The sequence below is a fragment of the Blautia sp. AM42-2 genome (assembly GCF_003480245.1).
Classification (GTDB): Bacteria; Bacillota; Clostridia; order Lachnospirales; family Lachnospiraceae; genus Fusicatenibacter; species Fusicatenibacter saccharivorans.
Genome location: NZ_QUIM01000015.1, coordinates 256 through 57,926, shown reverse-complemented (window position 1 = coordinate 57,926; position 57,671 = coordinate 256). Strand labels below are relative to the sequence as shown.

Below are 57,671 nucleotides of genomic sequence, written 5' to 3'. Positions count from 1 at the left end.
TCTGTCATTACACAGCGCACAGGTTTAATGCCAATACTTTTAAGTTTACTGCAAAATTCTTCTATAAACTCTGACTATTCAAACGTATGTGGCGTAATGGTACTAATAAACATAGGAAACGTTGGTTCAACCTGATTATGTTCAATTTCTTCTGCAACTTCTTTGTTCTTCCGGTAAATAACTTTACTAGCCTCAGTTTTTATATATCTTTCAATGATCAGATTTACATTTTTATAAATATCATCTGCATCAGACTCCAGATAATTATTCTCTATTCCTGTGTCATGTACTAATCGATTTCTTTTTAAGCGAATTTCGTCAGCGCGTCTCATAATATCTTCAATTACCGTTGCATCTGTTGCTGATAATTCATATTTTGACGATCCATTATTCAATATGTTACGTAATCGCGCAATCAATGAGCTTATTTCTTCTGTACTGATATTCACATTTAAAAGGACAGACAAAATATCTTTTAACATTGACTCCACGAACACAGCAGACCAAATAGAGGCCGAAAGTAACTCTCTATTCTCAAACGCCTTTAAACAATTAGACAAATGAATCCAGGTTATATTCTGGAAATACTCTTTCTTTTTTACAATCTCTTTATAAGTCATCGTATCATTACCTCGTATTGCTCTTTAACAGGTCGGATTTAATATTATTTTCTCGAGCGTTATTTTAACTTTATCCTATTTCAAATTCTCTGTCTCTGATAATTTCTCTTTGTTTTTTAATACGATCCTGGATCTCTGACAAAATATAATTATCCTCAGACGCAATAACCCGAATATACGGTCCGTAACTTAATAATCGAATCAATATTTCTTTTTCATCAAGGGCCGAATAGTACAATGTCATTGTAAACTTATAACTCAAAGGATCATACACACATTTCTTCTTCCAAAGAGAAAATTCTGTCAGAATTCTATCCGGAAGGTTCTTTATTCCCTGGTAAAACTCTATCTGTATAGATGTCATTGTTTTGTCATATAATTTATCAAGAATTTTTCTCTGTTCTTTTAAGTCAAAACATTCACCCACTAATTCTTCCACCCGAACAATCCTTGGAATATTAATGATACCAATTTTTGATTCTGCGTTTTGCACATGCACATACCAAACCCTAAAAACATCGTCCCGTCTTGAATACTCTATACGCACCGGTCCACAAGTTGCATGTCTCTTTTTACCTTCCCAATTTCTATAAACAATATGAACTTTCTGTTCATTTACGATTGCCCTATACAATGCTCGTATATGAAACAAATCTTTTTCGTTCACACGGCCTTTCTGTGCAATATGTTTTTTCCCCTTAGAGATCCGCCCCTCAACATTGTATCTATCAAAATAATTTATGGCATCAATCTGTAATTTCTCCACCTTAAATGGCGCACAGGACAAACACTTCCTGACAACATTAATCTGTTCCGGAGACAAGAACACTCTTGCTAAGGGATCATCCAACACAGACAATAACCATCTTACCTCAATTTTTGTAATCGGAAGCAAATCATATAAGTAATCTATTTTGGAAATATTAAACCTTACTTTTCCATTATCATCTACAAGCCCTGACTCCAAAATGTACTCATATAATGCATTCTTCACCCATTCCTGTTCTTCATCAGTATAATAACCTAAAACTCTGCTAATTTCTTCTTTGAGATTACAGTCCACGGTATGTTCGCCATCTATTGATAAAACCGAATTTGCTAAAATAATAGAATACCAGCTAAATAGTTCATTAAACAGAGCCCCATGTCCCTCTGTATCTGAAACAATATCTCCCTTCACAGAAAAACTCTCTTCTATATATTTCTGATCTGTATTTTTTTTATATTCTTCTCCTTCATCGCCGTTCAAACTTCGTTTATTGAAATATACATTCCACATTGCGTTAACGTCACCATCGATATCCAGTAAAGAGACAGGTATTTTTTCTGGCTTAGTAACCCGCACATAGAAGCTGCGTATCCAACTTCTCAATTCTTTTGTTGGAAAAATTGTAATTATATGGTCTTGTTTTCCGATTCTGCTTTCCTTAATTACTCTGTTTTTTATGAATTGTTCCGTTTCCGGATTAATAGAAACAGGCATTTCAAAGGATATCAGTCGACTCTCCCATTCTTCGTCAACAATGCAGTCATTGACATCAGTTCCCCAGATATACGGTAACATTTTATTTGCTAATACAACCTGTTTTACCAAGTCAGTTTCATCGATTTTTATATCAAATAATTTTTCCTCCTGCACACTCTTTTTCTTTCCTGTTTTGGTTACAGTATGCTTAACTTTACTCATAGAATCAACGTGTGAATATAACGTTATTTTATCGATAAACTCCAAGCGCAATGCTTTTATTCTACGTTCCAGAATGTGATAATATAAAACATACTCACGTCCATTTGAAACACTTATTCGAATTTCTAACGGGATAATCAATTCTTCACATGCTTTTAAATTTGTTCCATGAGAATATTGAAGTGCACAAAGATATCCATTCTCTATCGCAGTCAGAATGTCTATCATGTTGTAATCATATAATGTCTTTTGAACATAATTATGCTTGAACCGAAATATCTCCTTCTCTGTTTGTCCTTTTTTTATACCACATCTTTCCGATAATATAGTTCCAACTTCACCTAACGGATAATATTGAGAAAAGAATTCACACATTTCCAAAAATTCTTCAGTGAAAAGGCAGGAATCTTCGGTATCACAAATCATTGCCATCGTCAACGGGGATTTATACCAAAAATGATTCGCCTTCTCCGATGCTTCACTGCTAAAATACTTTTTGAAAACAGAATTATCACCATCTGAATCTTTATCCCGCCAGGCTCTCCATTGTTTCTCCAGCCATTTATTTCTTTGTTCTGGATTATCTCTAAGATCTCCAATTACCCCTAATGAATACAAATATTCTGTCCGGTTACTGAGATTCGCATATTTATCTTTGTAGCTAGCCGGCATAAATCGAGTATGGACAGACCAAATGTTTAATTGACGGTTAAGTCTTATTGGATCATCTGTATCCCCGTCAGGTTCATTCTCAGTAACCATTTTATCTTGTAACTTTTCTATCCAATTGCTAATAATTGCATATTCAACAAGATTTGTATTTTCTAAATTCTGAGTACCCGCATTTCCCTCTACAGAATACAATTCGTCCTGACTTACCGGGAGATCTTTTGTTTCTCCATTAAATGTTGATCTTCTGTCCATATCTAAAAGATAGTTAAGATAATCACCTATTTTGCTGAGATTATGTAAAAAGTAAAAATCATCGACCGGGTTATCCGTTCCGGAAGGCATCGTTTTCAAAACAATCTGATTTCTTCCTTTTTTTCTTTTTTCAAAGTACCATTTTTCTCCAAGAATTTTACTGAAAATTTTCCATCTATCCTTAACACTTTGACTTCCTTTTATATTTTGATCGTATGATTTAAACCCATATGTATAGTAATCGCGAATACTATTCTTAAAAACATCATCAAACGAACTGGTTCCGACCAATTCGTCAAATATTAGTTTTGACTTCTCAAGAATTATTCCCATATTTAATCCCACTCCACTTCTTATGCTTTCGTACCATTCTGACGAATTGATTTTTCATTCAAAAGATTCTATTCCATCAGGTTATTATCCTAACACGTTTTTCCCTGCCACTATTTTAACACGGCAACAAAAAGAATATAAGAGAGAATACTAAGATTTCTATCGTTTTACATAACAAATAATCTTTTCAAAAGAAAACAGATTGAATTTAGTGAAAAAATGTAATACCATACAGATAAGACTACAAAAGACGCTTCCTGCAGCATTACTGTTCATATAAAACCCATAGGAAGGAGACAAAAATTCATGGAGAAAATGAGGATAGCGCGCAATCTGCGGAAACAGCTTGAAACGGAATATGATATGAATAACTGCTATGAATTAGCAGAAAAATTAGCTAATGCCGGTTATACGGAACTGAACGATGAACTCCGGTCTAAGATTCTATTTCTGAAGCAGATTTGCAAAGAGGTGCGTGCCGATAATTTCTACGTAATTTCTTTACTGGCTGATTGTTCGTTAGATGATATCAGAGAAAGATATTTACAATATGTGAAATATACAGGAGAAACGAAAAGTAAGCCAGAACAGCTCAGATTTTCTTCAGACGGAGCAGCCTCTTATGTTACTGCGTTACATGAAATGGGTATCGTTGATAAACTCGTGGATTCCATAATGAAATCAATTATAAAGCTTGGATGTATTGCAAAATCTGTTGATGCTATGAAAACTATCATAAACGATTTGGATTTTTTTGAACAGCCTATCGATATTCGAAATCAATTTATATGCGAAAATGCAGAAATCCTGTTTAATGATTATTCAAGAGAGGCAGAACAGGTATTTCAAACTCTCTGCCAGAAATATGGTAAAGAAAATGGATTTCTCTATCTGAAAGAGCATCCCGAATACATTCGCCTTGGAATAAAAGCAATGCAATAACTGTATGCTATATTGTAGACACGTTAAATTACATAGAATTGTTAATTTGAGGAGGGCTCCCTCCTCATTTTTATGCTCATTTTTTCCAAGCCTCTTCAATAAAATATCTTATTTTCAAAATCCTATATTTCCCCCTCAAAAAATTTTGCAAATTGTTCTTTTTTAACTGTTAAGTTTTGCTTTCCGTATCTCTATATCTAAATGTACCCGGAAAAATAAAAATGTTTTTGCAAAAATAAAGTTCTTTCTCGTGTCTCAATACATCATGTGATCAAAAAAAGAAAAATATTTTTGTAAAAATGTTAAGATCTGTTTCCAATATCGCAATACATAAGTGTAGCTGAAAGAAACAGTTTATTCAAGGAGGAAGAAAACCATGACTCAAAAAAAAGTACATCAGAAACGTTTACAGAGTCTCGATAAAGGCAGGGTAAAATCTCTTGGTCCTGTCGAAAAGCTTACCATGAGATATGCCGGCTGGGTGGATGGAAGACATGGGCTCCTCCGCTGCAGTCAAAACGGAGACTGGCAGTCGAGTGTTCTGAAGCAGGAAGTCGATTCCTACGAAGAATTCTGCGCTGGTCAGATGGGACGCTTAAAGTTCGAGGAAGAGGACGAGTTCAAAAAGCTCAATATTCTTTTCGATACGGTTGTTCCGCTGAAAACAAACCTTACTGCCGCCAAACAGGTTTTAAAGAACGCCCTTGCAGAAGATGTCGACCTCACACGCCGGAAAGAAGGTGAGGAAAGTCTTACTGAAGTGCAAGTTGCAGCTCGAAGAAACCGTGAACGAGAAGAATCGCTTCTCCCGTTTAAAAGAGCTGTCGCCGAATCCGAGAAAGCACTTTCCGATACCATCGAAGCCATTTTCACCAGCCTCAGTCAGGTCACGGAGAGCTTTGATTCTGCTGCCAAAATCACCAATCGTGTTCTTCAGCATCATCAGCGGCGCATTGATGTTTACTGGCGGTCTGCGATGCGTCATTTGCCGGATCTTCCGCCTCTCCCAAACGTAACATTCACCAACAACTCTGAACAGGAATTTGCAAAACACTATGAACAGGTGGTGCAGCGTGCGGAAAAGCTCCGTCTTACCCTGGCATCTGAATTACAGGAGGAGGTACTCTAATGTTATTTGGAAAAAACAAGAAAAAAGAAAACAGTTTTATCAGTGAAGTAGACGACAGCCGTGTACTCGTTTATGACTTCCGCCGTCGTACCAATCTGCTGTTCGAAAACTACAGAGCTGTCGGCTACAAAAAGCCGGAGAACTACCATCTGGAACAGTTAAAGTCGGAACTTACCGATACCCTGACCCGCCTGATCAACGCAAACGCCGTTGACGCGGGCAACGAGGACTGTCTGATTGATAAGATCCTTGCTCCGGTCCGAAGCGGTCTCATTTCCCTTGATGACCAGTCATTGGATCACCTGGATTTTTATCATCGACAGGATGGGAATATGTCTGCACATCGCGCGGACATCCAAAGAATTCTCGAGCTGATGCGCGAAAAAGAAACCGTCCTGGAAACCGAACATGCACATACCCAGATGCTTTGGAACAAATGTTACGGCATCAAAGAAAAAATGGAGGTTGTTGAAGATGAAAGATAATACATTTGCACTGAAAATGAACAAAAGTGGAGAACTCCTGCTTGAAAATTCTGATGACGCTGTCAAAGCAAAATACAAACCAGACAGTCTGTTGCTCTGCGCACCTGTCTCCTATCTGCTTATGCTCTTCTGTGTCGTAATAGATATTGCATTTTTCCGCAGTCTCTTCGTACGCATTTCTTACGACTCTCCCATCATGATCTGGGGCCAGGTCGCAGGACTGGCCTTTGCAGCAGATGTTGTGGCCGCCTTTGCAGGCATTCTGGCAAAAAAGATCAGACAGGGACTCAGCCACGATAAATTCAATCTGGCATTGCTGTTAGCTGTTCCGATTTTTGCCCTGATCATCAATGGTGTACTCCGTTTCTCCACCATGTCGCTCTCTTCTGCAGACGGAACAGTGGATGCCGCAACGATCGCATTAACGATTATTGCCATTGCAACTCCTGTTTTTACATCTGTCGGCAATTTTGCCATCAGCTTCGAGCTGTACAACCCGCTGGCAAAACAGCTTTGCCGTGAGGAAATTACACTTAACGAGCTTAAAAACTATATTCGACGTCTGGAAGCAATTCAGGACGAATGTGACAGCTTTAACTCATCACAGATCCAGGACGCAGACCACCAGCATCTTATCAATGCCAAAAAGGATCTCATCAACGATTCTCTGACCCTTCTGGCTGATATGAGAGTGCAGCTCATGGAACAGCTGGGTGATCCCACCTCAACAAATGTCCTGAGTAAGTCTCGTTCTGATGAAATCTTTGATCGTCTTGGCAGGGAACTGGCTGCCCTTGCAGCTGCAAGCGGCGGAAAAACCGCTCTCCCTGCCATCGACAGAGATGTTCCAACTAAAAACCACGTTGTCAACTTTTCAGAAGCTGTTTAAGGAGGAAAAATACGATGAAAAAAATCACAAAACTTACATGCACTTTTGCTGTCATGGCTGCTGCACTTTTCGCCTTGACCGGATGCAGCAATCCAGATCCTTCCGCTGAAACCAGCAAACCGGCTGTCGCTTACGTTATCTCAAACACAGCAAACTCCAAACCAGTAGACTCATCCGCCCCGCTCATTCAGGATACTATGCTTGATGCCACTATGAATTACGGCTATTCCTTTATCGTCCGCGTAGACGGTGATCCTGCACTTGTATCCGCGGAAGATCTCAACATTGATGAACAGTACAAAACTGCTTCCAAAGAGAGACTGAAAAGAGATGCCGCCAGTAAAGCCTCCAATCTCCTTCAGATTGTGGATGGTGTCACCCCTTTAAATCCAGAGGCCGACTATCTGGCGGCTATCCGCCTCAGCGCCTCCTCACTGCGGAGCCTGGATTCCAGCTACACTTCCCGCACCATCATCTGCTGTGGAAGCGGACTGTCTACATCAGGTTACTTAAACTTCCGGAACAATCTACTGTCTGCTGAGCCCCAGGTAATTGTTGATATGCTGAAGGAGCGGGAGGCTCTTCCTGATCTGAGCGGAATTACCGTATATTTTTTGGGTATGGCGCAGGTGGAAGCGCCTCAGGAAAAACTTACTCCCAAGCAGAGCAATAACCTTACCAGCATCTGGAAAGCTGTTGTCGAAGCCTCCGGCGGAGAATTCGTATCAAACGACTATATTGCCGTATCTGACGAAACCCGCACGACAGATTCCCTCCCCTCAGTCAGTGTTGTAGATATTCCTTCTGATACGCCGATTGTATTTGATACGGATGTTCTGGAACAGACAGATGCAGAAGAATCCAACGCATTCGACGAACCTGTTGCTCTGGAAGAAAGCCAGGTGGAATTCGTTGCTGACGAAGCAGCCTACCGTAACCCGGAAGCCGCTTTGGAAACCATTCGTCCCATCGCAGATTACCTGGCGGAACACGAATCCGTCTCTCTCCTCCTTGTCGGCTCTACGGCAGGAGATATTACAGATGAATCCGCCCTCCGCCTGTCTCAGGCCAGAGCGGATGCCGTAAAAAAAACACTCTGCGATGACTTGGGCATTGATGAAAGCCGCATTCATACCCTTGGCATGGGTTCTTCAGCTCCCTGGCACATCAGCAACGGCGGGTACGATGGTGCCGCTGCCAGCAGAAATCGTAGCGTGACCCTGATCAGTGCCGATACAGAACTCGCCCAGAGCCTTATGAACAATCATTAATTTCAACAAAAAAGACACGCTTTCCGCTTCTCCCACAGAAAGGACATTTCACAGTCTATGATCCAAAACATAAAACGCAGAATAAATAAACCTGTTTTCCTTATGAGTGCTGCCTCAGGCGGCACTCTCTGGTTCTTCTGTAATCATCTGTACTCTGTCTATCGTTTAAAGATTTCAGGTTTTTTGATGGTTCCTGCCCTGTGTACCTTATTATTTGCTGTTCTGTTCCTGACCGTATGGGTAACTCGTCCTTTTTTGCTCAATTTTTCTACATCTTTGAAAACAAATACGCATATTTTCGCATTTGTGCAAACAAAATCATTTCCACTCGTTTTCGTATTTCTTCTGGATACCCCTCCGCATTCGCGAGCAATTCAGTCACATCTTTTTTCGTAAAATGAAACTTCAGATTCCCTCTATATAATGCTTCAGAAAGGTCCAACTGCTCATCAAACTCACTGCATATCGTTTTTGCCTGAACCTGATCCATCAGTGCATACGTATCCCCCGATAAAGGATAATCCATCGTTGTATCTGACAGTAGCCCTGCCCCATGATCAAAAATCGGGCAGTATGCATAGTCACCTTTTCCATTCATCAACACCGCTATATTATGCGTATGACGATCCTCGTTCAGGAAAAATGCGTCTATCGTCAACAGCTTGTTCATATAGACGCCAAAGTTTTGAAGCCCGGTCATACGCTCCACCTGCTGTACCAAGAAACGTAAGCGTTCTTCATGTTTTGGAATTCTATACAGGGATTGATACAGACTTTCTCCAAAAGAATTTTTAAACAGTCTCTCCAAAGTGATAATCTGCCAGTCCTCCCTCAGAAAATTTCTACTCTTTACTCCGTTATAAATCACAGTTCCATATTTTATTTTTTCCAGATTGTAACATACAAATTCGTCTTCCGCCAGCGTTGATTTTTTCAGAAGATGCGAGATCATATACTCTGCCAATCCCTCATATCCTGTATAATCCGCTTTGTACCAGATTCCGTTATTCTCCCATTTTAACTGGTTTCCTTTTGACGACTGACGCTCATTCGTCCTGATATTCTGTTCAAATAATTCTATCATCCATCTACCTCTCTATCCATAGCCAGAAATCATCTTCCGCCATCCGTCCTTCCGTTTTTTCTATAATCATAATCGGATCGTAAAATGGCAGTCCCAAATCTTTTAATATCAGTTTCATCTTATCTCTGCTTTCCGGAAAGCATCGTGATTCCAGAAATTCCAGATACTGATCATAATCCGGTTCTTCCACAACTCCGAATGCCCGAAACATAATTTTGTCTGTATAATTTTTTACTTTTACTTTCCGTTCCTGCTCATTCACATCGATCAAGGTACATACATTCTGCCCATACATGTACCAGATTCTGAGCGGCCATATTTTTTCCGGAACTTTCACTTCCTGTTCGTATTCTGGATATTTTTGCAGCATTTTCAAAAGTAAAACAATCGGTCCGCGAATCACTTCTTCACTTCTTTCCCAGCGCTCTACCGTTGGCTTGGAACAATTAATCAGTTCCGCAAACTCCTTTTGCGTCAGATGCAGTTCCTTCCGAAGTTCCTTGATTGCTTTTGCCGTTGTATATTCTGGCGTTATAAATAATTTTTCTTTCATAAACCTCACCTTTCAGCTTTATAATTCCCGACTTTTTCTTTATTGAATCATAAAAATCTGTATTTGTAAACGAAAAACCATTATTTTGATTGTTTTTACATCTTAAAAACCATCATTTTAATTGTTTCCCCATAGATCTCAACATCTCACCACACTCTTCCAATTTGTCGCATCTTTTTCCGGATAAACTCACACAAATTTGACAATTTATGATACACTAAGCTAAGTGACATCAATTCTGAATGTTCTGTGCTCTGGCGCAGATTTATCGGAACTGAAATTGACTTTTCGATGCATAAACCAAACGATTTGTGGCATACGAAGAAAGGAATTCTTATGAAAATTATCTTTATCCGCCACGGTGAACCGAATTATGAGATTGATTCGCTGACTGAAAAGGGCTGGCGTGAGGCTGAGCTGCTTTCGAAGCGCACGGCGAAATGGAACATCACCGATTTTTACTGCTCGCCGCTCGGACGCGCGAAGGATACGGCTTCTTTTACGCTGAAAAATGCGGGCCGCGAGGCCGAAATTCTTCCGTGGCTGCGGGAATTTGATGCGCCTGTCCTTGATCCGGAGACCGGAAAGCGCCGGATTCCGTGGGATTTTCTGCCGGATGTGCTCGATGCGAACCGGGATCTCTATGATCATGATCTCTGGACACAGAACCCGATCATGAAAACCGGAAACATGGATGAAAATTACCGTTTTGTGACCGACGGACTCGATACGCTGCTTGCACACTACGGCTATGTACGGGACGGCTACCGCTATCATGCCTCTGATGAGACGAACCGCGAGGCTGTCATCGTCTGCTTCTGCCATCTCGGCGTTACCTGCGTCGCGCTGTCCCATCTGCTCAACACAACGCCGGTGCAGCTCTGGCAGGGCCTGTTCCTGGCGCCGACTTCCGTCACGATCGTCGGAACGGAAGAGCGCAAACCAGGCGAAGTGTACTTCCGCTGCCAGACCGTCGGCGATGTCCATCACCTGCTTTCTGCGGGCGAACCGGTTTCGTATTATGGAGCGTTTAACGATCCATTCCAATTTTAACATCCGTAGACAAGAAGTCCCTCGCTTCTAAAGCGGTGGGATGAATTGTTAAAAGAAACATAACGGCAGTGGCGGGCGGAGAGAAATCGGTATCCTCCACTGACATGAGGCAAGTCACAGTCGAACTATTTTCGACATGTCAGACTCCGTGAAAATACCGACTGTGAGTTGAAACAAACTTTACAAAAAGGGAGCTTTTTATCATGAATGAAGCAAAATTAAGAGAATACGCAGAGCTGATCGTAAAAATCGGCGCAAATGTACAAAAAGGACAGCGCGTCCGCCTGCAGGCCGGTGTGGATCAGGTTCTACTTGCTACCATGGTCACGGAAGAGTGTTACAAAGCCGGTGCAAGCTATGTTGAGCTGATCTGGGAGTGTGGTCCGATTAACAAGCTGAGTTATCAGTACGCCACAGCCGAAACCCTCGGCACCGTTCAGACCTGGGAGGAAGAGCGTCTCAAACAGATGACCGTAGATCTGCCGGTCCGCATTTTCATCGACTCCTCCGATCCGGACGAGCTTGCCGGCATCTCTGCCGATCTGCTCTCTACCGTTCGTCAGATGCGCGGGAAAGTAACGAAAAAATACCGCGATCAGCTCGACGGAAAACATCAGTGGCTGATCGTTGCCGCTCCGTCACCGGCATGGGCCAAAAAAGTATTCCCGGGCGAGCCGGAGGATATTGCGGTTGAAAAGCTGTGGAATGCTATTTTTGATTGCCTGTATTTAAAAGAAGGCGAAGATGTTGAAAAAATCTGGCAGGCACACTGTGACCGCATGACCCAAAAAGCCAACTGGCTGAATGAACAGGCGTTCCGCAAACTGCATTATACCAGCAAAAACGGCACCGATTTCACAGTTGAACTGATTCCGGGCGCAAAGTGGAGCGGCGCTGGCGATATCAACCATATGAACAATACCTTCTATGTCCCGAATATGCCGACCGAAGAAGTTTTCACCAGCCCGATGCGCGGCAAATGTGAAGGCCGCCTCGTTTCCACCAAACCGTTAAGCTGGTCCGGCCAGGTTATCAACAACTTTACCGTTGATTTTAAGGACGGAAAGGTTGTCGACTGCCACGCAGAACAGGGCGAAGAGGTTCTGAAGAAAATGTTCGCGATGGATGAGGGCGCCGCGATGCTCGGCGAGGTTGCACTCGTTCCGAAGGAGTCCCCGATCAACCAGTCCGGTCTGATGTTCTTTAACACTCTGTTCGACGAGAACGCATGCTGCCACGTTGCCGCCGGCGCCGGCTTTTCCGAGGTACTGGACGGATTTATGGATATGAGTGATGAAGAAATCCTCGCAAAGGGTGTCAATGATTCCCTGATCCATGTTGACTTTATGGTTGGATCGAATGACCTGCATATCGTGGGTATTCACGAAGACGGAAGCGAGACCGATGTCTTTGTAAACGGCACCTGGGCTGAGTAATCTGAATAATCATCGCCCCATCCTTTCCATCACTTTGCAAAACACCACCGCCGCAATCGTACTCGCAGCCGTCGCAGCAAGCGCCGGTCCGACAATTGCTGTTGGGTGGACGCTGCCGTACTGACTGCGGTACGCAATGATGTTGACGGGGATGAGCTGCAGAGAAGAAATATTTAAAATCAAAAACGTACACATTTCCCGGTTCGCGGTTCCTTCTGGAACTGCGGCCGGGTTTTTCATTTTCCGCCGCTCTTCCTCCAGCTCCTCAAACCGCTCCATCGCCGCAAGCCCCGGCGGCGTCGCAGCCGCGCCGAGTCCGAACACATTACAGATCATATTCATCCCCGCCGAGCGCATCACAGAGTGATCTTCCGGCACTTCCGGAAACAAAAACCGCATCACCGGCCCCATTCGTTTCACCAGCCCGTCAATCACTCCCGCCTTCTTCGCAATCTCCATCAGCCCTGCCCAGAACCCCGTCACCCCAACCAGCGAAACCGCCAGCACCACCGCCTCCTTCGAAGCCTGAATCACCCCCTCCGTCACCTCCGGCATCCGTCCCTGCAGCGCGCCATATGCAATTCCGAGAAGCAGCATGGAACTCCATAGAATGTTCATTGCATCACCTGACTAAAAAGATCTTTATAAAAATATGCTGACTTTATATTTTCCATGATTCGAAACTCAAGTATACACCATAATCCCACAAATTTTTATTATGCCGTCGTTTTATAATGCTTTCTAAAATTGATATTTTAGTTTTATACGTATATAATAAGGGTGGTGTTTTAAAATGAAGAAATGAGACCTGCATTCAGTGCCTGCTATGAATAATATAATGTGATATATAATTACCGGTCAACACACAGATTTTTCCGTGCATTGGCCGGTAATTTTTTCATTTAAAAATCAGTTTCCTGTCTTCCCTTTTCTCATATAAGGGTTTCGATACAGTGAAATCACAAGCTCCGCAGCCATGAAGCACCAAATGATCGGTTCGCACCAGATTACGGCGCTGTAGTGGTAGCGTGGAATGAATACCATGGCAAAGATAATCTTTCCAAACAGCTCAATAAAGCTCGACAGCAACGGCAGAATTTTCTCTCCGAGTGCCTGCAGTGCCAGACGGCTGCAGTTGACAAGCCCGAGGGCGAAGAAGAACGGGATGGCTACGCGGAGGTAGCGGGCGCCGTTTCCGAGGACGGTCGGGTCGGATGAACCGGAGATCAGGTGTACCATGGTTGGTGCAAGCGGGGTGACGATTACGATCAGGCATGCTGTGACGCTGAAGCAGAAAATGTAAGCGTAACGGATGCCTTTCCGCACGCGCTCCCAGTTGTCTGCGCCGCGGTTCTGTGCAACGTAGGTGTTGACGGCCTGCGCCATGGAGGAAAGCGGCATCATGGAGAACGAAAACAGCTTTCTCGCAGCGGTATGTCCGGCGATAGTTTCATATCCGAGGCTGTTGATGCCCGGCTGCAGAACGATCGAACCAACATAAATGATGCTGCTCATAAATCCCATCGAAAATCCCTGCGCCAACAGATCTGCGTACAGTCCGCGGTCCAGCGCGAAGTGGCGTTTTTCCGGAAGCAGGATTTTCGCTTTCGTAACAATATAAATCAGGCAGAGCACAACGGAAATGCCCTGTGCAATGACGGTTGCAATCGCGGCACCCCGGACACCCATGCCGAAGGTGCGGATAAACAGCAGATCGAGCACGATGTTCACCAGCGATGAAAAGATCAGGAACACAAGCGGCATGAAGCTGTTGCCGATCGCCCGCAGCAGGCCGGAGCACAGGTTGTAGGCGAACATGACGAACAGGAAAATCGAGAGAATCGAAATATAGCTGTAGGATTCCTCAAGAATCTCCGCCGGTGTTTTCAGTAGGCGCAGCAGCGGATGCATGAAGATCGTCGCCAGAATGGTAACTACCAGTGTGACGGCAACGCCGATGACGATACAGGATGCAACCGATTTTTTCATCCGGTCCGTCTCCTGCCGTCCAAAGCAGCGCGCCGTGACGATCGCAAGACCGTTTCCGACGCCGAACGTAAATCCGGTCATCATCTCATAGATGGATGAGCAGGCACCCATCGCCGCAATCGATGAGTCGCCAAGTGTATAGCCGACGATCAGCGTATCCATCGTGTTGTAAATCTGCTGAAACACGCGGGACGCCATAATCGGCAGGGCAAAAAGCAGCAGAGATTTCAGGATCGGGCCATGAAGCAGATCCACCTGAGAACTCCGCCTGGTTTGTGTCTGTGACATAAAGAAAATTCCTCCCTCTAAAATAATGCATTACATCCATTATATCAGATGAAAGGAATTTCTGTACAAAAAAATATAAAAATACAGCAGCGATTTTCCTTTTCCGTTATTCTTGTCCCAGTAAATACTGATAAATATCTCTCTTCGTCACCCCGCGGTCCTTTGCGACGAGTTTCATGGCTTCTTTCCGCGCAATTCCCTGGTCTTCATATCGTTTCATATGCTCTTCAATCGAAATTTCTTCAAATGCAGCCTTTGCCTCGTCCTCGATTTCCTTCTGGCTTCTGCCTTCGATGACCAGCACACATTCTCCTTTTGGGTCTTCCTGCTCATAACGGGCAATGGCATCTTCCAGTGTCGTCTGCCATGCGGTTTCATGCTTTTTCGTCAGTTCCCGGCAGAGCGTCAGACGACGGTTTCCCATCGTTTCCAGAAGTTCCCGCAGTGTCTTTAAAAGATGATGGGGCGCCTCGTATACGATCATGGTTCTGGTTTCGTTTTTCAAACGCTCCAGCGCCAGTTTATGCTCCTTTTTATCCGGCGGAAGAAATGCTTCGAAGACAAATCTTCTCGTCGAAAGTCCCGACAGTGTCAGTGCCGTCACACACGCGCATGCGCCCGGCAGGCTTGTCACTTCGATGCCTGCCTCGTACGCCATCTTCACCAGCTCCTCACCCGGATCAGAAATTCCCGGTGTTCCGGCATCCGTGATCAGCGCGATATTTGTTCCCGCCAGCAGCTTCTGCACCAGCTCGCGGCCCTTGTCGTATTTGTTGTATTCATGGTAACTCGTCATCGGCGTATGAATCTCAAAATGGTTCAGCAGCTTAATGCTGTTTCTCGTATCCTCCGCCGCGATCAGATCGACCTCCTGCAGAATGCGGATTGCACGGAAGGTCATGTCCTCCAGATTTCCAATTGGTGTTGCACACAAATATAATTTTCCTGCCATGTTCTTATCTCCCGTCTCCATATAATTCCCGGATGTCCTTTGTATACACGCCCGGCGTCTCATACACAATCAGCGGTTTCTCCACGGTAATTCTCGGATTCCCGCCTTTCATTGCCTCGATCAGCACCATGTTCGGCTCCTTGTCCACAAACGGATAAACGAGCTGCATCCTTTTTGGTTCCAGATGATATTTTTTCAACGTCGAAAAAATCTCCGCCAGCCGGAACGGCCGGTGCACCAGATAGAACCGTCCTTTCGTCTTTAAAACCGCCGATGCCTCTTTCGCAATATCATCAAACGAGCACAGCACCTCATGCCGCGCAATCGTCTTCGCCTCAAGCGCATTCGTCAGCCCGTGCTGCCCTGTCATATACGGCGGATTGCACGTTACCACATCAAACACTCCTTTTCCAAACTGCTGCGATGCCGTCTTCACATCTCCCTGGAAAATCTCAACATCATTTTCCAGATGATTGTACCGCACACTCCGCTGTGCCATCTCGGCACTGTACTCCTGAATTTCCAGCCCGGAAAAATGCTCGCCGTTTGTCTTCGCCTTCAGCAGAATCGGCACAATTCCCGATCCCGTGCAGAAATCCATCGCCCGCTCCCCGCGCTTCACCTTCGCGTAGGATGCCAGCAGCACCGCGTCAATGCCATAGCAGAAAAGGGATGGATTTTGTATCATCCAGTAACCGTTCTGCAGATCATCGAGCCGCTCACCCGGCTTCAAAAATTCTTCTTTTCTATCCAATGAAAATCCCTCCTCCTGCTGACCGCCCAGCGCCGCATCACACAAAAAGAAGCGTCAGTTTTACCCGGCGCTTACTTTTTTCAAAATGCATTCCAAATCAATCTTATTCCGGCTGTTTTGCCTCTTCCGAAGAAGCCTGCTCCCCGGAGCTGTTTCTGTCTTTTTTCTTCTCTTTGCCTTTTTCCTTCTTATGCTTCGGCTTGAACTTGAGCTCTTCCACCGGGCACTCCCGCATTTCCTTCTCATCGTTCACATCCACCAGCACTTTTACGAGCTGACGAAGCACATTCACACCGGAAACCTCACCTTTCATGCCGTCCGGCAGCGTTACAATATCGCCGACACCCGGCAGCTTGCGGTTCAGGTATTCATAGGTTTCCTGCTCGTTTTTCAGGCAACACATCAGTCGTCCGCAGACACCCGAAATCTTCGTCGGGTTCAGGGACAGGTTCTGCTCTTTTGCCATCTTGATCGAAACCGGTGCAAACTCGGACAGATACGTATGGCAGCAAAGCGGTCTGCCGCAGATGCCGATTCCGCCGAGGATCTTTGTCTCATCGCGGACACCGATCTGGCGAAGCTCGATTCTCGTCTTAAAGACAGCCGCCAGATCCTTTACCAGCTCACGGAAATCAATTCTTCCATCGGCGGTAAAGTAAAACAGCATCTTGTTATTGTCAAACGTATACTCTGCATCGATCAGCTTCATCTCCAGGTTGTGCGCCCGGATCTTCTTCTGGCAGATTTCAAACGCTTCTTTTTCTTTCTTGCGGTTGCTCTCCTCCCGCGCATCATCCTTCGGCGTTGCAATGCGGATGACTTCTTTCAACGGCTGGATCACCTTGGAATCGTCAACTTCTTTTGGCCCCAGCACAACGAAACCATACTCTACGCCGCGCGCCGTCTCAACGATAACGTGGTCGCCCACGCAGATGTCCAGCTCTCTCGGCGAGAAATAATATACTTTTCCTACGTTTCGAAAACGTACTCCTATAATTGTTATCATGCTATCAGTTTTCCTTCATTGTCAGGAACATAAGCTCCATGGTTAAATCAAAATTAACATTCGCGTTCAGGCGGGCTCTCGCCTTCTGAATCGCCTCTATAATCTTCTCCAGGCCTTCGTATGAGCTCTTATTTGCTCTCTCACGGATTCCATTCAGCTCCTGCTTGAACACAAGGGAATCGACCTCTTTTGTCGCCTTAAAGAGCAGAACATCGCGGAACCATAAAGAAAAGATATCGAAGTAATCATCAATATTGTCTTTTTCGGCCGTCAGTTTTTTGATCGTCTCCACGATTTCATACAGCGGCATACTGTCGGCGTACTTTGCCATGCGGAGTGCATTTTCCAGCGTCTCCTCGTATTCCGGAGAACGGGCAATCCGCTCTGCTTTTCCGATATTTCCCTGCGCCAGGGACGCATCAACCTCTGCCTGGTAATCCGGCACATGCATTTCGTTCATCAGATAATCTTTCACAAGCTGGTCTCCCACTGGTTTTAAATTTAACTGCACGCAGCGTGACGAAATCGTCGGAAGCAGCGCATCCGGGTTGTCTGCCAGAAGCATGACAACTGCGTAGGCCGGCGGCTCCTCGATCGTCTTCAGCAGCGCGTTCTGCGCCTGAAGTGTCAGCTTCTGTGCCTCGTCGATGATATAAATCTTGTACGGACTGCTGTACGGCTTGATCATCACATCGTTAATGAGCTGCTCGCGGATTTCATCGATGCTGATGGTGTTCGGCTTTTCATGCTTCACATAAATGATATCCGGATGATTCTGGCTCTGTGCCTTTTTACAGGACGGGCATTCCATACAGGGCTCGACCCCGTGCTTCTCGCACTGAAGCGTCATCGCAAACAGTGAAGCCATCATTTTCTTTCCCGATCCACTCTCTCCGCCAAAAAGATAAGCATGAGATACTTTATTCATCGAAATGGCATTCTGTAAATGCGTTATGATTTCCTGATGTCCTACAACCTTCTGAAAACCCTGCATAAAATCACCCCCTGGAGTTCTTTTGTATTTCTTACTAATACTGCATTAAGTATATCACAACTTTTTCTGTTGTTCCACAAAATTCTGAATTTCGGAAAAACAGTCTTCCGGCGTAGAATTATTGGAAAATCTGCGGACAATTCCAGCTTCCGCAATTTTCTCCTCCGTAAAATCCTCACAGTCCGCCAGGAATCTCCGGCACATCTCCGCGTATTTCGGCTCTGTCTGTTTTCTTTCCCGTTCCAGTGCCCGCGAAAGCCGCAGCCCATCGTCCACCTCGACATACAGCGGAACCATCGCCTGCTCCCCGAAGTATGCCTTTAATTTCAGATACGATTCCAGTGTCCCGATTCCGAGATAATCATGCTTCACAAGATCAATCTGCCCGTCATCCGCCGTAAAATAATACCACGGCCCCTGCACCGTCGAATACATGCGCTCCTCGATAATCTTTCCGGCCTCCCGCAGTTCCGAAAGCCGTTTTTCATCCACAAAGAAATACTCTCTTCCGTCCTGCTCCCCGCTCCGGATCGGCCGTGTTGTATACAGGACAAACGGTTTTAAATCCAGCGCCGTCTCCTGGATCAGATGCTCATAAATATGATCTTTCCCTGACGCACTTTTTCCCATCAGATAGTAAATTTTTCCCATTTTATCTCTCCCCGAAGCACAGATTCTTTATGCCTTAAACCGATATCCAACGCCCCAGATCGTCTCGATATACTGCGGCTTTGCCGTATTAAACTCTATTTTTTCACGGATCTTCTTGATATGCACCGTAACCGTCGCAATATCTCCGATGGACTCCATATCCCAGATCTCACGGAACAGCTCTTCTTTCGTGAAAACGCGGTTCGGATTCTCCGCAAGGAAGGTCAGCAGATCGAACTCTTTCGTTGTAAACTGCTTCTCCTCTCCGTTCACCCACACGCGGCGTGCCGTTTTGTCAATCTTGATGCCGCGGATCTCCACAACATCATTCTCTTTCTTGCCGTTTCCGACCAGACGGTCGTACCGTGCCAGATGCGCTTTCACGCGCGCAACCAGCTCACTCGGAGAAAATGGCTTCGTCATATAATCATCCGCACCAAGACCGAGTCCGCGGATTTTGTCGATATCATCCTTCTTTGCCGAAACCATGATAATCGGAATATCTTTCTTCTCACGCACCTCACGGCAGATCTCAAAGCCATCCACCTCCGGCAGCATCAGATCCAGAATCAGCAGATCAAAATCCTCTTTGACCGCCCGCACAAGACCGGTGTCTCCCTGGTTTTCAATCTCTACCTCAAAGCCCGAAAGTTCTAAATAATCCTTCTCCAGATCCGCAATGGATTCCTCATCCTCAACAATCAGTATCTTACTCATGAAACAGGTACCTCCTGATATTTTCTTAATACAAAGTACATCGTGGTGCCCACGCCTTCTTTGCTGGTGGCCCACACTTTTCCGCCGTGGTCTTCGAGAATCTTCTTCACGATGGAAAGACCGATGCCGCTGCCGCCCCTCGTGCTGTTGCGGGACGCGTCGGTGCGGTAGAAACGGTCGAAAATCTTCGTCAGATCCTTCGTCGCAATTCCCTTTCCGTTGTCCTCAATCTCCACCTGCACAAAATCTCCGACATCACGCAGACGGATGTTGATGACCTTATGGCTCTTGTCCATATATTTGATGGAATTGCTTACAATGTTATTGATGACACGCTTGATCTGCTCCGCATCCGCGATGACGATCGGGTCGTCCTCGAGATAATTAAAGTATGTCAGATCCACATGCTGCGCGTCAAGCTCCAGATTCAGTTCCTCCACGCAGTCATCAAAATAATCCGCAATGTGAATCTTGGAAAACGTATACGGAATGCGGTTCGTGTCAATCTTGGAATAAAACGTCAGCTCATTGATCAGACGGTCCATCTCATTCGCTTTGTTGTAAATAGTGCGGATGTAGCGGTCCATCTTCTCCGGCGTATTTGCCACACCGTCCATGATTCCCTCGACATAACCCTTGACCGCGGTAATCGGTGTTTTCAGATCATGCGAAATGTTACTGATCAGCTCTTTATTCTCTTTGTCAAACTCGACTTTTTCCTCCGCCGTCTCTTTCAGCCGGATACGCATCTCCTCAAAGTCCTCGCAGAGGTCATTAATCTCCGCCACGCCGCACGGTTCAACAGTGAAATCCAGATTTCCGTCTTTGATATTCTGTGTCGCCTTTTTCAGCTGCTCGAGCGGTCCGATCACACCGCGGTAAATCCAGAAGCTCAGGCCCAGACTGGTGAGCACCAGAATCAGCACAATCACGATGCCTAGCTCTTTTACCATGCCCGTAATCTGCGGCGCAATCTGGTCTGTCTTGGTGACGATAAACGCACTGCATTCTTTTCCGTCCAAGTTCTCATAGTCCGCCTGTTTGACCATCCACTGTTTTTCATTGCGGAAATAAACGCCGCCCTTCGAATTTGCCCCCGGGTCACCGTATTTCGGCAGCTCATTTTCCAGCTCCTCCGACGACAGCTCCTCCGAGCCATTGTAAATGATAACACCATCCTCGCGCACCGCGATAAACGACTGTTTTTTCTGCAGTCTTGCATTCAGAACAGAGAGATAATTCGTTTCTTCCAGCTTTGCCGTATCCGATTTCGCGGTATCCTCTACTTCGTCGTACTCTTCTGATGTCATCGCATTCAGCAGCAGGGTGTTGTTCGAAATCGTCCGGTATGTTGCGTTCGCAAGACCGTATTTTTCACCGATAATCTTTGCTTTATACCCTACAAAAAAGTAAAACGTCAAGGCACACATCACGATCGGAACCAGTATGATGATGAAAAAAGAAATGATTACTCTCGTCCTTAATTTCATGCTTTTCTTCTTTTTTTCCATATAAGATCCACCTGTTTTCCAACACATATTTCGTACTTTTGCGCACAAAAAATCCCCAGTACGCAATCTAAATTTATTATAGCACAACGCCTGAGGATTTTTCATTAACTTAGATGAATCTTTCTAAACTTTCTATAAACAGAAAAGCCTGAAATTAGAGGTATTTCTTCAGGTCTTCTACTTTGTCCAGTTTCTCCCACGGCAGATCCAGATCGTTTCTTCCGAAGTGGCCGTAAGCGGAAGTCTGTTTGTAGATCGGACGGCGCAGATCCAGCATTTTGATGATTCCGGCCGGGCGAAGATCAAAGTTCTCGCGAACGATATCGGTCAGTTTGTTGTCGGAGAGTTTTCCTGTGCCGTAGCTGTCGATCATGATAGAGGTCGGATGAGCGACACCGATTGCGTAGGAAAGCTGGACCTCGCATTTGTCGGCAAGACCTGCTGCTACGATATTCTTTGCTACGTAACGTGCTGCATAAGCTGCAGAACGGTCTACCTTTGTACAGTCTTTTCCGGAGAAAGCTCCGCCGCCGTGACGAGCGTATCCGCCGTAGGTGTCTACGATGATCTTACGTCCGGTGAGGCCGGAATCTCCATGAGGTCCGCCGATTACAAAACGGCCGGTCGGGTTGATGAAGAACTTGGTGTGCTCATCTACCATGTCTGCCGGAATGATTTCGTCGAATACGTATTTTTTGATATCCTCATGAATCTGCTCCTGGGATACTTCCGGATCATGCTGAGTGGAAAGAACAACCGCATCAAGACGGAACGGTTTGCCGTTCTCATCGTACTCTACGGTTACCTGTGTTTTTCCGTCCGGACGCAGGTAACTTAAAGTACCGTCTTTGCGGACTTTGGTCAGCTGGCGAGCCAGTTTGTGTGCCATGTAGATCGGGTATGGCATGTACTCTTCGGTCTCGTTGGTTGCGAATCCGAACATCATTCCCTGATCTCCTGCTCCAATGGCATCGATCTCCTCATCGCTCATATTGTTCTCTTTTGCTTCGAGCGCTTTGTCTACACCCATAGCGATATCGGTGGACTGTTTGTCAATTGCAGTTACAACAGCGCAGGTATCTGCGTCAAATCCGTATTTTGCACGGTCGTAGCCGATTTCGCGAACGGTATCACGTACAACCTGCTGGAAATCAATGTGTGCGTTGGATGTAATCTCACCCATTACCATAACGTATCCTGTTGTAGTACAGGTTTCGCAAGCTACACGGCTCATCGGATCCTGCTCAAGCAGCGCATCCAGAATCGCGTCAGAAATGGCATCACAGATTTTGTCCGGATGTCCTTCGGTTACAGACTCAGAAGTAAACAGTCTTTTTTCCATTCTTTTTCTCCTTTTTTTTCTTCTCTTCTCTTTTGCTTTTCGTTCGTGGGCTTTGGCTTTCCCTGAACATTTTTTCGTAAAAAAAGATCCGCAATTTTTAGCGGACCTGAATAGTAATGTTCAAATCCCCTTATTGTTCGAAAATTTCGCTCAGGCTGGCACCTTCCCATGCAGACCAATCTGCCGGGGGTTGCCGTGGTTTCACAGATCCTATGTATCTCCACCACTCTGAATAAGAGAAAAGCAACTCAATTTTTGATTTTGTTTTTTGTTACTCTGATACACTATCGCAAAATACGCCATTCGTCAAGAGGAAATAAAAGGATTTGAGACATTTTCTTACTGTTGTCCCAAACATCCTTTCTTTTTTTCTGATTTTTCGGCTGTATCTTCTGTTATTTGTGAACAGATAAGAAAACTCTCCAAAACAGAGAGTTTTCTTATCTGCTGTATCTTTTCTTCTACTCTTCTGCTTTCATCTCGCGGACAATCTTCCGCAGCTTCAGAATCATGGACGGAGCAACAGAAAGCTCATCCACTCCCATTCGTACAAACTGCTCCGTCAATGTCAGATCTGCACCGAGCTCCCCGCAGATTCCTGCCCATTTTCCGCATTTGTGTGCATTTTCCACCACCATGCGAATCATCCGAAGAACGGCTTCATGGTGTGGATTGTAGAAATCATCCAGCTGCTCATTCTGACGATCAATCGCCAGGGTATACTGCGTCAGGTCATTCGTTCCGATGCTGAAGAAATCCACCATTTCCGCCAGACGGTCGCTGATCATCACGGCTGCCGGTGTCTCGATCATAATGCCCTGCTCCGGAATTTTATACTGCACTTCCTGTGCTTTCAGCTCTTCCTCTACCTCTGCAACAATTGCGTAGATTTTTTCTACCTCTTCTGTTGATGTGATCATCGGATACATGACAGAAAGGTTTCCGTAAACGGCTGCGCGGAACAATGCGCGAAGCTGCGCTTTAAAAATTTCCGGCTGTTTCAGACAAATCCGGATTGCACGGTACCCAAGCGCCGGATTTTCTTCTTTTCCAAGATTAAAGTATTCTACCTGCTTATCTGCCCCGATATCCAGCGTACGGATAATCACTTTTTTGCCTGCCATGGTCTGCACGGCCTGTTTATATGCCTGAAACTGTTCTTCCTCCGTTGGGAAATCATTTCTTCCAAGATAGAGAAATTCACTTCGGAAAAGTCCGATTCCACCGGCATCATTTTCCATCACATAGCCAAGGTCACCAACACTGCCGATATTTGCATAGATGTTGATCTTACGGCCATCCGGTGTAATATTTTCTTTTCCTTTCAACTCCTCAAGAAGCTTCTGTTTTTCTGCTTCTTCCTGCATTCTTTTTTCGGTTTCCTTCTGCACATCCTCCTCCGGCTCAAAGATAACCTGACCTGAAAAACCGTCTACAACGGCCGTCATGCCTGTTTTCAGACTGTTTAAATCCATCGGGACGCCAATTAATGCCGGAATATTCATCATTCGCGCAAGAATCGCAGTATGAGAATTGGTAGATCCATGCACAGTCACAAACGCAAGTATTTTTTCTTTGTCCATCTGTACAGTTTCACTCGGACTTAAATCGTCTGCCACTATAACAGATGGTTCCATAGAGCTCAGGTCGTTATCTCCCTCTCCGCTTAAATTGCGGACCAGACGTTCGGAAATATCTTTTACATCTGCGGAACGTGCCTTCATATATTCATCATCCATAGCTGCAAACATCTCTGCAAAATTATCGCCGGTTGCTGCCGCTGCATATTCTGCATTTACCAGCTCTGTCCGGATCATGTTCTCCATTGATTCCAGATAGTCCTCATCCTCCAGCATCATCTGATGAACTTCAAAGATCGCCGCACTTGCCTCTCCGACCTCCCGGACTGCCTTGTCATACAGTCTGCCAAGCTGTTTTTTCGAAACCTCCACGGCTTCTTCCACACGCTTCACTTCTGCTTCCGGATCTTCAATCCGGGCTCTTTTAACCTGGTAATCATTTTTCTTCAGAACCGCAACCGGTCCCATAACAATTCCTTTATATACGGATTTCCCCTGAAAATACTGCATTTTTTATCCTCCGAGCGTACTTTTTACAGATTTGCTTCGAAAAACGCTTTCAGCGTCTCAATCGCTGCATCTTCGTCCTCTCCGTTTGCTGCAACGGTTACGGTATCTCCCTGCTTTACACCAAGTGACATCAGCATCATCAGCTGAGTCAGTTTTTTCGTTTTTCCATCTTTTGTGATGGTGCATTCCGATGCAAAATTTTTTGCCTCCTTTACCAGCATTCCTGCCGGTCTTGCGTGGATTCCCAGTTCATCTTTAATGGTATATTCAAATGATTTCATGCTTTTATTCTCCTTCTTCTCTGTCCATAATCCGTTCTATGTGCATAGCGAGATATCCAATTTCGATCTCCTCCATCGGAAGTTTCAGCCTCTTTTCCATCTCCTCACAGATTCGTTTCGCCGCCTGAAAGGCTTTCGGAAACTTTACGGACATGTAGTCATTCATATTTACTTTCAGTTTTTCCCCACTGACCGCTCTTGCAACCATATAGCGGATATGGTTCATCATACGGTTATACGACAACGACATCACATCGATGGTATGCCCGGTGATATGCTCCACCAAAGAAATGCTCTCCCGGACTGCTCTTGCTACTTCCATGGCCTGTGAAACATTTTCCTCCACAATTGCCGAATGAACATGAAGTGCAAGATAGCCGATTTCATGTTCATCAATTTCGATCTGAAGCCGTTCTTTTAAAAGCTCCCTGATACAGGAAGCAACTTTATACTCTTTGTAAAACATCACACGGATATCGTCGGTGAGCGGATTGCTGATCTGCTCACCGTTCTGAATCCGCCGGACAGCAAAATCCAGATGATCTGCCATTGGAAAGACGATGGAACGGTCAATTTTTCCAAATTCCTTTTCTGCCTCGTCAAGCACGGCACTCGCCAGCTCCAGGCTGAGCGGAGAAACGCCCTGTACAATGGTTCTGGCATTTCCTCGCTCCGTCATCTCTGTCAGGGAATAAATGCGGGCATCGTCTCCCGGCTGTACACGCTGTCCCGTTTTTTTCCCAAATGCAATTCCTTTCCCCATGACCAGATATTCCCGGTTATTTTCTTCTTCCACACCAATAAATGAATTGTGGTTCAGTGTTTTTGCTATCCTGTACATTCTTCTCACCCGTTTTTAAGGCACAGCTTACGCGAGAATCTCAATCGCAAATAAAGGATCTCCTGCTTTTACCGGTCCGTCTGCCAAAAGACGGATTCTCTGGTTCTCCTCCAGCTCTGTGCAAAGAACCGGTGACGTAACCGACGGCGCATGTGTTTTCAGATATTCCAGATCCAGTTTCAGCATCGGATCACCTTTTTTCACGGTCTGACCGCTTTCTACCAGTGCCTCAAATCCCTCTCCGTTCAGTTTTACTGTATCAATTCCGACATGAATCAGAAGGCTGACCCCGGAATCGGTTACAAATCCAATCGCATGTTTTGTGTCAAAAACAAACGCGACTTCTCCGTCCTCCGGAGCACGCACATAAGGATCTTCCGGTGTCACAACAGCGCCGTCTCCCATCATCTTTTCCGCAAACGCTTCGTCCGGCGCAGTAGAAAGATCAGCTGCCAGTCCGCTCATTGGACTGCAGACAGTAATGGTATCCACAACCTTCTGTTCTTTTGTTTCCTGCGCTGGCTCCGCCTCTTTTTGGGCTGGTGCATTTTCTGCTTCTGCATTTTCTGCTTCCGCATACGTATTCGGAGCTTTTTCCAGATAATCCTCTAAATTTGATTTTATCACAGTTACATTCGGTCCGTAAATAACCTGTACACCATTTCCTTTATGCACAACGCCAGATGCCCCTGTCGCCTTTAAAATACCATCGCTGACTCTCGCTGCATCATGAACAGTACAGCGCAGTCTTGTTGCACAGCAGTCCACATCCGAAATATTTTTCTTTCCGCCAAGACCTCTTGTGATCGCTTCACTCATGGCATCCTCCGATGCCGCCCCATCGTTCTGTGCCTCTTTTCTTGCATTTACATCTGCTTTCGTATAAAGCTTGGTTTCCACATCATCATCCTCACGGCCCGGTGTCTTAAAATCAAACTTTTTAATCATAAATTTGAAGATAAAATAATACAGGAAGAAATAAAGAATGCCGACCGGAATCACCCTCATCCAGCTTGTCTTTTCATTTCCCTGCAGAATACCGAACAGGAAGAAGTCCAGAAGTCCGCCGGAAAAGGTAAGACCTACTGCGATATTCAGGATGTGTGCGATCATATAAGCTGTTCCCGCAAGAATAACCTGCACGACAAACAACGCCGGTGCAACAAACAGGAACGAGAATTCCAGCGGTTCTGTGATACCGGTTGCCATACACGCAAGTGCTGCGGAAAGAAGCAGACCGCCTGCTGCTTTTTTCTTCTCCGGTTTCGCACAATGGTACATGGCAAGTGCCGCTCCCGGAAGTCCGAAAATCATAAAAATAAATTCTCCGGAGAAATATCTCGTTGCATCTGCACTGAAATGTGCGATATTCGCAGAATCCGCAAGCTGTGCGAAGAAAATATTCTGTCCGCCCTGCACCATCTGTCCTGCCACTTCCATGGTACCTCCGACTGCCGTCTGCCAGAACGGCATATAAAATACGTGATGCAGACCAAATGGAATCAGTGCCCGTTTAATCAGACCGAAAATCAGCGTTCCGACATAACCGGAGCCGGTTACCAGGCCACCCAGCGCATAAATGCCGTTCTGTACAACCGGCCATACAAAATACATTAAAATTCCCACAAACATATAGACGATCGTAGAAATAATCGGTACAAAACGAGTACCTCCAAAGAAAGAAAGTGCATTCGGAAGCTGGATCCGGTAAAAACGATTATGAAGTGCAGCAACTCCAAGACCGACAATAATACCGCCAAACACACCCATCTGCAGTGACTGAATACCACAGACAGAAGTGATGGTTCCTTCCAGAACGGATTCTGCAATTTCTCCGTTTTCCAGAATCTGACCCGTAATGGTCAGCATTGCGTTAATCGCTGTATTCATAACAAAATACGCAATAACGGCTGACAGGGCAGAAACCTCTTTTTCCTTCTTTGCCATACCAATTGCAACACCTACCGCAAAAATCAGAGGCAGGTTATCAAACACCGCACTTCCTACTTTGTTCATGATCACCAACAGCGCATGAAGAATTGTGCCGTTGCCGAGCAAGCTTGTCAGCCCATACGTTTCAATTGTGGTTGCATTGGTAAATGAGCTTCCGATTCCCAATAAAAGTCCGGCTACCGGAAGAATTGCGATCGGGAGCATAAAGCTTCTTCCCACTCGCTGCAGAACACTAAAAATTTTGTCCTTCATTTTTTTACTCCTTGTGTAGTTTATACTTTTTACAAGAAGAGTTTCTGCGGTTTTGCATCTTTTTAGCCGGTCTGTACTCTTTTTCTGAAACAGAGTACAAAAAAGAGACACTAACCCACATAAACAATTCCTGTTATGTATAGTTAATGCCTCCAAAAATCGAGTTACACACTACAACTGTAGTTGAATATAGCACAGATAAATCTCTTTTGTCAAGTCAGTTCTTATTATTTCAATATATCATAAATTTGTACCTTTTTAAATATCTTTTTTTACCAACACTGACCGCCTCAGCTTTGAAAGTTAAAAAATAATTCACAATAATAGTAGTAAAATTTAAGCCAATTTTTTTCGCAATAATGTAAAATAAAAGAACGGTACCTTTTATTGGACCGTCCTTTTTGTCAACATTTGTTTTATACTGTTTTTACGCTCTTAACCGGAATTTCTGGATGTCCTTTGCATTATTCACACGCTCAATCTCAGCACCCAGTCCGCGGAGCTTTCCGTCGAAATCCTCGTATCCGCGCAGAATGTATACAATATCATCCACCACGGTAACACCCTCTGCTGCAAGACCTGCAATGACAAGTGCTGCGCCTGCACGAAGGTCCGGTGCGGAAACCTCTGCTCCGGTAAATTTCTCCACGCCGTCGATGATAGCTGTGTTGCCCTCAACTTTAATGCAGGCACCCATGCGGGCCAGCTCGTCAGCGTATTTAAATCTGTTTTCAAAAATGCTCTCTGTTACAATACTCGTACCGTTTGCCAGCGCCAGTGTAACCGCGATCTGCGGCTGCATGTCGGTCGGGTAACCCGGGTACGGCTGTGTCTTTACGTGTGTTCTGCCCAGGCGTCTGCTTGCGCTCACACGAATCGCATCGTCAAACTCTTCCACGTCGCAGCCGATCTCCTCAAGCTTCGCCGTTGTCGCCTCCAGATGCTTCGGAATAACATTTTTTACCAGCACATCACCTTTGGTAGCTGCTGCTGCAAACATGTACGTACCAGCCTCAATCATATCCGGTACAACCGCATAGCTCGTTCCGTGCAGGGTATCGACACCTTTAATACGGATGACATCGGTTCCGGCTCCTTTGATGTTGGCTCCCATGCTGTTCAGGAAGTTTGCCACATCGACAACATGCGGCTCTTTTGCGGCATTCTCAATCGTTGTGTTTCCTCTTGCCATAGACGCTGCCATCATCACATTGATGGTTGCTCCGACGGAAACCATATCCATGAAAATGTGGCTGCCGTGCAGATCCGATGCGCTCGCCATAATTGCACCGTGACGGATATTGACTTCTGCACCGAGTGCGCGGAATCCTTTTAAATGCTGGTCGATCGGACGGCTTCCGATGTTGCATCCGCCCGGCAGCGGAACTTCCGCTTTTTTGTATTTGCCAAGAAGAGCGCCCAGGAGATAGTAGGACGCACGGATTTTTTTGATATATTCATAATCAACGCTCAGATCCCCGATGGTCGATGCATTGATCCGCACGGTATGGCGGTCGATGCGGTCCACGGTGGCTCCGATCTCTGCGATTGCTTCCAGAAGTACATTAATATCACTGACATCCGGCAGGTTTTCGATCAGGACCGTCTCATCGGTCATCGTTGCTGCCGTAAGAATTGCAAGCGCCGCGTTTTTTGCTCCCCCGATTTCCACTTCGCCCACAAGAGGATTTCCACCTCTGATGACATACTGTTCCATATATTCACCTCAAATTTTCTTTCTCATACTTAAGAGTGTGTTTTATCCAATATCTAACGAATCAAAGTCTTTTTCCTGTTTTTTACACACTCCAGATACGCTGAAACGCACTGCTCCCCGCAGTTATTTTTCAGTCTCCCCTTATCTTAACTCAAATCTAATACTTTGTAAATCAATTTTAATACATTCTGTGCTATTTCCGTCTTTTTCCATCGTTTCCGGTCAGGAATATTCAGAGAAACGTTATATGTAATTTCTAACTTTCAGAACATTTTCCTTATTATGATATAATCGTATGTTTTCAAAATTTCCCTGAATATTCCACCAATTCTGTTTTACATGCCGATCTGCTCGCGGAGCGCCAGGATCGTGCCCTGGATATCCCTTCCGCTCTCGTCAACCGTAATTTCGGCATACTGCTCATATAATTTACTTCTCTCATCGTAGAGATCCTTCAGCGTCTGGCCCTCTTTCAGCACGACGCCGCGTCCCTTCAGGTTTCCGAGACGTTTCGCCAGATCCTCATACGACAGCTTCAGGTAAACGATGGTTCCAATTTCTTTAAAATGCTCCATCGCCTCTTTTCCGTAAATGGCACTGCCGCCCGGCGCGATGACGCTTTTGTCGGCTTCCAATGTCGCATTGACTTCATTCTCAATCGCAAGAAAGCCTTCATTTCCTTCATCCGCAATGATCTCGCGCAGAAGACGCTTCTCCCGATGCTGGATCACAAGATCCGTATCAATAAACTCATATCCCAACACCTTTGCAAGAATAACACCAACGCTGCTTTTGCCGGCTCCCGGCATTCCTATTAAGATAATATTCCGTTTATTCAAGATTTATTCCTCCTGCTGTCTCGTAAATTTTTCTCTATCCTATCTCTGCAGATTCGTTCCGCCCTGCTTCATGATCTGCTCGATCTCTGTTTCGCTCGCCACATTGGCATCGTGCTGGATCATCAGCTTTAAAACACTTGCGGAAATCGCAAAGTCGATGGCTTTCTGCGGCTCAAAATCATGAAGCATCGCATGGATCAGTCCCGCGCCAAATGCATCACCGGCTCCGACTGCCTCAAAGCTGTGTACTTTACGAACCGGGCTCTCGTAGAATTTTCCGTCTTTCAGGTAAATTCCCATCCAGTCGCCGTCCTCCACGGTGTAGAGATTGCGCAGCACACTCGCAACCGCTTTGCAGTTCGGGAACTGCTTCTGGATTTCCAGCATGCCCTCTTTGTAAGACTCGATCTGCTCAATGCCGCGCGACATATCTCCGTCGTACGCCGGAATGCCAAGTGATGATTCAAAATCCTCATCGTTTGCAATGCAGACATCCACATACGCCATCAGACGGCGCATAACGCGCTGTGCGTCCTTCGTGGACCACATTTTTCCGCGGTAGTTCAGATCACATACCACCTGGATTTTTTTCTCTCTGCAGAGCGCCAGAGCGTTCTCCAGCGCTTTTTCAATCTCTGTGCTGATGGCAGGCGTGATACCGGAAAAATAAAAGAGATCTACGCCATCAAGCAGTTTTTCCCAGTCAAATTCCTCTGCCTTTGCCATTGCAATTGCGCTGTAAGCGCGGTCATAAACCACGCTCGTCGGGCGGATATTCGTTCCCTTTTCAAAATAGTAAATACCAACGCGTCCGCCGCCCCGCAGCACACGGGATGTATCGACGCCGAACCGGCGGATCTCATTGACGGCTGCCTGTCCCACCTGGTGCTCCGGCACTTTTGTCACGTACGAAACATCGTCCCCGAGTGTCGCCAGGGAAACCGCAACATTCGCCTCCGCGCCGCCGTAATTGGCTTCAAATGTATCTGCCTGTAAAATTTTCAGATGCTCCGGTGTTTTCAGACGCAGCATCACTTCTCCAAAAGTAAGTACCTTCATACTAAAATCCCCTCCAAAAGCAATTTGCTTTTTTGTCTCAATACCTCTTTATCTTACGCTGTTTTCCCCACGGACGCAAGAAAAACCTGCGGAAACCACCCCCGTTTTCCATCGCAGAAAAGCACAAAAAAGAGGCTTTCTGTTTCTCTTCAGAAAGCCTCTTTTCGTGTATTTCATTATTCTTTTACTGCTCCCAGTGTAATACCGGTTACGAAGTATTTCTGCAGGAACGGATATACAATCAGCATAGGAACAAGGGCGATAAATACCTTTGCTGCCTCCAGTGATTTGTTGGAGTTCTGTGCTAACTGCTGATACTGCTCTGCAGTCAGGGTTACGCCTACCGGGATCTGAACGGAGATCTGACGGATGTAGGTCTGTAACGGATAGTTCGTCTCTTTGTTCATTAATACCAGGCCCTGGAAATACTCGTTCCAGTAACCAACGGATGTAAACAGGACGATGGTTGCGATAACCGGTTTGGAACACGGAACTACAATCTGCCACAGGATACGCCACGGGCCGGCGCCGTCTACACGGGCTGCCTCCTCGAGGTCTCCCGGGATGCCGCGGAAGAAGTTCATCATCAGGAGTACGTTGAATACCGGAACAGAACCAGCCAGAACCAGTGCTGCCATCGTATCGATCATACCATAATTTTTAACGGTGATGAACCACGGAATGGTACCACCATTGAACAGCATACAGAATACCAGGATCCACATCAGGACATTTCTCGGTTTGTACTCTGTTTTGCTCTTTGCCAGCGGATAGGACATCATAATCAGGACAACCATGGTCCATATGGTTCCAATCACAACTCGCTTGATGGAAATCCAGAAGGAATTCCAGAATGCGGAATCACCCATAATCAGGCTGTAGGATTTTACGTTTGATCCGATCGGGTAAATCGTTACAAGACCGCCCTCAGCGGCTGCTTTTGAAGAAATAGATACGCAAAACGTATACCATAACGGATAAAAACAGCTGAATGCCAGGAGAATCAGGATGATAGCATTTATGACTTTAAACGCTTTGCTGCCAAAACTCTTGCTTTCTATCATAATTTCTGCCCTCCTTAGAAAATCTTGTAATCAGCAAACTTGTAAGCACAAACATAAGAAGTAACAACCAGCACGAAGCTGACAACAGATTTAAAGAGACCTGCTGCAGTAGCCAGCGAGAACTGCATGTTTGTAATACCAATACGGTATACGTATGTATCGATGATATCACCAGTTTCAATAACCAGCTGGTTGTACATGTTGAATACCTGGTCGAAACCTGCATTCAGAACGTTGCCCATTGCCAGTGTGGTCAGAAGAACGATGGTCGGAACCAGTCCCGGGATGGTGATGTGCCATACACGTTTCCAGCGGCTTGCGCCGTCGATTGCGGCTGCCTCGTAAAGGCTCGGGCTGATGCCGGTCAGCGCTGCAAGATAAATAACTGCGTTGTAACCGAACTCTTTCCATACATCAGTTCCGATCAGTAACTGACGGAAGATGCCAGGCATGGTCATCGGAAGAACGGTATCCGTTGCACCCATTGCGCTGCGGACCGTGTTGAAAATTCCGTTTGCGCCAAGGATATTGGTGATGATGTTTGCAAGGATAACCCAGGATACGAAGTGCGGCAGATATACGATCGTCTGAACCGTCTTTTTGAACTTCATATTCTTTACCTCATTCAGCAGCAGTGCGAACACCAGCGGAATGATGATATTCAGGATAACCTTTGCAATTGCAATGATCAGTGTGTTGACAAGTGCCCGTTTTGCATCCGGGATAACCGTCAGGTATTTAAACCATTTCATGCCTACCCACGGAGAGCCGAACCATCCTTTACTCGGATTGTAATCCTGGAATGCCATTACAATACCAACCATCGGGACGATGGAAAACATGAACAGCCAGATATAACCCGGCAGAACCATTAACGTATAGTGAAAGGAATTTGACAGCCCGAGATGGCCTTTTTTCTTCTTCACGGCAAGCTCCTCCTTTGATGTCATTTTTTTAAAGTAGTGGGGTACAGGCTTTCCTGTACCCCACCCTCCACATCATACATTTACATTAGTTACTCAGCCAGGTAATCTTTTACCAGCTCAAGGATCTGATCACCACCCTGTACATGCCAGTCGGTGCAGAACTGATCCCACTCGTCAAGGCTCTTCGCACCAGTGATGAACTGAAGGATACTCTTGTCTTCCAGGTCAGAAATCTGGGTCCAGTAGGTATCCATTCCGTCGATGGTGTAGTACAGTTCAGAATAGATCTTGTGATCCGGCTCAAGTGTTGCGTATGGACGATCACCAATCAGCAGTGCATAGAATCTGTTGAACTGTCCGTTGTTGGTGTTGACATCCATATCGGTTACTGCCAGATCTCTGGATCCGTCATAGTCCTCAGAGATAACGTCTTTCAGAGTTGCGGCATCGTTTGCCAGGTTCTTGTACAGACCGTTGAATTTGCTTCCGCCCTGCTGATAATCATCTGCGCTTGCTTCGCCTTTGATGATTCCCATCAGTGCATCATACTCATACTCGCACTCATCGGTAGCTGCCATACAGTTACGCAGCGGATACCAGCCGATTGCTACAGAAGTATCGAAGGTAGACTCATCACGAACGAGTACGTTGTTCATGATAACAATGGCTTTCTTCACATCATCCGATGCGTTTTTGTTTACCATAGTATAAGTGGTTCCAACGTCTTTCATATGAATATTCCACTCACCGTCTTTGGTGTACAGCGGATATGCCTGCCAGTTTGCATTGTTATCGTTACGGAAGGAATCCGGGTTTCCGTATCCAAGGCTCCACCATGGTCCCATGAAGATACCGCAGGTTCCGTTCTTAACATTGTTTGCATTGTCGCCGTTGGTTGTGGTTCCAACCTCCGGGTTGATGAGGCCTTTTTCATACCAGTCATGTAAGGTGGTAAGGGCTTCTTTCATTTCATCTGTTGTAGTTCCCCAGTACAGTTCGCCGGAATCATCTTTCAGAAAATATCCCGGTGTTGCATTGAATGCCTGATATACAGCATCGAAACCGTATCCGTTGTTGGAGGAGTTCAGGAAGTTGGAGTAGGTTCTTCCGCCGTTATCAATACCTGCGATTGCATAATCCGGGCTGAGACCTGCGTCTTTAAATTTCTGAGCTACTTCGCCGAGTTCATCTACGGTCTTCGGAACTTCCAGTCCTAACTGATCCAGCCAGTCCTGACGGATAAAGTACAGGTAAACACCATCGGTATCTACCGATATGTTTGGCAGTGCACAGAAGGTTCCGTCTACGGTTGCATTGTTGATCGCACGTCCTTCGGTAGTCTCGATGATTTCTTTTACCTGTTTGGATGCGTACTGGTTGAACTCCGGCCAGAGGTCTGCAAGAAGATCTGCTCTTGCTGCCTGTACCAGGTAGTTACGGGTTGGTGCAACGACTGCATCCGGAAGGGAAGCAGATGCGATTGCCAGAGATACTTTCTGCTGGAAGTCAGATGCATTACCTGCAGTCCAGTCGCAGACAACTTTGATGTTGTAGTTATCCAGAAGGTATCTGGTGTACTGGTTGTTATCTACGGAATCGCCGTCCGGAAGTGTGGTATCCTTCGGGTCGATCTGATATCCATAATGTACTTCTACGACATGATCAAATTTTGCAAACGCACGATCGTCATTTTCACCCGGTACTGCATCGTCTGCTTCATCAGCTGCTGCAACCCAGTCACCAGAACCTGCTGCATCGCCGGAGCCGCTGTCCGATGAGGTATCCTTTGCTTCATCGCCGCCTGCCGTACTTGATGCTGTTGTGCCGCTGCTCTTGCTGTTTGCGTCAGAACTGTCTCCTCCAGTGCTGCCACATGCTACCAGGCTTACGATCATGGTGCTTGCCAGTAATGCAGAAATTACTTTCTTTTTCATTTGGTGTCCTCCTTGTGATTTACGTTCTTTTTGCGTGCTCCGTTGTTGCTTTTGTCCAGGCTTACGAAGAATCCATTGTTTTTAATCATACGTTTTGCCTAAAACTTTCACATTTTCGTCACACTTTTTATGCAATGATTACACCTCTTCTCCACCCGTTTTGACAAGCATTTTTTATGTATTTTTCACAATTTATTTCGTTTTTTTAATTCATATTGTCGATTTTGTACACTATTTTAAAATTTATAGTCAATCTTGACTTTTTCTTTTTCGTTATTCTTTTATCTATTGACGGATTTTTTTGTGCTTTTTCCGTCATTTTGTATATTCCTCGTATTTTCAGACATTTTACCTGCAGAGCCTTCTACCGGCAGTTCCCTCCGAATGCCGGGCAACACAATAAAAAAGAACCTCTTATCTCTCCCCGGGAATACTTCTTTCCGGAAACATAAGAGGTTCTTTTTCTTTTTTTGTTCTTTATTCTGCTTTTTTCTTCTCTTTTGGAATAATAATATTCAGTACAATCGCCGCAACAGCTGCCGGAACAATACCGGAGCCGCCGAAAATCAGCTGGATATAATAAGGAAGCTCAGAAGTTGCTCCCGCTGTGGAACCAAGGCCGTAGCCAAGACCCAGTGCAACAGAAACGATCGTGATCTCACGGCTCGTAATCGGCTCTTTTGTGATGAGCTGGATACCGGAAACCAGAATTGACGCAAACATCATAACGGCTGCACCGCCGAGTACGGACTGCGGCATAATGGATACAAATGCTGCAATCTTCGGGCAGAGTCCGCAGAGGATCAGGAAAATGGCTCCGCAGGAAAGTGCCATACGGTTTACGATTTTTGTCATCGAAATAATGCCGACGTTCTGTGCAAAAGAAGTATTCGGGAGAACGCCGAGTGCTGCTGCAAAGCTGGATCCGAGACCGTCGCAGATGATACCGCCGGAAAGCTCAGAATCGGTTGCCTCGCGGTCCATACCGCTCTCTACGCAGGCGCAGATATCGCCGACCGTCTCAACGGTTGTTACGATGAACATGATCGCTACCGGGAGAATTGCCTCCACACGGAAGACTGGTTTTACCTCAGCCAGTTTTCCAAAGCCTGCAATACCAGGGAGTGCGAACCAGGACGCATCTTTTACCTGCTGGAAATTGACAACCCAGGAATATGTATAGGAAACAGTGCTTCCATCCTCAAGAACCGCCGTTCCGGTATGCGGCAGAACCATGGTCATAATAATAGCTACCACGTAGCCGACTAAAATACCGATCAGAATTGAAGCCGTGCTTAAGATTCCCTTCGGATTTGTAAAGTGCTTCAGTGCCAGCGTTACAATCAGAACGACCATGCCAAGGAACAGGTTCTGTATGGAACCGTAATCGTTCGTTCCGGAACCGCCGCAGAGATAATTGATTCCAACCGGAATCAGCGAAAGACCGATCGCCATAACGACACAGCCGGTAACAACCGACGGGAAAAATTTACGAAGCGGCTTTAAACAGACGCCAAGCACGCCCTCAAACAGACCGCCGACAATTGTCGCACCAAGGATAGCGCCGTACGTCAGCGCGCCCTGTCCCAGCACGGCTGTCACGCTCTTGAATACGCCGAGGAATCCAGAAGATGTACCCATAACAATCGGCACTTTACCGCCGATCGGTCCAATCGAAAACATCTGTACCAGTGTTACAATACCGGCTACTGTCATTGCATTCTGCAAAAGAGCCGTACGAAGTGCACCGTAGCCCGCATCCGCCGTCAGACCGCACGCTCCCATGATGATCAGAAGCGGGGTGAGGTTTCCTACGAACATCGCCATTACGTGCTGCAATCCAAGCGGAATCGCCTGCTTCAGCGGAATCCGTCCTTCAAAGGTGTACGGGGTTCCCATAGCTGAACTTTTTTCTTTTTTCATTGCTTTTCTCCTGCTTTTGTAGATTTGGGCTGCCTTGCCTTTCGGTATGGAATATGCCCTGCACAGCCGGAATTTTTCCGGCAAAGCGTCCTTGTTTTTTCTTATAGATACTTATAAGTTTTTCTTTTTAAGCAATTCTTCTTCATAAGCTGTGCTTTTATGTAAAAAGATTATCATGTTTCTTTTTTCCCGTCAACCCGCATCTTGTACAGAATTCCATAAAAAAGGAGACACCGGTCTGTGTTCCTCATCTCACAGATCAATGTCTCCTTGTTTTCTTCCTTCAATTTAAGCGTTCTGGAAATCCTCAATCGCTTTTACGGTGCGGTTATATTCTTCCGTCACCTTCTGCATCAGATCATCCGTCTCGGTCTCCTGCAGCGGTCTTAACCGCTCGGTCAGCTCGGCGCTTGGCTCGTACAGATTGTTAAAGCCAAGATTCTGGCACACGCCTTTTAATGTATGAGCTGCACGGAATGCAACCTCAATATTTCCGTCCGCCAGTGCCTGGCAAAGCTCCTGATAGCTCGGATCCTGAGGAAATTTTAAAATGATCCGCTGAATCAGAGATTCACTGCGAAGCCGCTGAACGGTTTCCTCGTAATCTGCTCCCATCTGCATGTAGCAATCTTTTAATGTCATCTTCTCTTCCTCTTCCCTGTATGCAAATTCATTACATATTAATGCAAACAAGTTCTTTATCAATACATAAATAATTATATTTCTCACGCAAGCTCTTGTCAACTTCTGCTTTTCATTATTTTTGCATTATTTTTGTTTACTATACGCTCTATTTCTGAACATAAAACATCTTTTTTCTTACGTTTTTCTTACGTTTTTATCTTACCTGTATATTGCATTCATGCATAATAATACAACTTACTCGCATATTCTGTCGTTTTATTCACACGGTACCGCGTGAAAGTCTATTTCTTCTGTCTAGTCTCGTTGCAAAATGTAATGTTTTTTTGTACCCTGTAATTTTCGTTATTTTTCTGTGTTTCTTCTATCTTTTATGCAAAAAGGGACCCTCGGTCTTAACCGGAGATCCCTTTGGATTTCTCAAAATCAGATTAGCAGATTCCCTGAGCCATCATAGCGTCAGCTACTTTCTCAAAGCCTGCGATGTTAGCGCCCATAACATAGTCGCCCTCATGGCCGTAACGTTTTGCAGCATCAACCATGTTGTGTGTGATGTTGATCATGATATTTTTCAGTTTTGCATCAACTTCATCGAAGGTCCAGGACAGACGCTCGGAGTTCTGGGACATCTCGAGTGCGGATGTTGCAACACCACCTGCATTTGCAGCTTTTCCAGGTGCGAAGATTACGCCGTGCTCCTGCAGATATTTGGTTGCTTCCAGAGTAGTAGGCATGTTAGCGCCCTCGCATACTGCAGTGCATCCGTTCTCAACAAGTGCTTTTGCATCCTCAAGCAGCAGCTCGTTCTGAGTTGCGCAAGGAAGAGCAAGGTCTGCTTTTACAACCCATACGCCGCGTCCTTCGTGGTACTCAGAGTTTGGACGATATTTCTTGTACTCGGTCAGACGGGCACGATTTACTTCTTTGATCTCTTTTAATGCAGCTACATCGATTCCGTCTGGATCGTAAACCCATCCGTTGGAGTCAGAGCAGGTGAGAACTTTCACACCAAGCTGAGTAGCTTTCTCGATTGCATAGATTGCAACGTTTCCGGAACCGGATACACAAGCGGTCTTGCCTGCGATGTCGATGCCGTTCAGTTTCAGCAGCTCCTGGGTCAGGTACAGCAGTCCGTATCCGGTAGCCTCTGTTCTTGCTAAAGATCCGCCGTAGCTTAAACCTTTACCAGTCAGAACGCCTTCGTATACGCCGCGGATTCTCTTGTACTGTCCGAACATGAAGCCGATCTCTCTTGCGCCTGTTCCGATGTCACCAGCCGGTACGTCGGTGTCTGCGCCGATATATTTGCAAAGCTCTGTCATAAAGCTCTGGCAGAATGCCATGATCTCTCTGTCAGATTTTCCTTTCGGATCGAAGTCAGAACCACCTTTACCTCCGCCGATCGGAAGGCTGGTCAGTGAGTTTTTGAATACCTGCTCGAATCCCAGGAATTTGATAATACCAATATTTACAGAAGGATGCAGACGGATTCCTCCTTTGTAAGGTCCGATTGCACTGTTAAACTGTACACGATATCCGGTGTTTACATGAGCCTGTCCTTTATCGTCTACCCACGGCACACGGAATTTGATCTGACGCTCTGGCTCTACCATTCTCTCCAGAAGAGCGACTTTTCTGTATTTTTCCTCGTTTGCTTCAATAACAGGGCGAAGAGATTCCAGAACCTCTTTAACTGCCTGATGGAATTCCGGCTCAGCTGGGTTTTTTGCAACTACGGACTCAATAACCTCATCTACGTATGACATGTTCGTTTCCTCCTTGAAATTTCTCCCTTAATGTAGTGCAGAAAGATTTCTTTAAAAGATCCATCTGCGGTTCTCATCAGCCTTAAAGCGTGGAGAAAATCATTTCCGCACTCTCTCGCGTCTCCGGTGGATTCTCCCGTCCTCCGGATCACTTAATTTTATAAGGTCAACGATTGGTTGATATTATAGCATAAAATATCCGGTTTTTGCAATATTTCACGCAAAAAATTCCTAATAAATCATGATTTTGTAGCGTTTTCTAATATTTACCCAGTATTTTTGTCGATTTTGTATATTTTTACCGAAAGTACTATAAAATTTCGCGTGCTGATTCTTTAGAAAATAAAGATTAGCTGCGGTTTTTTGTTTTTATATTAGGTGTTTTCGATTTTTTCTTCACGCTCCAGCCAAAGGTTCCCTGCTTTTTCCCGATTCCAAAGTACTCTCCGTGGGAATACACAATCGGTTTCGCGCGGTTCAGATCGAAGCGGCCGCGCTCATCCATGTATGCCTCATCCGCATGGACAGCCACAACTTTTGCAAGAAACATGTGATGCGAGCCCAGTTCGAGCACCTGCTCCACTTTACACTCGATATTAACCGGCGACTCCCCGATCATCGGTGCGGAAATCTCCTCCGCCTCGACTTTCGTCAGTTTCATCTCTTTGAACTTATCCACATCTCTTCCCGAGCGCACGCCGCAGTAGTCGGTCGCATAGCAGAGGTCCTCCGTCGTCAGGTTGATGACGAACGCACCGCTCTCTTTGATCATCTGATAGCTGTAGCGTTCCGGCCGCACCGAGATCGATACCATCGGAGGATTCGTACACACCGTGCCGGCCCAGGCAACGGTGATGATGTTGTCCTCCCCGTTCTTTCCGCGCACCGACACCATGACCGCCGGCAGCGGATACAGCATATTTCCCGCTTTCCATGTCTGTTTTCCCATTCTTATTTCTTTCCTTTCCTCTTTTTCACCCTTTTATGACCGAAAAAAGCGTGCCCCGGATCTATTTTCAGGCCCGGAACCACGCTTTTTTATTTTTTCTGTTTTTACTGATTCTGCAGCGCCATCATAAATGCCGGAATCAGCTGTTTCTTTCTCGATACAACACCCTTCAGCTCGCAGCTGACCTCGTTGACTGGAAGATCTTCAAAAGCTTTTTCGATGACTTCCTTTGCCCCGCTTCCATAATACAGAAGCTCTGTAGATTCTTCTATAATATTGGTCAGCATAAAGAATACCATCTCGATGCCGTGTTTTCCGCACTCGCTTTCCATCTGCGGCAGAAGCTGTTCCTTGATGGATTCCAGCTCGCCCGCATCGAGGGATGTAATCTGGCCGACACCAAACGTAACATCGCCCATGATGAATTTTTTGAAATCCTGGTAGAAAATTTCTTCCGGTGATTTATCTTTCAGGTTGCTTCCTGCACGGAACATTTCGGATGCAAACTCCGGAATGCTGATGCCTGCAATGTCCGCCAGTGCCTCTGCTGCCGCTTTGTCAAGAAACGTACACGTCGGCGACCGGAACATCAGCGTATCGGAAATGATGGCTGCGCAGAGCAGTCCTGCGATGTTCGGCGCGATCTCCAGCTCTTTTTCCTTATAAATTTCATACATAATCGTTCCCGTGCAGCCCACCGGCTCATTGCGGAACATAACCGGCGCCATCGTCTCAAGTGATCCCAGACGATGATGGTCGATGATCTCGAGAATCTCCGCCTCTTTGACGTTATCGACCGCCTGTGATTCCTCATTGTGATCGACGAGAATCAGTTTCTTTCCTGCATTTCCGATCAGGTTCCGACGGGAAATCGTTCCCACATATTTTCCTTTCTTGTTCAGAATCGGGAAATCGCGGTGTCTCTGATTTTTCATAACTTCTTTGATATCATCGAGGAAATCTTCGGTGTTGAACGTGATCAGATTGCTTCTGCGCATCAGATATTTGACCGGAATACTCTGGTTAATCAGACGCGCAATCGTATACGTGTCATGCGGACTGCTGATGATCACACAGCATTTTTCCTCTGCAAATTTCTGAATCGTTTTCGTCACCTTTGCGCCAAGTCCGACGATAATGCAGCTTGCATCCATCTCGATTGCACAGAGCTGGTCCTCCGCACGGTTTCCGAGAATGACAAGGTCATCTTTTTCGATGTAGTTCTCCATCGTATCCGGATGGAATGCGCCGACAACGACTTTTCCGCGGATAAAATAACCATGTTCATTTCCGACAATAACCGAACCATCCAACGTATCCGCGATACTGCGGTATTGCGTCCTTGCCAGTGACATGACATGGCTGTCATAAGAATCCATATAGGATTCTGCGATATCACTGACCGTAATCACGCCCTGCAGATCATTGTCCGGCGAAGTAATCGGCAGTGTGACCACGTTGTTGTTTTTCATCATGGAATACGCTTTCTTCACGGAAATCGTGCCCGGTACGCTCGGCACCTCATGGATTTCAATTTCCTTTACCTGCGTTCCCGCATTCGGCAGATACCCCGGTGCGCGCACGCCAAAGCGCTTCAGTACATACTCGGTCTCCTCATTGATCTGACCGGCACGCCGCGCCATGTAGGTTTTGGTTTTATCTGTTCTGTTCTTGATATCCGCATAGGCAATCGCCGAGCAGATCGAATCCGTATCCGGATTTTTATGTCCAATTACATAAACTCTTGAATTTGATTTCATAATAGTACTCCTCCCTTCTGTATGTTTGTGGTATACAGTAAGTTCGTCCCGGTAGTTTTACTTCTTTTTTTGTAACGACTACAGTTACTGCTCACTTCGTGACCAGTAACCGCCGCCCTGCACATGCAAATTCGCTCCGCGAAGTTCCGGGCGGCCACCTGAATCACTTTCTCCTGCAGCCGCGCAGCAAGTGCGCGTCTCAGTAATTTTGGTAACGACTACACACATATTACCATCCTTTTTTCATCTGGTCAAAGAAAATCTTTTATGTTAAGATAAACGCAGATAGAAAAACGTGCAAAATTGAACCTGATTTTTTCATAAATCCACAATTTTCCTCTCGTTTTCCTGTTATTCTTACGAAAAAGGGGTGTTTCATTATGTCAGAAGAACAATTAACCATGGATGACTTCTCCGCAGAGCTGGAAGCTTCCTTCAAAAAAATTGAGGAAGGCGACATGCTCACCGGAACCGTCATCTCCGTAGATGAAAAAGAGGTGATTCTCGATCTGAAATACTACGCAGAGGGCGTCATCCGCGCCGAGGACTTCAGCAACGAGCCTGGCTTCTCCTTAAAAGACGCTGTTCAGGTCGGTGACGAAATCACCGCAACCGTGATCCGCAAAGACGACGGCCACGGCAACATTCTTCTCTCCCGCGCAGAGGCAAACGATATCCTCGCATGGGAAAAACTCGCACAGTACAAAGAAGAGAAAACCGTACTGGATGTAAAAGTCAAAGGAATCGTAAACGCCGGTGTTATCGCTTACGTCGAAGGAATCCGCGGCTTCATCCCGGCTTCCAAACTCTCCCTGAACTACGTGGAAGATCTGAATGAATACTTAAACAAAGACATTCAGGTACAGGTTTTTGACCTCGACAAAGAAAAAGACCGCCTGATCCTCTCCGCCCGCGAGCTTCTCCGTGAAAAAGCAGATGAGGACCGCAAAGAGAAAATTTCCAACGTAGAAGTCGGCCTTGTTACCGAAGGAACCGTGGAAAGCCTGCAGCCATACGGCGCATTCATCAACCTCGGAAACGGCCTCTCAGGCCTCGTCCACATCTCCCAGATTTGCGCCAAACGCATCAAACATCCGTCCGCAGTTCTGGCAGTCGGCGATAAAGTCAAAGTAAAAGTCATTGCCATCAAAGACGGCAAACTCAGTCTCTCCATGAAGGCACTCGACGACGTTGCCGCCGAAGAAATTCAGGAAGAAACCATCGAACTCCCGGAGACAGAGGAAGTGACAACGACACTGGGATCGCTGTTTAAAAATATTAAGCTGAACTAAAGCTGCATCAAAAAAACAGACTTTCCATTCTCACGCATTCCTGCGTGTATCTGGAAAGTCTGCTTTCTATTATAAGAATTCTATTAGCCCTTTACAGCTCCAATCACAATACCTTTCACAAAGTATTTCTGGAAGAATGGATACACAACCAGAATTGGAAGTGCTCCCATAACTGCAACGGCCATTTTGATACCAGTTGCCGGAAGTGTAATGCTTTGTGTCAATGCTCCTCCTGAAGCACCGCTCATCAGATACTGCACATCCAGAAGCATCTTATTCAGCAGAACCTGAATACTGTACAGTTTATCGTTGTTGATATAGTACAGACCATTCAACCAGTCATTCCAGTATCCGAGGCCGACCAGAAGTGCCAGTGTAGCAATAATCGGAGTAGACATCGGAAGAACAATTTTTGCCAGAATTCTCCACTCACCTGCTCCGTCAATTCTTGCAGCCTCGATGACCGCATCAGGAATGTTGGTGGTGAAATACGTTCTCATCATGATGACATAGAAAGCTCCCATCAGAAGATTTGGAACAATCAGTGCCCAGATGGTATTTTTAATATGAAAGATTCCAGTCCACATCATATAGGACGGTACCAAGCCACCGTTGAACAACATCGTAAAGAAAATCACAAAGGAGAAAAATGCTTTTCCCGGAAGATCTTTTCTTGACAGCGGATAGGCAAACAGTGTTGTCAGAGTCAGGTTTGCCACGGTTCCAACTACCGTTACCAGTGCGGAAATGATATAGCCTCTTACAATACTGCCGGATTCTACCAGCAGTGTTTTGTATGCATCAAAACTGATCTCGCGCGGCCAGAAAGAATATCCGTATTTTAACAGAACATTCTCTTTGGTGATGGATGACATGATCAGCAGGATAAACGGGACGATACACATAGCGGACAGTAAGATCATAATCACATTGGCTGCAATCTGAAAGCCTTTATTTCTTTCAACCATTTTTTCATACTCTCCCTTCGCTTAGAATAATGCGCTGTTTTCGTCCAGTCTTCGAACAACCAGGTTTGCAATCAGTACCAGTGCAAATCCTACCAGTGACTGATAAAGACCTGCTGCAGATGCCATACCGATGTTGTTCAGCTCCATCAATCCACGATATACGTAAGTATCGATGGTGTTTGTCACGTCGATCAGCGGTCCGCTGTTCATTGGTACCTGATAGAACAGTCCGAAATCGGAATAGAAAATACGTCCTACGCTCATCAGGGTCAGTGTGATAATGGTTGTTTTCAGTCCCGGCAGTGTGATATGCAGAATTCTCTGCCAGCGGTTCGCACCGTCAATGGATGCAGACTCATAAAGGCTGGCATCCAGTCCTACTACCGTTGCATAATAGATAATGCAGTTATATCCCAGGTTTTTCCATACATTGACAAAGATCAAAATGAATGGCCAGTACTTCGGATCAGAATACCATCCGATGCCCTGTTTTCCCATTGGTTTCAGAATACTGTTATTAATGAATCCGGCATCTGTGCTGAGGAATCCATATACCAGGTAGCTGACAACGACGATAGAAATCAGGAACGGTACCAGAATTAACGTCTGGTATATTTTCTTTCCCATCGTGGAACGGATTTCATTCAGCAGAATTGCCACTGCAATTGCAAGTACGGTTCCGACTACGATAAAGATTACGTTGTATCCCAGTGTGTTTCTTGTAATTGTCCAGGCATCTTTTGTCTTGAACAAAAACTCAAAGTTTTTCAGGCCTGTAAACGGGCTTTTCAGGATTCCCAGGCTGTAATTATATTTCTTGAATGCAATAATAATTCCAGCCATGGGCATATAGTTATTGATAAATAAGTATACAAGTCCCGGAAGCAGCATCAGATACAGGGGAATAAATCTGCGGATTTTACCCCAATTTCTTTTCATCTTCCCAGCCTCCATTATTTGTTGGCTTCCAGCCAAGCGTCTAACTGTTTCTGTTTCTCTGCAATGATGGTATCTGCTCCTGCAGCTTTCAGCTCATCCAAGAATTTCGGAATGGTAGTTTCCGGATCCAGGGAACCGCACTCCAGCGCCGGACCATATTTTGCCACAACGTTTGCACATGCAGTTACTTCATTTTGTACTTCTGTGTTGTCCCATGCAAAACCTTTGGCTGGAGAAACTGTCGCATCTTTGTTAAATTCCTGAATCTGATCCCAGATATCTGAATCAAGACCTTCCCAAATATAAGAAATTGTCTCGTTTGGCCATGCCCATGGAAGACTGGTATAGCCTGTATTGCTGGCATTAACTCCTTCTGGATAATTAACGATTCCCTTTTCCTTATCTACAAATTCATAATGCTTTCCTTCTAAACCATTGATAAAAAGATTGGCCAGATCCGGGTTCGTGTAGATCTCATTTAATACCTGTACAGCTCTTTCCGGTTTTTCACTATTGTGCGGTACATACCATACAATATCGACACGTGTTGTGGTGGTATATGGTTTTACCATCTCCAGAACAACAACTTCCTTTCCTACCTCTTTTTCCATCTCTTTTTCAATACCCGGCTTGGTATTTGTGAAACGTCCAAATCCTTTTCCTGCACCAATCAGGCTGTTTGCGTTTTCAGTGGAAGTAGAAGCATCCGGCATGAGCAGGCCTTTCTGTGCCCAATCATAACGAAGTTTCATTTCGTTCATATATTCATCTGTTCCATAATAATTGATAACGGTTGTATTATCTCCAGATGCACTTTCCAGTGATCCAATATCTCCGCCCAGATCATCCTGATCTGTCATCAAGCTCATAGAACCATTATTTGATACAATTGGATATACATCCGGATACATTTCTTTTACTTTCTCCAGAAGCGGTTCTAACTCTTCTTCTGTTTTGATAGAGCTGTAATCAATTCCAGTTGCATCTGCCATCTCTTTGTTCATGGCAAATCCCCATCCGGTTGCTTTCTCTTTATTTGCTGGAACTCCATAAATATCGCCATTAAAAGTTACACATTTCCAATCAGAATCGCTGATCTGGGATTTCATATCACTTCCATAACTGTCCAGATAATCCGTGATCGGAACAATCTGTCCGCTGCTGATTGCGGATGTTACATTACCGCAATATTCATACATCAGATCCAGTTTTTCAGAAGATGCCAGTGTCAGGTTGACCTGCTGATCATAACTTCCAAATCCAACACGAGTCAGCTCAACTTTAGTATTGAATTTTTCCTCGGTGATTTTGCTTGCTGCCTCAGAAATTTTTGCGCAGTCATCTGTGCTGGCATCGCCAGGTGCCAGAATTTTTACCGTATAACTGTCCTGATTGCTGCTGTCTGCGCTCTTGGAAGATCCGTCATTTGAGCTGGACGCGTTATCGCTTCCGCAGCCTGCCAGCATACTTCCTGCCATAACAGAGACAAGTAACAGTGCCATTGCTTTTTTCTTATTCATTGCAGTTCTCTCCTTTGTTCTTTTCTTTGTTTTACGAATAGCTATATCCTATCAAAGAAATATCTCTTTCTCTATAAAATCTGTGACTTTCTCTTTATATATTGTGACATACCACTGTAACTTTCGTTATTTTAACGAATCTGTATACTTATTTCTTGAAAACACACGACATCTATATTAGAATAAATGGCATGTTCCAACAGTTGGAACGCTCACACGATTTTTCTTATATTGTTATATTCTTGGAGGCTCTTATGTTATCTCGTAAAAATTTTTACATCTCATCAAAAATTTTTTTCACCCTTATAAGCCTTATCATGCTTATTCCGCTTACATTTCTGACGATATTTTTTGATTTCTACTCGCTTCGCCTGCTGAACCGCGAAATCGCTTCTGCAAACCGAAATGCTCTGTTTCTCTATCAGGAACAGTTAGAAGCAGATCTTTCCCAGATAGAAACCTCAATGGCACAGGACTGGGCTACGAACTGGAATTATCAGAAACTAAAATATAAACTTGATCCGCTCGATGTTCATTTAAATACACTCTCCATTGTGAATAAAGCACGGGAACAGCTTGCTCTGACAGAATGTCTCGGTGCTGTCTATATTTATTCTGCTCCCAATGATGTCTGCCGCTGTGCCTATCAGGACTGCTATTCCCATGAAGAATTAATAACAATGCAGAATTATGTAAAATCCCTTGATTTTGAATCAACTTCCAAATCCTGGTTTTACGATAAAGTCGGTGATAAATATTTTTTGGTTCGTCTTCTCGGTTTTTCCAACGCTTACAGTGTTTCTCTGGTAGATTTTGACCTTGTTATGGCTCCATCCCGTCTCGCCACGCAGACGCATAATGCCGGCTCGCTTGTCTATCTTTCCGATGACGGCACTGTATTAAATCCTTCCAACACCATTACAGAAAATAAACTGACCTTTTCGCAAAAAGATAATAACCATATCAAAAAGGGACGAAAAGAAAATTTCTTTGTTGTACAGGATCCTTTAAAATATGCCGATATTACCATGCTTTACCTTACCCCCTATCAGGGAAGCCAGTTTTATTTGAATGCGACACAGATGTTCGCCATTATTGCCTCTGCACTGGCACTGCTTCTGATTCCATTTATGTGCTTTTTTGCCATCAAATTTTATTTTTCTCCTTTAAGTGACGCAACAGCTACCATGGAGAAAATTCGAAACGGCCAGCTGGACTCAAAACTGCAGGAAACACAGTTTATCCGTGAATTTTCCGTCTTTAATTCCACTTTTAACCGAATGATGGATGAAATTCACAATCTGAAAATCCGCACTTATGAAAATAAACTGACCATTCAAAAATCTCAGCTGCAATATTTCCAGATTCAGCTGAAGCCTCACTTTTACCTGAACTGCCTGAAAACGCTTTACGGTATGATTCAGCAAAACAAAGGAAACGATGCGCAGCAGATGATTTTGTATGTTTCCCAGTATATCCGCTATACCTTCCGCGACAACAGCAGTCTTGTGCCGCTGCAGACGGAACTGAATCAGGTACAGAATTATTATAAACTCCAGAAGCTGAACACGAGAGATTCCTCTGAACTGACGATTTCTGCAGATCCTTCCGTTTCAGAATTTCCAGTTCCCATGCTCTGTATCCAGACTTTCGTTGAAAACTCCTTTAAGCACGGACGAATCCCCGGTCAGCCGCTCAATGTGCATATTGCCGTCCGGCTGACAGAAACAGAAGAAGGAAATTACTTAAACATCAGTATTCAGGATAATGGAACCGGCTTCCCGGACGAATTTCTGCAGTCCTTTCTGCAAAATGAAGAAGATACCACAGCTGGGCAGCATATCGGCATTCACAATCTCCGACAACGGCTTACCCTGCTCTACAAAGACAAGGCTGGACTGATCTGTATGAATGGTTCCTCCGGCGCCATGACAGAAATTATCCTGCCTGTACAGGAAGAACCGAATCCCAGTCCGGATTTAAAGAACAGCTTACTCTCAAAAGAAAATTTACTTTCACCCTAATGTGAAGAGGAGGAATCACGAATGAATGTATTGATTATTGATGATCAGCCCGATGTTGTCGCCGGTATTCATTCCGGTATCAACTGGGATGCTCTTTCCATCCGACAGGTTTTCTGTGCTAACGACATTATCCGTGCGCGTGAAATTCTTTCAAACAATTCCGTGGATATCATGCTCTGCGATATCGAAATGCCGCTCGGCAGCGGTCTTGAACTTTATGAATGGGTTGCGGAGCATTTTCCAGAAATCAAATGTATTTTTCTCACCTCACATGAAGATTTTTCCTATGCACAAAAAGCACTGCAACTCGGCGGATTCGATTATCTGATTCAGCCCGCTCCCTACAGTGCAATTGAGGTTTCCATTCAGAAAGCAGTCCTGCAAATTCAAAAGGAAAGAAAGGAAAAATTTTACAGTGAATATGGAAACTATTTCAGCAAACGCGAAATGGATCTTCTTGATGTGCTCTTAAATGAATTTTTGCAGAAACAGCCTGCAGAACCGCAGAATATCCTGAGTTTTCTGGACACGATCTCCATAAAACTCGATCCCAGCCGTTCCTGTGTTCTGACTTTGATTGATATTCTCGAACAGGACACGCCACATCCAGTTCGTGACCTTTCTCTCCTCCGCTCTATCCTGCAGAATGTCGTTTCCGAGCTGTTTGAGCCGTTCACTAAAAAACTGCTTTTCTGCCATGTCCACGAACAGGTTTTTGCCCTTATTTTATACGAAACCGATAATTTTACAAAAGATCAGGTGCAAATTTATTTGCATACTTTTGTGGAAGCCGCTTCACAGTATCTCCACTTTAAAATAGCATGCTACTGTGCTCATTCTGCAAATTTTCTTCTGCTACCAGATAAAATACAGCAGCTTTTGGAACAGCGCAGTGAAAATGTGGCAAACTATAGCGGTATTTTTTATCAGAAATCCAGTATTTCCCCGGTTCCCTACACCCCTCCGGATTTTGTCCACTGGAATGTCATGCTCTCCTCTGGTTATTACGATGCCGTCCGTGCAGACATGCATGATTATCTGCTCCGCCAAAAAGAATCCGGTCATGTAAACCAGAAAATGCTCAGTCTCTTTTTACAGGATTTTCTTCAGCTCTTCTATCAGATTCTGAACCATCACCACATCGGTGCACACGGTGTTTTTGAAAAAGAATACGATATTCACGCCCTGAACAACTCCTGTCATTCCATAGAAGAGATGCATAAACTGCTTGATTTTTCCGTTGATTATCTAAAAAGCCTTCAAATTAGCGCAGAACCAGGTGTTTCACAGATCGACCAGGTGGTAAATTTTATTCAGAAAAATATTCACCAGAATGTTACCCGCACCGAAATCGCACATCAGGTATACATGAACCCGGAATACCTCTCCCGGCTTTTCAAAAAGGTAAAAGGAATTTCACTTTCTGACTATATCGTGCAGGAAAAACTGAAAATTGCGATTTCCCTGCTTGAGGGAACCAATCTCCCGGTCAGTGTAATTGCAACGAATATCGGCTACACGAATTTTTCTTATTTTACACAGGTATTCAAAAAAGTCTACGGAATTTCTCCGAGTGAATACCGTCAAAAGAAAAAATAATGCAAAAATAGTACTGCGGAGCGTAAAGTTTTCCCAAATAAATGTTAATACCCGGGTATAACGAAAATACGTTCCGCAGTATTTTATTTTTGCATTACTGTTTTATCTTCAAACAAGTTTTTATACCGGCATCGCCGCCACAAAATAATACATCACAACAAAATGACAGAAGCTGCCACCCATCACAAACAGATGGAAAATTTCATGTGTTCCGAACTTTTTATGCTTCGCGTTAAACATCGGCATTTTTAATGAGTAAATCACCCCGCCGACCGTGTAAATGATGCCACCCGCCAGCAACCATCCAAATGCCGGCCGTGAAAGAGCCAGAAACAGCGGATGAAATGCCAGTACACACAGCCATCCCATTGCGATATACAACACTGAGGAAAACCACTTCGGACAATTGATCCAGAATGCCTTGACAAGAATTCCGCCAATTGCAGCTGCCCACACCAATGCACAAAGTACAATTCCCGTCCGTCCATGCAGCGCAATCAGACAGATCGGCGTATAACTTCCCGCAATCAGCACGGAAATCATCATATGATCAAACTTCTTCAGTCGACGGTTTACCTTCCCATTTACATCAAACGTGTGATACACGGTGCTCGCCAGATACAGCAAAATCATACTCAGCATAAACACCGCCATCGCAACCACATGCAGATGATCCGGCTCCCGCGCCGCCTTCAAAAGCAATGGCAGCGTTCCCACCACCGCCAGGATCAACGCAATCCCATGCGTAATCGCACTGCCGGGATCCTTAATTCCATTTTTTCTGATATACTTCATCCTGCTCATTCCTTTCCTGTCAGAAGCGCTGTGTATTTCAATTACCACTTTATGTAGTTTTGATTACTACTTATCATCGTTTCTTTTATTATAGCAGAATAAAATTATTTTTCAAGTCAAAATGTCTATTTTCTTCTGGAATCGTTCGACCTGCTTTGACACAAAAAAACAGACTACTCGCCTGCACCTACCGTTGTGCCTGTTTGAGCCGTCTGTTTTTGTATTTTTATTGCTTCTTCGCTTGAATCAGCTTCCATTTTTCTACCCGCGAAAGCTGCTTAATTTCCCATTCTCTCCGCATAGCCTCCTGTTTTGTTAAAAAGGTTTCAAAATACACCAGTTTTACCGGTTTGCGGCTCTTTGTATATTTCGCTCCTTTTCCAGCATTGTGTGCCTTTACTCTGCGTTCCAAATTATTGGTCCAGCCTGTATAAAAAGATCCATCGCTGCATTCCAGAATATATGTAAAATTCCCCTGTTCCATTTCAAATTCCGTTCCTTCTGTTCATCTGTATTCTATGTAACTTTAACACTCGGTTCTTTTAGGCGCAATCAAAAAAATAAGAAAGAGTCCTGCTTCGCAGGAAAATTCAACGAAGTTTCCTGTAAGCAAAAAACCGTCCGGATTTCTCCGAACGGTTTTCTCATTTTTATTTTTACTGCATTGCCAGCTCATCTACCGCCAGTTTCAATGCGCCCATGATACCCTGGTTGTCGTTCAGGCTTGGAAGTACAATGTAGCTGTCGAGATCCTCAAGTTCTTTTGTTACAAGATATCCGTTCAGCTGTTTCTTTACTTCTTCTCTTACGAGCGGCATCATATGCTCCTGATGCATAACGCCTCCGCCCAAAACGATTCTCTGCGGGGAGAGCAGCATGATGCAGTCTACAAGTGCCTGTCCGATATAGTAAGCCTCAAGCTCCCATACCTCTTTTTTGTCTGCCAGCTCAATACCTTTTTTGCCCCAGCGTGCTTCAATGGCAGGACCTGCAGCAAGGCCTTCCAGGCAGTTGCTGTGATACGGGCATTTTCCGCCGTAAGTATCTTTCGGATGTCTGGTCAGCAGAACGTGTCCGCCTTCCGGATGAAGCATGCCGTGCAACAGCTTGCCATTGGAAATAATTCCCATTCCAACGCCCGTTCCGATGGTGATGTAAATGCTGTTGTCCAGACCTTTTGTGATTCCCCAGGTAGCCTCACCCAGTGCAGAACCGTTTACATCGGTATCAAATCCAACCGGGATGTCCAGTGCATCTGCGAAAGCGCCTACGATGTTGTAGTTCTTCCATGCTAATTTGGGAGTTGTGGTAATGTAACCATATGTTTCGGATTTTCTGTTCAGGTCGATCGGTCCAAAGCAACCGATTCCCAGTGCCTGAATGTCCTTCTCTTTGAAATACTCAATCATTTTCGGAACGGTAATTTCCGGTGTCTCGGTCGGGATAGAAATTCTCTCATAAATTTCTCCATTTGCGTTTCCAATTGCGCAGACCATCTTTGTTCCGCCTGCTTCTAATGCTCCAAGTCTCATTGTGTTTTTCTCCTCTCTTATGCTTCTGGATTTGAGCAGATTACAGAAAGTTTTCCTTCAAATCTGCATCCATTAAAATTAGCCGGTATAATAAAGTGAGTACCTTTCTTAACCGGAATACCGTTTACAGTACCCTCTCCGGCGATTACACTTACATTAGTATAATATTTTTTCGCATCTAAGGTGAATACACCGTCGATGTCGTATTTATCTACAGAGTAGAACTTGCATGTTACAAAATGGGTATGTACCGCGCCCGGGATTTCCTCTGTAAAGGTATCGATATCTGCCGGTTTAAACGGAGCCTCGATAACATCGATACTCTGCTCTACATGAAGCTGTCTCGGTTTGCCGTTCTGCAGTCTGTCATAATCGTATACACGATAGGTGATATCGCTGCTCTGCTGTGTCTCCAGAATCAGTGTGCCGCCTTTGATGGCATGTACGCATCCCGGATTGATCTGGAAGAAATCTCCCTTATGTACCGGCACTTTGCGGATGAAATCGCTCCACTCATGATTGCGGATCATTTTCTCCACTTCTGCCTTGTCTTTTGCATTGTGTCCGATAACAATTTCTGTACCCGGTTCGCAGTCCAGCACGTACCAGCATTCGGTCTTTCCAAGAGATCCATTCTCATGCTCTCCTGCATAAGCATCATCTGGATGAACCTGGATGCTCAGATCATTTTTTGCATCAATGATCTTGATCAGCAGCGGAACCTGGCTTCCCGGGTAATTTCCGAAAATTTCCGGCTCCTCTTTCCAGAGCTCACCTAATGTTTTTCCATCAAATCTTCCGCCTGCCACATGGCTCATTCCGTTGGCATGTCCGCTGATCGCCCAGCACTCGCCGGTTGTATCGCTCGGAATTTCGTAATCAAATACGTCTCTTAACTTTGTTCCACCCCAGATTGCTTCTTTGAACACCGGGTCCATAAATAAAAGCTCCATATTTTTCTAATCCTCCTTGTTTTCAGGATCTGTCCACTACATCTATTTTAACCGATAACATTCAAAAACGAAACCCCTAAAATGACAAACTTTCACATTTTCTGTAACCGGTTACTTTCCTTTTATTCCGCCTTTTTTCTATATCAAAACAATCCTGTTTGTTATATGTAAAGCTGACTGTTTTCAGCCAGCCTTTTTTATAAAAAGCAATCGAAAAACGGTATTTTACCATCCGCGGTCTGCGCCGCCTTTTTTGTATTCAAAACCTGTAAAAAAGATTCGATTGCGAATCCTACACTTTATAATACTTTCCCGCATCCCATTTCGTGCAGGTCCTCTTTTTTATTCCGAAATTGCCGGGAGATATACCATAGGATCAATGGCTTTTCCATCTTTTTTCATCTCAAAGAAAAGATTGCTTCCCTCTTTTACATAATATTTCGTCGGTGCTGCAACTGCTCCGATCCGTGCTGCTTTCTGAACTTTCTGGCCTGCCTCGAGGGAAACGTCTGTGAGCTGTCCGTAGATGGCTTCGTATCCATTTCCAAGATTCATGGTGACGGTGAGGCCGGTTCTTGCATCATTTTCCACACTCACAACTTCTCCGTCCGCTGCCGCCAGAACCGGAGTTCCTTCTGCCGCCGAGAAAACAACGCCTGGATTGCACTGGTAAAGATCCAGTGTCGGGAAATAAACGGTATTTTCCATGTTATACGGAATCAGAACTGTTCCAGTAACCGGCAGTTCCATGATTGTCGCTTCGCTGAACATCAGATCCTGTGCAGCCCCTGCTGTCTCAACTGCCGTTTCCTGATTTTCTGCAGAATCCACAGTTCCGGATGCTGCACTCGTTTCTTCATTCGCCGCTGTTTCTCCTGATCCTGTTTCTCCGTTCTGATCCGCCGCTGTTCCGTTTACCGCCTGCGCGTCCTGTCTTTCTGTATTCCCATCTGATTCTTCCGGTGTATTCTGAGCCGTCTCTGCATCTGCTTCTGGATTTCCCGCCGCCTCTTCTTCACACGCCGCTTCCATTTCCGGCACCTGTTCCAGACTGTTTTCCACATCATCTGCCTGATCCTGTACGGCACGCGTTCCGTCTGCATCTCCCGCCGTCTCCTCCGTCTGCTGTTCTGTAGTTCCGGTGCTTTCGTCCTCTGTAAGCTGTGCCGTCTCTCCCTGTTTCGCCTGATCTGCCTTACCGTTTCTCGCATCCTGCTGCCAGGTCAGCACTCCGCCTGCAATCATCATTGCCAGTGCCGCTGTGATCACGCCGATTCTCAACTTGTCTCTTTTCATGTTCTTACCACCTCTGCTGATATCTTTTTAAGCATTTCAGAGGCGTTTTTCGATTTCTCGCTCTCCTCCTGCTTTTCTACAGTAAGCAGTATTTCCCATCCGGCGCGATCTATACACAAAAACTGGATTTTTCCTTTCCGTTATCCACAATTTTTTCCCTGCGCTTCTTTCTTTTGTGGAAAACATAATTCTTTTCTGCGCATTCCGTGCAAAACATCCCCAATGTTATCCACACCTTATTTTCTCGACTTGCTTCACGCAAAAAAAAGAGCCGGAACCGGGAATTTTCTCCCATTTCCAGCTCTCACTTTCACCTGTATTTACTGTAATCTTCCATACACCGTACTCGCATCCGCGATGCTGTCCACCGCAGATCCCGAATCCGTCATGGCCTCTGCCGTAACAAGTATGTACTCTTCGCCTCCATATTCTGCAAAGCTGACCAGGCACTGACCCGCCTCATCGGTAAATCCGGTCTTTCCGCCTTCAATGACTGCCCCGTTCTCCAGTGTCGTACTCATCTCATAGCTGGTAAACCGGTGGAGCATCGTGTCATACAGCGTAATTCCCTCCGGGTGTGATGCGGTAGCTTCCGTTGTGTAAACCTCCCTCGTCACGATCTCGCGAAACGTATCACTCTTCAGACACTCGCTCATCAGCACCGCAATATCACGGCAGGTAGAATAATGGTTGTCGTTATGCAGTCCCGTGCAGTTCTCAAAATGCGTATTGGTAAGTCCCAATTCTTCTGCTTTCTGGTTCATCATGGCCACAAAACCTTCTTCCGATCCGCCGACTGCTCTCGCCAATGTCTCACATGCATCTGCGCCGGATGGCAGCAGCACACCATAGAGAAGATCACGAACCGTCGGCTGTTCGTACGGATTAAATCCCGCTACCGACGCATCCTGTGCCGTCAGTTCCTCGAAGATGTCCTCCGGAACCGTAATCGTCTCGTTCAGATCCGGAAGATTTTCAATGGTAAGCAGCGCTGTCATAATCTTTGTCATCGACGCCGGATAAATTCTCTCATCTCCGCCCAGATTCATCATCTCAGCCAGATCGCTTTCCCGCACCAGCAGGGCATGCTGACTGTTCAGACCATCTGACGAAATCTGCTGTACCGGCTCAGGCGTCGGTGTAATCTCCTCCTCCGGGCTGGAATCCGATATCGGCTCTGAACTGTCCCCAACAAGAGAGGATGACGAAACCGAAGAGGATGCACTTGCGTTTCCATCCGTCTGTTTTTTCTCGTTCTTCTGCATCTGATATCCAAGCACGCCAATCAATCCGATAATGATAACAAGCAGAACACTTAAAATCACTTTCTGCTGAAACTGGCGTCTTCGTCTTTTGTTTTTCTTTTTTTGTGCCATAAACAGATTCCTCCGTTCTTTTTTATTCTTTCAAAGCATAGTACATTTCCTGCTCTTTTGCAAGATTTTCGCCGTAACCTTAAGATAAACATAATCAAAATTGGTCCGGTGGACCAATTTTGGATATGCAGAACAAAAAAAGAACCCTCGAAAGGGTTCCACATAGTGAAGCATCGGGGATTCGAACCCCGGACAACTTGATTAAAAGTCAAGTGCTCTACCGACTGAGCTAATGCTCCGTAAAATATGCCTAGTTCCGGAATCGAACCAGAGACACGAGGATTTTCAGTCCTCTGCTCTACCAACTGAGCTAACTAGGCATAAAATTGCGGGAGTAGGATTTGAACCTACGACCTTCGGGTTATGAGCCCGACGAGCTTCCAGACTGCTCCATCCCGCGATATCCTATTTTTGTACTTGATTTCTCAAGTAAAGCCGATGATCGGACTCGAACCGATAACCTGCTGATTACAAATCAGCTGCTCTGCCAATTGAGCCACATCGGCCGATTGCCTGATTGGCAAGTGGGTGGTGGTGGATTCGAACCACCGAAGCAATTTGCAGCAGATTTACAGTCTGTCCCCTTTGGCCACTCGGGAAACCACCCATAAAAGAATGGGACCTACAGGGCTCGAACCTGTGACCCTCTGCTTGTAAGGCAGATGCTCTCCCAGCTGAGCTAAGATCCCATTTTTCAGATATTTAGTTATGAAAAGCGACCCGGATCGGGATCGAACCGACGACCTCCGCCGTGACAGGGCGGCGCTCTAA

The 57,671-nt window shown here is 45.3% G+C and carries 48 protein-coding genes, 6 tRNA genes and 1 riboswitch; of the genes, 10 read left to right on the top strand and 44 right to left on the bottom strand.

What is annotated here, in order from left to right:
* Positions 1-74: 74 nt before the first annotated feature.
* Both DW915_RS13885 and DW915_RS13880 read right to left on the bottom strand, forming a co-directional pair.
* Positions 75-620 (bottom strand): hypothetical protein, encoded by a 546-nt coding sequence (locus DW915_RS13885; RefSeq protein WP_118742301.1) that lies wholly within the window; start codon positions 618-620, stop codon positions 75-77.
* 70 nt (positions 621-690) lie between these two features.
* Positions 691-3,564, bottom strand: a complete 2,874-nt coding sequence (locus DW915_RS13880) for a WYL domain-containing protein (protein WP_118742300.1) — start codon at positions 3,562-3,564, stop codon at positions 691-693.
* 306 nt (positions 3,565-3,870) lie between these two features.
* Here DW915_RS13880 and DW915_RS13875 point away from each other — a divergent pair, with 306 nt between their 5' ends.
* From DW915_RS13875 to DW915_RS13855, 5 genes are all read left to right on the top strand, one after another.
* Complete coding sequence (locus tag DW915_RS13875; protein ID WP_118742299.1) at positions 3,871-4,506, top strand: hypothetical protein; 636 nt, start codon at positions 3,871-3,873, stop codon at positions 4,504-4,506.
* 376 nt (positions 4,507-4,882) lie between these two features.
* The gene (locus DW915_RS13870) at positions 4,883-5,635 is read left to right on the top strand and encodes a hypothetical protein (protein ID WP_118742298.1); all 753 of its coding nucleotides are present in this window, start codon (positions 4,883-4,885) and stop codon (positions 5,633-5,635) included.
* A complete protein-coding gene (locus DW915_RS13865) occupies positions 5,635-6,120 on the top strand; it encodes a hypothetical protein (RefSeq protein WP_055226050.1) in 486 nt (161 codons plus the stop codon). The genes DW915_RS13870 and DW915_RS13865 overlap by 1 nt, the downstream gene beginning before the upstream one ends.
* Positions 6,110-7,009: a hypothetical protein gene (locus DW915_RS13860; protein ID WP_118742297.1), complete on the top strand. Its 900-nt coding sequence runs from the start codon at positions 6,110-6,112 to the stop codon at positions 7,007-7,009. The genes DW915_RS13865 and DW915_RS13860 overlap by 11 nt, the downstream gene beginning before the upstream one ends.
* 14 nt (positions 7,010-7,023) lie before the next feature.
* Complete coding sequence (locus DW915_RS13855) at positions 7,024-8,280, top strand: OmpA family protein (protein ID WP_118742296.1); 1,257 nt, start codon at positions 7,024-7,026, stop codon at positions 8,278-8,280.
* 268 nt (positions 8,281-8,548) lie between these two features.
* Here DW915_RS13855 and DW915_RS13850 read toward each other — a convergent pair whose 3' ends face one another.
* Both DW915_RS13850 and DW915_RS13845 read right to left on the bottom strand, forming a co-directional pair.
* Complete coding sequence (locus tag DW915_RS13850) at positions 8,549-9,244, bottom strand: hypothetical protein (RefSeq protein WP_330422697.1); 696 nt, start codon at positions 9,242-9,244, stop codon at positions 8,549-8,551.
* A gap of 124 nt (positions 9,245-9,368) precedes the next feature.
* Positions 9,369-9,917 carry a helix-turn-helix domain-containing protein gene (locus DW915_RS13845; RefSeq protein WP_118742294.1) on the bottom strand — a complete coding sequence of 183 codons (549 nt, stop codon included), beginning with the start codon at positions 9,915-9,917 and terminating at the stop codon, positions 9,369-9,371.
* 336 nt (positions 9,918-10,253) lie between these two features.
* Here DW915_RS13845 and DW915_RS13840 point away from each other — a divergent pair, with 336 nt between their 5' ends.
* Positions 10,254-10,970 carry a histidine phosphatase family protein gene (locus tag DW915_RS13840; RefSeq protein WP_118742293.1) on the top strand — a complete coding sequence of 239 codons (717 nt, stop codon included), beginning with the start codon at positions 10,254-10,256 and terminating at the stop codon, positions 10,968-10,970.
* A gap of 203 nt (positions 10,971-11,173) precedes the next feature.
* On the top strand, positions 11,174-12,406 hold the full coding sequence (locus tag DW915_RS13835; RefSeq protein ID WP_118742292.1) for an aminopeptidase: 1,233 nt from the start codon (positions 11,174-11,176) through the stop codon (positions 12,404-12,406).
* A 9-nt stretch (positions 12,407-12,415) separates the two neighbouring features.
* Here DW915_RS13835 and DW915_RS13830 read toward each other — a convergent pair whose 3' ends face one another.
* The 25 genes from DW915_RS13830 to DW915_RS13710 form a co-directional block, all read right to left on the bottom strand.
* On the bottom strand, positions 12,416-13,024 hold the full coding sequence (locus DW915_RS13830; RefSeq protein ID WP_118742291.1) for a nucleoside recognition protein: 609 nt from the start codon (positions 13,022-13,024) through the stop codon (positions 12,416-12,418).
* Positions 13,025-13,315: 291 nt separating this feature from the next.
* Positions 13,316-14,683 (bottom strand): MATE family efflux transporter, encoded by a 1,368-nt coding sequence (locus DW915_RS13825; RefSeq protein ID WP_117804492.1) that lies wholly within the window; start codon positions 14,681-14,683, stop codon positions 13,316-13,318.
* Between the two features lie 106 nt (positions 14,684-14,789).
* Positions 14,790-15,635 carry a 16S rRNA (cytidine(1402)-2'-O)-methyltransferase gene (gene rsmI / locus DW915_RS13820; protein WP_117813147.1) on the bottom strand — a complete coding sequence of 282 codons (846 nt, stop codon included), beginning with the start codon at positions 15,633-15,635 and terminating at the stop codon, positions 14,790-14,792.
* Positions 15,636-15,639: 4 nt separating this feature from the next.
* The gene (locus tag DW915_RS13815) at positions 15,640-16,323 is read right to left on the bottom strand and encodes a tRNA1(Val) (adenine(37)-N6)-methyltransferase (RefSeq protein ID WP_118742317.1); all 684 of its coding nucleotides are present in this window, start codon (positions 16,321-16,323) and stop codon (positions 15,640-15,642) included.
* 169 nt (positions 16,324-16,492) lie between these two features.
* Complete coding sequence (locus DW915_RS13810; RefSeq protein WP_055226011.1) at positions 16,493-17,395, bottom strand: PSP1 domain-containing protein; 903 nt, start codon at positions 17,393-17,395, stop codon at positions 16,493-16,495.
* Positions 17,396-17,399: 4 nt separating this feature from the next.
* Positions 17,400-18,389 (bottom strand): DNA polymerase III subunit delta', encoded by a 990-nt coding sequence (gene holB, locus DW915_RS13805; RefSeq protein ID WP_055226009.1) that lies wholly within the window; start codon positions 18,387-18,389, stop codon positions 17,400-17,402.
* A 54-nt stretch (positions 18,390-18,443) separates the two neighbouring features.
* Positions 18,444-19,040 (bottom strand): guanylate kinase, encoded by a 597-nt coding sequence (locus tag DW915_RS13800; RefSeq protein ID WP_118640825.1) that lies wholly within the window; start codon positions 19,038-19,040, stop codon positions 18,444-18,446.
* 27 nt (positions 19,041-19,067) lie between these two features.
* Positions 19,068-19,757 (bottom strand): response regulator transcription factor, encoded by a 690-nt coding sequence (locus DW915_RS13795; RefSeq protein ID WP_022461272.1) that lies wholly within the window; start codon positions 19,755-19,757, stop codon positions 19,068-19,070.
* Positions 19,754-21,247, bottom strand: a complete 1,494-nt coding sequence (locus tag DW915_RS13790; protein WP_118742316.1) for a sensor histidine kinase — start codon at positions 21,245-21,247, stop codon at positions 19,754-19,756. Before DW915_RS13790 ends, DW915_RS13795 begins: the two co-directional genes overlap by 4 nt.
* Positions 21,248-21,422: 175 nt before the next feature.
* Positions 21,423-22,610: a methionine adenosyltransferase gene (metK, locus tag DW915_RS13785; protein ID WP_117510700.1), complete on the bottom strand. Its 1,188-nt coding sequence runs from the start codon at positions 22,608-22,610 to the stop codon at positions 21,423-21,425.
* 127 nt (positions 22,611-22,737) lie between these two features.
* A riboswitch (SAM riboswitch) is annotated at positions 22,738-22,849 on the bottom strand.
* Between the two features lie 222 nt (positions 22,850-23,071).
* On the bottom strand, positions 23,072-24,700 hold the full coding sequence (ptsP, locus tag DW915_RS13780) for a phosphoenolpyruvate--protein phosphotransferase (RefSeq protein ID WP_118742290.1): 1,629 nt from the start codon (positions 24,698-24,700) through the stop codon (positions 23,072-23,074).
* Between the two features lie 23 nt (positions 24,701-24,723).
* A complete protein-coding gene (locus DW915_RS13775) occupies positions 24,724-24,981 on the bottom strand; it encodes an HPr family phosphocarrier protein (protein WP_117801790.1) in 258 nt (85 codons plus the stop codon).
* Between the two features lie 4 nt (positions 24,982-24,985).
* Complete coding sequence (locus DW915_RS13770; RefSeq protein ID WP_022461277.1) at positions 24,986-25,822, bottom strand: PRD domain-containing protein; 837 nt, start codon at positions 25,820-25,822, stop codon at positions 24,986-24,988.
* 27 nt (positions 25,823-25,849) lie between these two features.
* Positions 25,850-28,027: a PTS transporter subunit IIABC gene (locus tag DW915_RS13765; protein WP_118742289.1), complete on the bottom strand. Its 2,178-nt coding sequence runs from the start codon at positions 28,025-28,027 to the stop codon at positions 25,850-25,852.
* Between the two features lie 427 nt (positions 28,028-28,454).
* Complete coding sequence (locus DW915_RS13760; RefSeq protein ID WP_022461203.1) at positions 28,455-29,744, bottom strand: UDP-N-acetylglucosamine 1-carboxyvinyltransferase; 1,290 nt, start codon at positions 29,742-29,744, stop codon at positions 28,455-28,457.
* A 335-nt stretch (positions 29,745-30,079) separates the two neighbouring features.
* The gene (locus DW915_RS13755) at positions 30,080-30,583 is read right to left on the bottom strand and encodes a shikimate kinase (protein WP_330415108.1); all 504 of its coding nucleotides are present in this window, start codon (positions 30,581-30,583) and stop codon (positions 30,080-30,082) included.
* 39 nt (positions 30,584-30,622) lie between these two features.
* Entirely contained in the window at positions 30,623-31,642 is a 1,020-nt protein-coding gene (locus DW915_RS13750; protein WP_117813155.1) for a sugar kinase, read from the bottom strand.
* A gap of 176 nt (positions 31,643-31,818) precedes the next feature.
* Entirely contained in the window at positions 31,819-32,706 is an 888-nt protein-coding gene (locus DW915_RS13745; protein ID WP_117510684.1) for a carbohydrate ABC transporter permease, read from the bottom strand.
* A 14-nt stretch (positions 32,707-32,720) separates the two neighbouring features.
* Positions 32,721-33,632, bottom strand: coding sequence for an ABC transporter permease (locus DW915_RS13740; RefSeq protein WP_243033839.1), 912 nt, complete (start codon positions 33,630-33,632; stop codon positions 32,721-32,723).
* Between the two features lie 89 nt (positions 33,633-33,721).
* Complete coding sequence (locus DW915_RS13735; RefSeq protein ID WP_118660232.1) at positions 33,722-35,566, bottom strand: extracellular solute-binding protein; 1,845 nt, start codon at positions 35,564-35,566, stop codon at positions 33,722-33,724.
* A 477-nt stretch (positions 35,567-36,043) separates the two neighbouring features.
* Positions 36,044-37,489, bottom strand: coding sequence for a uracil-xanthine permease family protein (locus tag DW915_RS13730; RefSeq protein ID WP_117762173.1), 1,446 nt, complete (start codon positions 37,487-37,489; stop codon positions 36,044-36,046).
* 288 nt (positions 37,490-37,777) lie between these two features.
* Positions 37,778-38,131: an Hpt domain-containing protein gene (locus DW915_RS13725; protein WP_117801782.1), complete on the bottom strand. Its 354-nt coding sequence runs from the start codon at positions 38,129-38,131 to the stop codon at positions 37,778-37,780.
* 431 nt (positions 38,132-38,562) lie between these two features.
* Positions 38,563-39,897: an NADP-specific glutamate dehydrogenase gene (gdhA, locus tag DW915_RS13720; RefSeq protein ID WP_055220308.1), complete on the bottom strand. Its 1,335-nt coding sequence runs from the start codon at positions 39,895-39,897 to the stop codon at positions 38,563-38,565.
* Positions 39,898-40,246: 349 nt separating this feature from the next.
* Positions 40,247-40,846 (bottom strand): flavin reductase family protein, encoded by a 600-nt coding sequence (locus DW915_RS13715; RefSeq protein ID WP_117510675.1) that lies wholly within the window; start codon positions 40,844-40,846, stop codon positions 40,247-40,249.
* Positions 40,847-40,950: 104 nt separating this feature from the next.
* Complete coding sequence (locus DW915_RS13710; protein ID WP_117762172.1) at positions 40,951-42,606, bottom strand: putative manganese-dependent inorganic diphosphatase; 1,656 nt, start codon at positions 42,604-42,606, stop codon at positions 40,951-40,953.
* 380 nt (positions 42,607-42,986) lie between these two features.
* On the opposite strand from DW915_RS13710, the gene DW915_RS13705 reads away from it, so the two are divergent.
* Positions 42,987-43,898 carry a 30S ribosomal protein S1 gene (locus tag DW915_RS13705; protein WP_118742287.1) on the top strand — a complete coding sequence of 304 codons (912 nt, stop codon included), beginning with the start codon at positions 42,987-42,989 and terminating at the stop codon, positions 43,896-43,898.
* A gap of 83 nt (positions 43,899-43,981) precedes the next feature.
* On the opposite strand, the gene DW915_RS13700 is transcribed toward DW915_RS13705, so the two are convergent.
* Genes DW915_RS13700 through DW915_RS13690 form a run of 3 tightly spaced genes read right to left on the bottom strand, consistent with a single transcriptional unit; the run spans position 43,982 to position 47,325 of the window.
* Positions 43,982-44,866: a carbohydrate ABC transporter permease gene (locus DW915_RS13700; RefSeq protein ID WP_118742286.1), complete on the bottom strand. Its 885-nt coding sequence runs from the start codon at positions 44,864-44,866 to the stop codon at positions 43,982-43,984.
* Positions 44,867-44,887: 21 nt separating this feature from the next.
* Entirely contained in the window at positions 44,888-45,805 is a 918-nt protein-coding gene (locus tag DW915_RS13695; RefSeq protein ID WP_118742315.1) for an ABC transporter permease, read from the bottom strand.
* 14 nt (positions 45,806-45,819) lie between these two features.
* Entirely contained in the window at positions 45,820-47,325 is a 1,506-nt protein-coding gene (locus DW915_RS13690) for an ABC transporter substrate-binding protein (RefSeq protein WP_118742285.1), read from the bottom strand.
* A gap of 317 nt (positions 47,326-47,642) precedes the next feature.
* Here DW915_RS13690 and DW915_RS13685 point away from each other — a divergent pair, with 317 nt between their 5' ends.
* Together DW915_RS13685 and DW915_RS13680 are read left to right on the top strand one after the other, a co-directional pair.
* Positions 47,643-49,349 carry a sensor histidine kinase gene (locus DW915_RS13685; RefSeq protein WP_158581065.1) on the top strand — a complete coding sequence of 569 codons (1,707 nt, stop codon included), beginning with the start codon at positions 47,643-47,645 and terminating at the stop codon, positions 49,347-49,349.
* Between the two features lie 21 nt (positions 49,350-49,370).
* On the top strand, positions 49,371-50,948 hold the full coding sequence (locus DW915_RS13680) for a response regulator (RefSeq protein WP_118742283.1): 1,578 nt from the start codon (positions 49,371-49,373) through the stop codon (positions 50,946-50,948).
* A gap of 120 nt (positions 50,949-51,068) precedes the next feature.
* Here DW915_RS13680 and trhA read toward each other — a convergent pair whose 3' ends face one another.
* From trhA to DW915_RS13620, 12 genes are all read right to left on the bottom strand, one after another.
* Positions 51,069-51,743, bottom strand: coding sequence for a PAQR family membrane homeostasis protein TrhA (gene trhA / locus DW915_RS13675; protein WP_117762166.1), 675 nt, complete (start codon positions 51,741-51,743; stop codon positions 51,069-51,071).
* Between the two features lie 226 nt (positions 51,744-51,969).
* Positions 51,970-52,227 (bottom strand): GIY-YIG nuclease family protein, encoded by a 258-nt coding sequence (locus DW915_RS13670; RefSeq protein ID WP_055220299.1) that lies wholly within the window; start codon positions 52,225-52,227, stop codon positions 51,970-51,972.
* A 172-nt stretch (positions 52,228-52,399) separates the two neighbouring features.
* Positions 52,400-53,275 (bottom strand): ROK family protein, encoded by an 876-nt coding sequence (locus tag DW915_RS13665; protein ID WP_022461220.1) that lies wholly within the window; start codon positions 53,273-53,275, stop codon positions 52,400-52,402.
* 17 nt (positions 53,276-53,292) lie between these two features.
* Positions 53,293-54,228: a mannose-6-phosphate isomerase, class I gene (gene manA, locus DW915_RS13660; RefSeq protein ID WP_118595199.1), complete on the bottom strand. Its 936-nt coding sequence runs from the start codon at positions 54,226-54,228 to the stop codon at positions 53,293-53,295.
* Positions 54,229-54,570: 342 nt separating this feature from the next.
* Positions 54,571-55,524 carry a peptidoglycan DD-metalloendopeptidase family protein gene (locus DW915_RS13655; protein ID WP_117762165.1) on the bottom strand — a complete coding sequence of 318 codons (954 nt, stop codon included), beginning with the start codon at positions 55,522-55,524 and terminating at the stop codon, positions 54,571-54,573.
* Between the two features lie 320 nt (positions 55,525-55,844).
* On the bottom strand, positions 55,845-56,900 hold the full coding sequence (locus DW915_RS13650; RefSeq protein ID WP_022461224.1) for a D-alanyl-D-alanine carboxypeptidase family protein: 1,056 nt from the start codon (positions 56,898-56,900) through the stop codon (positions 55,845-55,847).
* A gap of 166 nt (positions 56,901-57,066) precedes the next feature.
* A tRNA-Lys gene (locus DW915_RS13645) sits at positions 57,067-57,139 on the bottom strand.
* Positions 57,140-57,147: 8 nt separating this feature from the next.
* A tRNA-Phe gene (locus DW915_RS13640) sits at positions 57,148-57,220 on the bottom strand.
* Positions 57,221-57,226: 6 nt separating this feature from the next.
* A tRNA-Met gene (locus DW915_RS13635) sits at positions 57,227-57,300 on the bottom strand.
* 33 nt (positions 57,301-57,333) lie between these two features.
* Positions 57,334-57,406, bottom strand: a tRNA-Thr gene (locus DW915_RS13630).
* 19 nt (positions 57,407-57,425) lie between these two features.
* Positions 57,426-57,507 (bottom strand) — tRNA-Tyr (locus tag DW915_RS13625).
* A gap of 9 nt (positions 57,508-57,516) precedes the next feature.
* Positions 57,517-57,589: transfer RNA gene (locus DW915_RS13620), tRNA-Val, on the bottom strand.
* Between the last annotated feature and the right edge of the window lie 82 nt (positions 57,590-57,671).

What these genes read in the sequence shown, in the direction of transcription:
- DW915_RS13885 (WP_118742301.1), bottom strand. Translation starts at nt 620, where the DNA reads ATGACTTATAAAGAGATTGTAAAAAAGAAAGAGTATTTCCAGAATATA.
- DW915_RS13880 (WP_118742300.1), bottom strand. Translation starts at nt 3,564, where the DNA reads ATGGGAATAATTCTTGAGAAGTCAAAACTAATATTTGACGAATTGGTC.
- DW915_RS13875 (WP_118742299.1), top strand. Translation starts at nt 3,871, where the DNA reads ATGGAGAAAATGAGGATAGCGCGCAATCTGCGGAAACAGCTTGAAACG.
- DW915_RS13870 (WP_118742298.1), top strand. Translation starts at nt 4,883, where the DNA reads ATGACTCAAAAAAAAGTACATCAGAAACGTTTACAGAGTCTCGATAAA.
- DW915_RS13865 (WP_055226050.1), top strand. Translation starts at nt 5,635, where the DNA reads ATGTTATTTGGAAAAAACAAGAAAAAAGAAAACAGTTTTATCAGTGAA.
- DW915_RS13860 (WP_118742297.1), top strand. Translation starts at nt 6,110, where the DNA reads ATGAAAGATAATACATTTGCACTGAAAATGAACAAAAGTGGAGAACTC.
- DW915_RS13855 (WP_118742296.1), top strand. Translation starts at nt 7,024, where the DNA reads ATGAAAAAAATCACAAAACTTACATGCACTTTTGCTGTCATGGCTGCT.
- DW915_RS13845 (WP_118742294.1), bottom strand. Translation starts at nt 9,917, where the DNA reads ATGAAAGAAAAATTATTTATAACGCCAGAATATACAACGGCAAAAGCA.
- DW915_RS13840 (WP_118742293.1), top strand. Translation starts at nt 10,254, where the DNA reads ATGAAAATTATCTTTATCCGCCACGGTGAACCGAATTATGAGATTGAT.
- DW915_RS13835 (WP_118742292.1), top strand. Translation starts at nt 11,174, where the DNA reads ATGAATGAAGCAAAATTAAGAGAATACGCAGAGCTGATCGTAAAAATC.
- DW915_RS13830 (WP_118742291.1), bottom strand. Translation starts at nt 13,024, where the DNA reads ATGAACATTCTATGGAGTTCCATGCTGCTTCTCGGAATTGCATATGGC.
- DW915_RS13825 (WP_117804492.1), bottom strand. Translation starts at nt 14,683, where the DNA reads ATGTCACAGACACAAACCAGGCGGAGTTCTCAGGTGGATCTGCTTCAT.
- rsmI (WP_117813147.1), bottom strand. Translation starts at nt 15,635, where the DNA reads ATGGCAGGAAAATTATATTTGTGTGCAACACCAATTGGAAATCTGGAG.
- DW915_RS13815 (WP_118742317.1), bottom strand. Translation starts at nt 16,323, where the DNA reads ATGATACAAAATCCATCCCTTTTCTGCTATGGCATTGACGCGGTGCTG.
- DW915_RS13810 (WP_055226011.1), bottom strand. Translation starts at nt 17,395, where the DNA reads ATGATAACAATTATAGGAGTACGTTTTCGAAACGTAGGAAAAGTATAT.
- holB (WP_055226009.1), bottom strand. Translation starts at nt 18,389, where the DNA reads ATGCAGGGTTTTCAGAAGGTTGTAGGACATCAGGAAATCATAACGCAT.
- DW915_RS13800 (WP_118640825.1), bottom strand. Translation starts at nt 19,040, where the DNA reads ATGGGAAAAATTTACTATCTGATGGGAAAAAGTGCGTCAGGGAAAGAT.
- DW915_RS13795 (WP_022461272.1), bottom strand. Translation starts at nt 19,757, where the DNA reads ATGAGTAAGATACTGATTGTTGAGGATGAGGAATCCATTGCGGATCTG.
- DW915_RS13790 (WP_118742316.1), bottom strand. Translation starts at nt 21,247, where the DNA reads ATGAAATTAAGGACGAGAGTAATCATTTCTTTTTTCATCATCATACTG.
- metK (WP_117510700.1), bottom strand. Translation starts at nt 22,610, where the DNA reads ATGGAAAAAAGACTGTTTACTTCTGAGTCTGTAACCGAAGGACATCCG.
- ptsP (WP_118742290.1), bottom strand. Translation starts at nt 24,700, where the DNA reads ATGCAGTATTTTCAGGGGAAATCCGTATATAAAGGAATTGTTATGGGA.
- DW915_RS13775 (WP_117801790.1), bottom strand. Translation starts at nt 24,981, where the DNA reads ATGAAATCATTTGAATATACCATTAAAGATGAACTGGGAATCCACGCA.
- DW915_RS13770 (WP_022461277.1), bottom strand. Translation starts at nt 25,822, where the DNA reads ATGTACAGGATAGCAAAAACACTGAACCACAATTCATTTATTGGTGTG.
- DW915_RS13765 (WP_118742289.1), bottom strand. Translation starts at nt 28,027, where the DNA reads ATGAAGGACAAAATTTTTAGTGTTCTGCAGCGAGTGGGAAGAAGCTTT.
- DW915_RS13760 (WP_022461203.1), bottom strand. Translation starts at nt 29,744, where the DNA reads ATGGAACAGTATGTCATCAGAGGTGGAAATCCTCTTGTGGGCGAAGTG.
- DW915_RS13750 (WP_117813155.1), bottom strand. Translation starts at nt 31,642, where the DNA reads ATGAAGGTACTTACTTTTGGAGAAGTGATGCTGCGTCTGAAAACACCG.
- DW915_RS13745 (WP_117510684.1), bottom strand. Translation starts at nt 32,706, where the DNA reads ATGATAGAAAGCAAGAGTTTTGGCAGCAAAGCGTTTAAAGTCATAAAT.
- DW915_RS13735 (WP_118660232.1), bottom strand. Translation starts at nt 35,566, where the DNA reads ATGAAAAAGAAAGTAATTTCTGCATTACTGGCAAGCACCATGATCGTA.
- DW915_RS13730 (WP_117762173.1), bottom strand. Translation starts at nt 37,489, where the DNA reads ATGAAAAAAGAAAAAAGTTCAGCTATGGGAACCCCGTACACCTTTGAA.
- DW915_RS13725 (WP_117801782.1), bottom strand. Translation starts at nt 38,131, where the DNA reads ATGACATTAAAAGATTGCTACATGCAGATGGGAGCAGATTACGAGGAA.
- gdhA (WP_055220308.1), bottom strand. Translation starts at nt 39,897, where the DNA reads ATGTCATACGTAGATGAGGTTATTGAGTCCGTAGTTGCAAAAAACCCA.
- DW915_RS13715 (WP_117510675.1), bottom strand. Translation starts at nt 40,846, where the DNA reads ATGGGAAAACAGACATGGAAAGCGGGAAATATGCTGTATCCGCTGCCG.
- DW915_RS13710 (WP_117762172.1), bottom strand. Translation starts at nt 42,606, where the DNA reads ATGAAATCAAATTCAAGAGTTTATGTAATTGGACATAAAAATCCGGAT.
- DW915_RS13705 (WP_118742287.1), top strand. Translation starts at nt 42,987, where the DNA reads ATGTCAGAAGAACAATTAACCATGGATGACTTCTCCGCAGAGCTGGAA.
- DW915_RS13700 (WP_118742286.1), bottom strand. Translation starts at nt 44,866, where the DNA reads ATGGTTGAAAGAAATAAAGGCTTTCAGATTGCAGCCAATGTGATTATG.
- DW915_RS13695 (WP_118742315.1), bottom strand. Translation starts at nt 45,805, where the DNA reads ATGAAAAGAAATTGGGGTAAAATCCGCAGATTTATTCCCCTGTATCTG.
- DW915_RS13690 (WP_118742285.1), bottom strand. Translation starts at nt 47,325, where the DNA reads ATGAATAAGAAAAAAGCAATGGCACTGTTACTTGTCTCTGTTATGGCA.
- DW915_RS13685 (WP_158581065.1), top strand. Translation starts at nt 47,643, where the DNA reads ATGCTTATTCCGCTTACATTTCTGACGATATTTTTTGATTTCTACTCG.
- DW915_RS13680 (WP_118742283.1), top strand. Translation starts at nt 49,371, where the DNA reads ATGAATGTATTGATTATTGATGATCAGCCCGATGTTGTCGCCGGTATT.
- trhA (WP_117762166.1), bottom strand. Translation starts at nt 51,743, where the DNA reads ATGAAGTATATCAGAAAAAATGGAATTAAGGATCCCGGCAGTGCGATT.
- DW915_RS13670 (WP_055220299.1), bottom strand. Translation starts at nt 52,227, where the DNA reads ATGGAACAGGGGAATTTTACATATATTCTGGAATGCAGCGATGGATCT.
- DW915_RS13665 (WP_022461220.1), bottom strand. Translation starts at nt 53,275, where the DNA reads ATGAGACTTGGAGCATTAGAAGCAGGCGGAACAAAGATGGTCTGCGCA.
- manA (WP_118595199.1), bottom strand. Translation starts at nt 54,228, where the DNA reads ATGGAGCTTTTATTTATGGACCCGGTGTTCAAAGAAGCAATCTGGGGT.
- DW915_RS13655 (WP_117762165.1), bottom strand. Translation starts at nt 55,524, where the DNA reads ATGAAAAGAGACAAGTTGAGAATCGGCGTGATCACAGCGGCACTGGCA.
- DW915_RS13650 (WP_022461224.1), bottom strand. Translation starts at nt 56,900, where the DNA reads ATGGCACAAAAAAAGAAAAACAAAAGACGAAGACGCCAGTTTCAGCAG.